The following is a 53971-nucleotide window of genomic DNA, read 5'->3' as shown; positions in this document are numbered from 1 at the left end:
TTGATTATCGCTATTTCAAAAAAGAATTGTTAAAGATCCAAGCACGTATTCGCGTGTTTTGAGACAAGCTAACGATAAAAAGTCAGCGCACAACATAGTGCATCTCAAAACAAACGCAAAACGAATTGCTTGACGATCATAGAGGCGTTGAACCACCTGATCCCATCCCGAACTCAGAAGTGAAAAGCGCCATCGCCGATGGTAGTGTGGGAGATCCCATGTGAGAGTAGGTCGTCGTCAAGCTTTATATTAAGAAGGCCCTGATAGCTAACGCTGTCAGGGCTTTTTTTCGTCTCAAGCAATCACGTCATCCAAGAACCTTTTCCACGTGTGGGGCTCTTTATCAAAGGCACGCATGTGATAATATATCGTCGTCAAGCTTTATATTAAGAAGGCCCTGATAGCTAACGCTGTCAGGGCTTTTTTTCGTCTCAAGGAAATGCGCCTATCCGTGTTAAAGTAATCCCCTTGCCCTTCGGTTCGCTTGCGCCTGCCTCAACGCCCAATAGCAAGGTGATAGTCATGTTGCTTAGAGTCAGTTTTTTCTTGCATATGCGGTTGATCTTCGTTAAATTATTTTTAGACAGAGGGTAAATGGATTTGCCTACGCCTCCAGGACGGAGGCTCTGTCTCTCTTATCAGGATGAATTAAGCTGCATGGATGCAGCGGAAAATTTATTCCACTCTCATACGCATCTATCTTACATCTCTTCATGTTCTCTTTTTTCTGTATTTTCAATTTGTGAATCTATAATCGCATGCAAAGCTGCAAATGCGAATTCGCCCACTACTGGCGTTAATTATGTTTGGGTTATATACGTGAAGCCATTGTTAATGGCAGGTGACAAAATGTGTTAAATAATCTTGGAAATAGGTGTTGTTTTTATTCACAAAAATGCCTATTTCAGAGTTACGCTTGTTATTTGCTTCACTAGGAGGGTTGTCAGTTGATTTTAGGTGGATAGGGCTGGATGCTATTGTGTCCGCTGTTTCTTAGCTGATGCAATTTAAGTGTTGGGAATCAATCTTGAATTGTTGGCGTTATATAATATTTAAGTTATTGCTTCATATAGATATTTTATTTTTTTGTTACCCTAAAATGAACGGCTAATTCTATAGCGTATGCGTAGCACAAACTAAAGTATTAGAAGTATTGTGAATTTACCTTATGCACCATATTAGAGTGTATGCTTTTTTGATATAGGGGCGCATATATAGGTGTTCAGAGCAAACAAGAGTGAGAGTATTCTAGGTTGTTACTAATTTAACAGAACTTATCTAATAAAAATGTAAAAGTTAAAGATTTTTATATATTTTCTCTAATATTTTTTTTCGATCAAAATAGAAAAAAAGTCTTACAATACATATAGATAGGAAAATAGCATACATATGCTTGTATTTTTATTTAGCTTATCTTGTTAAATTTATGTAGAACATGATTGACCCCGTGGCTTAAAGCGGACTACAATCAGTTTCGTTTAAAAGAGTTGGCAATATTTATGTCCAGAGTTGCGAATATTACGTCATGTATGTTCGGTCCTGTTAAGTCATAAGTAATACCGAGTTTTTTTAGCACTATAACGTAGATGATTTACATCTTCGTATAAATTAACTTAACCTACAGGATAAACAGACATGTCTGACGTAGTAACTGGTACAGTAAAATTTTTCAACGAAACTAAAGGTTTCGGTTTCATCACTCAGGATCAAGGTCCTGATGTTTTTGTTCATTTCTCTGCAATCAACACTTCTGGTTTCAAAACTTTGGCTGAAGGCCAAAAAGTTGAATTCCAAGTAGCTCAAGGCAAAAAAGGCCCTGAAGCTCAAAACGTTACACCTCTATAATGTAACGTTGCTGAGGATACTCTCAGCAGTGCGAATGCTAAAAAGCGACTTTTAAAGTCGCTTTTTTTGTTTTTATAGGTTGTGATTTACAGCATGATCTAGCTTTCTAAGTTGGATTGATGCATGTTTGTTAGTGGTTAGGAGGTTTTAATGGCTGCGAAGTCTTTACAAGAGCAATTATTGGGCGTTGGACTTGTTGATAAAAAGAAGGTTAAGAAATTAAAAGCAGAATCTTTGCAGCTTAAACAGAAGGTAAAAAAGGGCAAGGTTGCAGCTGCTGGAGATGATGGGCGTCAAGAAGAGTTGAAGCGCCAAAGGGAAGAGAAAGTAGAGAAAGATCGGGCTTTGAATATGGAGCGTCAGAAGCTTGTTGAGCAAAAAGCAGTACAGGGCCAGATTCGACAAATGATAGAACAAAATCGTGTTCGAAAGCAGGATGGCGATATTGCTTATCATTTTACTGATAATAAAAAAGTGAAGCAGCTATATATTAGCCAATCTATGCATGATGACTTGAGTCGAGGCCGGCTAGCTATTGTTAAGCTTGACCAGCAGTACGAAATTATTCCTGAACCTGTCGCTGTAAAGATAAATGAGCGTGATTCATCTTGTGTGCTCGTTTGTAATAATCGTGTTGAAAGTGTTGATGATGATCCTTATGCGGACTTTCAGATTCCCGATGACTTGATGTGGTAAGTGCATTTTTTATGTTTAAGAGGGTTTTTTCGACCCTCTAGTTTAGCCTTCCTTTCACTTGCTTTACTCTTTTTCTTGTTCTCTCTTCATTAGCTAGACAGTGTTTATTAGGTCTTAGCTAGCAGTTGCACAATAGGTATTTTTCTAGAATATTTTGCTACTTCATTGTTTTGTTTATTTAATGCACATTATATTTCATTTCAATATAAGGTTTTGATTCTTATGTTTTTTTTGTTTTTTGTAAATATTTTATAATCCTTTTTATATGACATATTTCAAGTAAATGTCATGTATGGTGGATACTTTATGCAATTAGCTTGCGAATGGTTGTCTATTTCTGTGAATTGTTTAGATTGTTTGACTGTTGCTTGCACAAATCAAGCGCCTACAAGAAAAGCGTACAAACATTTAAAAGGGAAACGAGAATGAAAAAATCGATTATTGCTATTGCTGTATCAAGTGCAGCACTTGCTTCTGTGTCAGTTCAAGCCGCTGAAGGTTCTACAGTAGATGTTTACGGTAACATCCAGTACGCATATGTAGATAAAGATGCTGGCGGAAACTTTGAAGATAATGGCTCAACTATTGGTTTGAAAGGTGAAACAAAAATCAATGATGATCTAACTGCTTTCTTCAAGTATGAGCTTGAATTTGATGCTGACCAAAAAACCGGTGCAGATGATAATGGTAAAGCAGATTTAGACCAAGCTTTCGTTGGTTTGAAAGGTAACTTTGGTAAAGTTCAAATTGGTTCATTTGATACTATTTACAACAATGCTATTCAAGATGCGGTAGATCAGTTTGAGTCTCCAAGCTTTACAAATGCTGAAGATACTACGGAAGGCGATACAATTGCTTATTTCTCACCTTCTATTAATGGTTTTGAAGTGCAAACTGCAATTCAGGTGAAAGGCGACGCTAGTGAAGGTAGTGCAACTAACGATAACTACGACTCACTGTCTAGCATGGTTGTGTTGAAGTACTCTGCTGATATGTTCTCTGTTGCCTTGGGTTATGATTCTCGTAATAACACTTCTGATGCTGAAGCGACAACTGGTTTGGCTGTGACAGTTACTCCTGTAGATGGCTTGTCTGTGACAGCTAAGTATGAAACGACTGAAGATACTCAAGATATTGCAGGTCTAGCTGCTCGTTATGGCTATGGTTCTGGTGATGTATATGCTTCTTATCAGAATGTAGATCCAGATAATGCTGATGACTTTAACGAATATGGTGTAGGTGTTACTTATAGCCTAGCATCTAACATATATGTTTTTGCAGAAGTAGGACAATTTAAATCTACTGAAGATGACACAACAGCTGTTGGTGTTTACTACGGTTTCTAAGATCTTCTCCTAGAGGATTTTATTTACTCTAAGGCTCCTGATCTAATAAGGCTAGGAGCCTTACGTTAAGTAAGATCATTCAAGGTTCCATATTTCTTCTCTTGTAGGCGGATTTATTGGAGCATTTTTTGGCACCAGGTGGCAGCATCTGGTGCTTTTTTTATGCCTGCTGTTTCTATTTCAATGAACAATAAAAACTTGATTGTTATTTGATCAAACCGTTAAACTTATTTTTTAATATTAGGTTGGCGGTCAGTTATGCTTAACATGGATTTTGCTAAGACAGTATTCATGGATACAGATAAAATTGATTGGGTAGCCAGTCCTATGTCTGGTGTTTATAGAAAGCCTCTAGCGCGGGAAGAAACTGAACGGGGTCATGCGACGAGTTTAGTTCAATATGAAGCTGATTCTGTGTTTCGTCCTCATCCCCATCCTTTGGGAGAAGAAATACTTGTTTTAAATGGTGTTTTTTCCGATGAAAAAGGTGACTTCAAAGCTGGTAGCTATTTTAGAAATCCTCCTGGCAGTAGCCATGCTCCTCATAGTCGTGATGGCTGCTTTTTATTCGTCAAATTGCATCAGTTTCAACCCCATGATTTAAATCAGGTCTATGTAGATACTTCTAGTATCTGGTCGTCTGAAAAATCAGAAATTCTATCTCTTTATCAATTTGGAGATGAGCGAGTTTGGCTGGTTCGTATTCAGAATAGTGAAGATATATTAGACGAATTGGACTTATGTGCTTCTGTTGAGTTATTTATTATTTCTGGTCTGGCTAAATATGGTGATATCCAAATGTCTTCGGGAGCTTGGCTTCGTGAGCCTGATTTTAGATTAGATCGCTGGAGTGTCGCTTCAGGTTGTTTTATCTGGTTAAAGTCAGGTCATTTCTAGGTCTTTCTATATTCTATTGAGGTTTAAGTGAAAAATATTGTAGCGGAACAATCTCGGGTCTATTTACCTATTGTTGAAAGTGATCAAGTATTTCCTGTTGGCCGTGTTTATTGTGTTGGTCGTAATTATGCAGCGCATTCAAAGGAAATGGGTGATGATCCTGAAAGAGACCCTCCATTTTTTTTTGCCAAAGATGCATCTTGCGTTGTTCCCGCTGCTTTTTCTGAAGTTATTTGTGTTTCTTATCCTATGGCTACGTCGCAGTTTGAGTATGAAGTAGAGCTCATTGTGGCTATCGGTGAGGGTGGTCGTAATTTAACGATGGAGCAAGCTGGAGCCTCTATTTTAGGCTATGCTGTCGGTTTGGATATGACTCGTCGGGATCTTCAGACTCAAGCTAAAAAGAAAGGCCGTCCTTGGGAGGTGGGTAAATCATTTGATGAATCCGCACCAATAAGCTCTATTTATTTAAAAACAGACCAACTTGCTTCTAAGGTGTCAGAAGCCGAAATTGGATTAAAAGTTAATGGCGATCTTAAGCAAGTTAGCCATGTTTCAAACTTAACTTGGTCTATTGAAGAGGTTATTTGTAAACTGTCAGAGGTCTTTGAGTTACGACCAGGTGATTTAATTATGACAGGTACACCTGAGAATGTTGGGGCTGTCGTTGTTGGGGACGAAATGCAGGCTTGGGTCGAGCATTTGGGTGAAATTAGAGTAAGAGTTACTGATTAAATTCAGTGAATTTATAAGATAATTCTGACACAGCTGGATGTTTATATTCAGTCAAAATATGAATAGCGACTTCAGCAGTGCAAAGACCGATATTTTTTTGATTGCGACGTTTTGTGTATAAGGATTTGATATCTTTAATTTCATGGTGCTGGAATTTTTTTAGGTAAGGTGACTGGTTATACATTTTTCTCGCTTGCTGCCAAGTTCCGTCAATAATGATGATGTTATCCTTAGCTATCTGGCTATCATTAATTGCTCTTTGTTCTTCATTTTCACACAAATAAATCAGCAAAGTATCGGATGGTGATAGGTTTAATATAGCTTCGTTTGGCGCGATTCTAGACCAGACAATAATTTCGCACTCTTTTCCTAAGGTCTCTTTTACTAGCCTTCCTGTTCCTGAGTTTTTTTTTAATTCTTCACTGTGCGTTATTAGCCAAATTTTCATTAACGCTTTTACTCTAATAAATGGGTGATTATAGCAATTTCAAGATTAACTAGAAAATAAAAAAAACTGATGTCACTTTAGTTGAAAATTAAAGTGACATCAGGCTACTTTTTAGCATGGGACTTATTCTTTACCAATCGAACCAATTTTGTGGATTGATAAATCCGCGCCATTAAATTCATCTTCTTCATTGAGTCTTATGCCACTGATTGCTTTTGCTATTCCGTAAACAATGAATCCACTTAGCGTTGCTATCATAATGCCTCCTAGGCTCCCTAACAGCTGAGAGGTAAAACTAACGCCACCTAGTCCACCAAGTGATTCTGATCCAAAAACGCCTGCAGCAATGCCCCCCCAGGCTCCACAAACGCCATGTAGTGGCCAAACACCAAGTACATCATCTGTATGTTTGAATTTTTGCTGGATGATAGTGAATAGAGTTGTAAATATCGCACCTGCAATTGCTCCGGTAGCTAAGGCTCCAATAGGATGCATGATGTCGGAGCCTGCACATATGGCAACTAAGCCTGCCAATGGGCCGTTATGGATAAAACCTGGATCATTTTTTCCAAATAGCATGGCGGCGATAATGCCGCCTACCATAGCCATTAAAGAGTTGACTGCGACTAATCCACTCACACCATCGAGAGTTTGCGCTGACATCACGTTAAAGCCAAACCAACCTATGCAAAGTATCCAAGCGCCCAATGCTAAAAATGGGATATTTGACGGCGCGAATGCGACTAATTTTCCGTGTTTAAAGCGACCGCGTCGCGTTCCAAGTAATATAATGGCTGCAAGTGCAACCCAGCCGCCAAAAGCATGGACGACAACCGAGCCTGCAAAGTCATGGAAAGGGGCGCCATATTGTTTTTCTAACCAATTTTGAAATCCGTAATTACCATTCCATACGATGCCTTCAAAAAAAGGATAGGCTGCACCAACGATAATGGCGGCAGAAATAAGCATTGGATAAAATTTTGCTCGCTCAGCAACGCCTCCAGAAATAATGGCGGGTATTGCGGCTGCAAAGGTCATGAGAAAGAAAAATTTTACCAAGCTATAGCCATGCTCCTGCGATAGCACGGCGGCACTATCAAAAAAGTTAATGCCGTAAGCGATTTGGTAGCCGACAAAAAAATACACAAGAGCGGAAATAGCAAAGTCTGTCATTATTTTAACTAACGCATTTACTTGGTTTTTATGGCGTACAGTTCCGACTTCTAAAAAGGCGAATCCTGCATGCATAGCAAATACCATAATGGCGCCGAGTAGTATAAAAAGGGTGTTTGAACTGGATATTAGCGTGTCTACTGCACTGTTTGTGGATATCACAAGTGGCTCCTAATGTTTTTTTTGCACCGAAAAGGTTTTCTCTTATCCATAAGCGCTTTGTTTTGGGGCTTTTTGAGTTGTTTTATGAGAGATTTTAGAACTGATTTTTGGGAAAGCAATAATTGTTCCAGTTGTGCTTTTTTTTGGTGCTAAATGGATGGGTGGTTTTTCATTTGCACTGTTTTGGTATTTTTCGGGTTGCTTGCTTTGGTTGTGAGGTGAGGCTTTAGGCTATTGTCCATTCTCTAGAGGAGCTTTTATTATCTGATTTAAGAGTTATTACCTTTTTTAACAATACTTGTTTTCCATTTACTTTCTATTTTGTTTTTTACAACATATTATCGATGGGTTGGTGTATTTTTAGATTGGTGTTAACTTAATGCACTTAACATTAAGGCGTTGCTTAAAGTTTAATTGCTTTTTGCATAGTTAAAAGATTGCTTATTTAAGAGCAACACAAATAATGAGGTTGTTATGTCAGGTCAGTTAGTATCAGGTATTGTTAAGTGGTTTAATGACGAAAAAGGATTTGGATTTATTGAGCGTGAAGGCGGTCCTGATGTTTTTGTTCATTTTCGTTCTATAAATGGCAATGGTCGTCGTACTCTACAGGAAGGCCAGAAAGTAACATTTGAAGTTACCCAAGGACAAAAAGGTCCTCAAGCTGAAAATGTTACCCCAGTATAATTGAGCTTTTGATTTACTAAAAAACCATGCATTTAAATATTTTATTTTGTATAAGGTATTGATGAGGAACATGGTTTTTTTATGTTTGTAATTTGTATGGCTTGTAGAAAGTAGGGGATTATTTTGTTACCTGTGTTGTATTCGTTTAGGCGTTGTCCTTATGCTATGAGAGCTAGATATACCATTGCTCTCTTGGGGATAACTGTACATTTACGTGAAGTGATTTTGAAATCTAAACCTGCCGCATTGTTGAAGTTGGGTGGGCGATCAAGTGTACCGCAACTTATTGATATAGATGGCGTTAGGTACCCTGAGAGTTTGGATATTATTTTCTGGGCGCTCTCGCAGTCGAATGATAGCAATCTAGTGAATCAACTGTGGCCGTTGAAAAATAGTCAGCAAAATAAGATAAAAGCATGGATAGCGTATAACGATAATTTTTTTAAACATTGGTTAGACCGTTATAAATACGCGGATCGACATCCTGAGTTCAGTGAAAACTATTATCGTAATAAAGGCGAAGTTTTTTTACGTCGATTGGATAAGCGTTTAAGTAGAAATGAATTTCTATTTGGAAATGACATTAGTGTGGCGGATATTGCACTATTTCCATTTGTGCGTCAGTTTGCTGGTGTTAATCAAGAATGGTTTGAGTCATCTCAATACCATAATGTAATACGATGGTTAGCAGGATTTGTTAATTCCTGTATGTTCAAGTCTGTGGTAATGATCAAGCATTCCGCTTGGCAAGCAGGGCAAGAGAATATACTCTTTCCTGCTCACTAAGCGGTGTGTATCCCGATTAATTAATCATTCCAAACGTTACCCAGTATATAAAGCCTGGATCAGCGTCGCTTGGTAATTGGATGGCGACAAAGTTACCCTGATTGTCAATGTATGATGATTTCGGGAAACTTTGTTTTAGCACATTAAAATTGATTTGCGCTAAATCTGTCTGCTTCAAGTCATTATAAGACTGGACACTAATTGCTAATGCTTCTTCTACAGAGCGCGTACTTGGGTAGTTTTGAATAACTTCTTGGCTACGACGTAATGCAGAAAGAGGTGCTTTTCTTTTCAGATAATAGCGTGCGACTTGTATTTCATGGCGCGCTACCATCTCTCGTAAATAGTACATACGTGCTTTAGCATCAGGAGCGTAAGTGCTCTTGGGGAAGCGTGATGTAAAATCAGCAAGCTCATTAAAGGCTTTTGCCAGTTCTTTTGAATCTCTTTCACTTGGATCGAGGTTCAAGTAGCGTGACATTAAGCTTTCGGCGCCTTTGTAGGTGGACAAAGCTCTCATATAATAAGCGTAATCGACAGAATCGTGTTCTGGGTGATTCTTAATAAATCGCTCAGCGGAAGCGTGAGCAGCGATGAAGTCACTGGCTTCCATTTGAGCGTAGATTAGGTCCAGTTCCGCGCGGGTACTGAATTCGCCAAATGGATAGCGTGAGTCTAAATCTTTCAGATGTTTTATCGCAGTGGATGGCAGATTTTCGTCCAGAGCTTGTTGAGCTTTGTCGTAATAGACGCGTTCAGGCAGGTCTGGTTCTTGTACCTGCTTGCTTGAACAGGCGACAATGAATAAAGAAAAACTTACTATTCCAGAGAATCGGAGCAACGAGTGATGAAATCCCATGTATAATCAAAACCTTGATATGGTAGTAGATTAGCCTCAATCGGCATTTTGTAGCGTTAAATTGCGAAAGATGATGAAGTGCAAGGCGCTACACGTTTTTTCACTTTTAACCCAATGATAAAATTATTGAGTTAAAAACAACAGACTAAAGTACATTGTATGGCAGAGCGCATAGTAAAAGAAGCCCAAGTTCCTTTCGATTTGGGTGGCAACCGGTTTGATCAGATCGCGACAGAGTTGTTTAGCGACTACTCACGTTCTCGTATCCAAAGTTGGATTAAAGAAGGTGTCTTGAAGGTTGATGGTAAAATCACTAAGCCAAAAGAGAAATTGTTTGGCGGTGAAGTGGTGACATTAGATATCGTAATCGAAGCTCAAGAAGAACATGAAGCTCAAGAAATGGAGCTGGATGTTGTTTATGAAGATGACGACATCATTATCATTAATAAACCTGCTGGTTTGGTTGTTCATCCTGCGGTGGGTAACCGAGATGGCACTTTGATGAATGCGATTCTTCACCATGCACCAGAGACCGCACATATTCCGCGTGCAGGTATCGTTCATCGCCTTGATAAAGAAACTACGGGGTTGATGGTTGTTGCTAAAACATTAGCGGCACAGACAGATCTTGTGACTCAGTTGCAAGAGCGCAGCATGGGACGTGAGTATGAAGCAATTTCTATTGGTGTAATGACTGGCGGTGGTGTGGTTGATGAGCCAATTGGCCGTCACCCTCATAACCGCCAAAAACAGGCGGTAGAGCCCGTAAACGGTAAAGACGCGGTAACCCATTATCGTTTAGTTGAGCGTTTTAAAAACCACACACACATTCGTTTAAAATTAGAGACTGGGCGTACTCATCAGATTCGTGTTCACATGGCATTTATCCAATACCCATTGGTTGGTGATCCTCAGTATGGTGGACGTTTGAAAATGCCAAAGGCATGCTCTCCAGAGCTGCAGGATGAGTTGCGTCATTTCCGACGTCAGGCTCTTCATGCGAAGAAGCTGGAGTTGTCTCATCCGATTACCGGTGAGTGGATGCAATGGGAAATTGATTTGCCAGATGATATGAAGAAACTATTAGATGCCCTTAAGAGAGATATGGTGGAGTCTGGTAGTAATGACTCTGAGTATTTCTAATTTGGTCGTGTTATAAGGGCAGCTTCGGCTGCCTTTTTTTATTTTTTTTGGAGATAGTTATGTCTTCTAACACCTCTTCTTATATTTGTCCTACTTGGCCTGCGCCTTCCTCTGTTCGTGCTTATGTTTCTACTCGGATTGGTGGTGTGAGTGGCGCACCGTTTAATAGTCTGAATTTAGGGCTTCATGTTCAGGATGATCTTGCTGCGGTTCATCAGAATCGCCAATTGTTTGCTTCTTATATTGATATGCCTGATTCCGCAATTTGGCTAAATCAGGTGCATGGTACTGATGTGGTTAGCTTGCCTTGTGAGACATTACCAAACAGTGCTGATGCGGCGTTTTCTCGTTCTATTAATCAGGTTTGTGCTGTGCTTACCGCGGATTGTTTACCAGTATTTTTCTGCAATCAAGCAGGGACAAAGGTGGCGGTGGCTCATGCAGGTTGGCGTGGACTTTGTGCTGGCGTTTTGGAATCTACCCTTGCGCAATTCGATGAAAAAGAGCGTGTTATGGTCTGGCTTGGGCCGGCTATTGGACCAGACGCTTTCGAAGTTGGAGAAGAGGTGCGAGAAGCATTTATGTCTGTTATTCCAGATGCTGTCGCGGCTTTTAAACCAGCCCAGAAAAAAGGCAAATGGCTAGGTGATTTGTATTTATTGGCGAAACAGCGTTTAGTGGCCGCAGGTGTTTCACAAATATACGGTGGCGACTATTGTACGCTTACTGATGAAGCGCGTTTTTATTCGTATCGACGCGATGGTAAAACAGGGCGAATGGCCTCTGTTATTTGGATTGATGAGTAAATAGTCCTCTGTTTTATTGATGGGTGTCAAAAAAATGACACTAGAGATCTTGAAAAGTCATTTTTAAGGGCTATTAAGCTTTTAATTGAAATATTCCATCTTATGTTACAAAGGATGTTAGATTATGCGTATAGATCGTTTAACCAGTAAATTGCAGCTAGCACTTTCCGATGCTCAATCCGTTGCACTTGGGCAAGATCACTCTTATATAGAGCCGCTTCATTTAATGATGGCTTTGTTGGATCAGCAGGGCGGTAGTACTCGTCCAATTCTCCAGCAAGCTGGTATTCCTGTCGCTAAATTTCGCGAAAGTTTGAATGAGTTGTTAACTCGTCTTCCAAAAGTGAATGACCATGATGGCAATGTACAGATGTCTCCAGAATTGGGGCGTTTGCTTAACCTAGCAGACAAAGAAGCTCAGAAGCGAAAAGACCAGTATATCTCTTCTGAACTTGTGTTGATGGCGATGTTCGATGGCAAGGATGACCTTGCGAAAAGTTTAAAATCAAGTGGTGTTACGAAGGCGGATATTGCCGTTGTTATTGACAGTATTCGAGGAGGTGACTCTGTAAATGACCCTGACGCAGAAGAAAGTCGTCAAGCGCTAGATAAGTATACTGTCGATTTAACAGCGAGAGCAGCAGAGGGGAAGCTTGACCCAGTTATTGGGCGCGATGACGAAATTCGTCGTACGATTCAAGTTTTACAGCGTCGCCGCAAGAATAACCCTGTTCTGATTGGCGAGCCTGGTGTGGGCAAAACCGCCATTGTGGAAGGCTTGGCGCAGCGTATCATTAATGGCGAAGTTCCTGAAGGTTTAAAAAATAAACGTGTTTTGTCTCTTGATATGGCTGCTTTGATTGCAGGTGCTAAATATCGTGGTGAGTTTGAAGAGCGTCTAAAAGCTTTGCTTAATGAGTTAGCGAAACAAGAAGGTCAAGTAATTTTGTTTATTGATGAAATCCACACCATGGTGGGAGCTGGCAAATCAGAAGGCTCTATGGATGCTGGTAATATGCTTAAGCCAGCTCTTGCTCGTGGAGAGTTGCATTGTGTTGGCGCAACGACACTGAATGAATACCGCCAGTTCATCGAAAAAGATGCGGCTTTGGAAAGACGATTCCAAAAGGTATTAGTGGAAGAGCCAAGTGTGCTGGATTCCATCGCTATTCTGCGTGGTTTAAAAGAACGTTACGAAGTTCACCATGGTGTTGATATCACTGATTCTGCCATCATTGCGGCCGCTAAGCTTTCTCAGCGCTATATTACCGATCGTCAATTACCGGATAAAGCGATTGATTTGATTGATGAGGCAGGTAGTCGCATTCGCATGGAAATGGATTCTAAACCGGAAGATATGGATCGTTTAGAGCGTCGTTTGATTCAATTGAAGATTGAAAAAGAGGCGCTTAAAAAAGAAAAAGATAAAGCGTCTAAGCTTCGCTTGGAAGAGTTGGATATTGAGATTGATAATTTACAGAAGCAGTTTTCCGATTTGGAAGAAATCTGGAATGCCGAAAAGGCTGCGGTTCAAGGTGCGCAAAAACTTAAAGAAGAGCTTGAGTCTGTCCGTCATGAGATGGAAGAAGCCCGTCGTAGCGGAAATTTAGCAAAAATGTCAGAGCTCCAATATGGTGTGATTCCTATGTTGGAAGCAGAAATAGAGAAGGCAAGTAAAGTCGAAGAAAGTACAGAAACTCGCTTGCTGAAAAGACGTGTGACTGAAGAGGAGATTGCTACGGTCGTTTCACGATGGACGGGTATTCCAATGGATAAAATGCTTGAAGGCGAACGCGATAAGTTGTTACGTATGGAAGAGGCATTGCATGAATCTGTCATGGGGCAGGATGAAGCTGTTCTAGCTGTCTCTAACGCGGTTCGTCGCTCTCGTTCTGGCTTGGCTGATCCGAATAGACCTAATGGCTCTTTTCTCTTCTTGGGTCCTACTGGTGTGGGTAAGACCGAATTATGTAAGTCGCTAGCTCGGTTCTTGTTTGATACTGAGCAGGCGATGGTGCGAATTGATATGTCTGAGTTCATGGAAAAGCACTCTGTCGCTCGTTTGATTGGCGCGCCTCCAGGTTATGTGGGTTATGAGGAAGGTGGGTATTTGACTGAAGCGGTAAGGCGCCGACCTTATTCAGTGTTGCTGCTTGACGAAGTAGAAAAAGCTCACCCTGATGTTTTCAATATCCTTTTGCAGGTTTTGGATGACGGTCGTTTAACTGATGGGCAAGGTCGCACAGTCGATTTTAGAAATACAGTTATTGTCATGACGTCTAACTTGGGCTCTGATTTGATCCAAGAATATCAGTCTGCTGATCAGTATGAAGAGATCAAAGCGAAAGTAATGGAAGTGGTCGGAACGCATTTCCGTCCTGAATTCATTAATCGCATCGATGAAACGGTTGTATTTCATCCATTAATGAGATCTCAGATCAAAGGTATAGCTACCATCCAGCTAGCGCATTTGAACGATAGATTGAAAGAAATGGGAATGACATTGGTATTAACAGAGGCTGCGGCCGATCAGTTAGCGGAAATTGGCTATGATCCTGTTTATGGTGCTCGACCACTAAAACGTGCGATACAAAAGTGGGTAGAAAACCCTTTGGCGAATGAGTTGCTATCAGGCCATTTTGTAACGGGGGATCGTATTGTTGCGGATGTTTCTGAAGGTGTAATTAGTTTCTCAAAAGCTAATTACCACTAAATTTAATGTGTTGCTGATAGTATAAAAAATCCCGCTGAAGTCGTTTTGATTTCAGCGGGATTTTTGTTTGGAATAACTATGTCTAAATTGATGTTTATAAAGACAATGCTTAGAAGTCTACGAAGGCGCCAATGAATACACCAGTGAATTCAGCATCAAAGCTTGAGCCGTCAATATCGTCTATGTCGTGACGAACTTTACGGTAGCCTGCTTCTAGGCCCCCAAAATATAGCGGTTGGAATTTTACTTTAAACATGGTGTCGGTAATGCTGGCATCGCTGCCGCCGCCAGCCTTAAATTCACCACCTACGGAAATGCTTGTTCCTGGCAGGGCGACATAAGCAGATAGGTAGCCTAGTGGGTAGGAGTCACTAACATCTGTTGAGCCGATAGAGCCATCAATGCTGCGTAGAGTAATACCTGCATCTAGATCTAACCATAAAAGGCCGTCTAGGAATTCGTAGTAAAGTGTGTAGTCGTTATAAGACGTGTCTATTTTTGTATTAGCACTTCCGAACTTGCCTTCTAGTTCTTGGTGTTGAATACGGAAATTAGGAATCAGTGGGATTGGGTGTTCTACAGCAAGACCGAAGTAGGTGTTAAAGTCTTCGCCATCATTAGTAATATAAGAGCCAGCTTCAGCGGTTAAGCCAAGTACATCAGCGTGAGCAGCACTTGCTAATAAAGCAGTCGAGAGTAAAAGGGCTGATTTCATAATTAGTGTCCATATATCGAGTGGATAAAATTTGTCTAATTATAGGTTGAAGAGAAGTAAAAACCAATGAAATAAGGAGAAGAGATGGCGTATTGTGAAGAATATTTACATAGATGGCTGGGGTAGAAGGATTCGAACCTACGCATGACGGGATCAAAACCCGTTGCCTTACCGCTTGGCTATACCCCAATAAAGGATTTCTTTTTAAGTTGGTGGCTATGACTAGATTCGAACTAGTGACCCCATCATTATGAGTGATGTGCTCTAACCAACTGAGCTACATAGCCTTAACTTTACTACTAAATATATCGATGGCTGGGGTAGAAGGATTCGAACCTACGCATGACGGGATCAAAACCCGTTGCCTTACCGCTTGGCTATACCCCAACATATCGAGTTGGTGGCTATGACTAGATTCGAACTAGTGACCCCATCATTATGAGTGATGTGCTCTAACCAACTGAGCTACATAGCCTTTAGTCTGTTGGCTGGGGTAGAAGGATTCGAACCTACGCATGACGGGATCAAAACCCGTTGCCTTACCGCTTGGCTATACCCCAACAGACTGACACAAAAACAGTTTATACAAATCGATCTACTGCCTCTGTGGCGCGATATTATTCATATAACCCGTTAATGGGTCAAGTGTTTTTCTTAAAATGTTTTATTATCTGTTAAACATTAAAGCGGAAATGCATTACATCGCCGTCTTTCACGATGTAGTCTTTTCCTTCAAGACGCCATTTACCGGCTTCTTTAGCGCCACTTTCACCCTTATATTGGATGAAATCGTTATAACTGATGACTTCTGCGCGGATAAAGCCTTTTTCAAAGTCTGTGTGGATCACTCCAGCTGCTTGTGGGCCTGTTGCGCCTTGTTTGACAGTCCAAGCACGCACTTCTTTTACGCCTGCTGTAAAGTACGTCTGAAGGCCTAGTAATTCATAGCCAGCACGAATCACTCGATCTAGCCCAGGTTCTTCCATGCCCATTTCATCAAGGAACTCTTGCATCTCTTCTGTGTCTAGTTCGGAAATTTCCGCTTCAAGTTGGTTACAGATAGGAACTACCATTGCACCTTCCGCTTCCGCAATTTCTCGTACTTGATCAAGGTATGGGTTGTTTTCAAAACCATCTTCGGCAACGTTAGCTATGTACATTGTTGGTTTTGTTGTCAAAAGGTGCAATGAGCGCACTTCTTTTTTCTGCTCATCGGACAGTTCCATAGAGCGAACTGGTAAGCCGTTTTCTAAGTGTTCTTTGATGCTCTCTAGGAATGCTTTATGAGCAATGGCTTCTTTATTACCACTCTTTGCATTTTTTGCAGTGCGGAACAGTTGCTTGTCGATGGATTCGATATCAGCAAAGATCAACTCAAGGTTAATAACTTCAATATCTAGCTTTGGATTCACGTGGTTTGAAACGTGGATAACGTTCTCGTCTTCAAAGCAGCGAACAACATGAGCAATGGCATCTGTTTCACGGATGTTAGCAAGGAATTTATTGCCAAGGCCTTCACCTTTTGAGGCGCCTTCTACGAGGCCTGCAATATCAACAAACTCCATTGTAGTTGCTAGTACACGTTCAGGTTTTACAATCTCAGCTAGTGCGTCTAAGCGAGGGTCTGGCATAGCAACAACGCCAGCATTTGGTTCGATAGTACAGAACGGAAAGTTTTCTGCGCCAATGCCTGCTTTGGTTAATGCATTAAATAGAGTTGATTTACCAACGTTAGGTAGCCCAACGATGCCGCAATTAAAACCCATAGTGAGATTCCTAATAATTAAGTGATTATGCTTTGAAGCTGTGTAGCTGATTCATTACGGTATTTAGATTGCCGCGAACGATGTTATCCACATAGCGTAATGATTCGTCGATTGTTTGTTCTATTTTCGTGTAATCGTCTGGAGCGGCTTTTTTCAGAACGTAATTGGCAACTTGGCTTGCATGACCAGGGTGTCCGATGCCGATTCTGAGGCGACCAAATTCTCTATTGTTCGCCAGCTTTGAAATAATGTCTTTTAATCCGTTGTGACCACCATGCCCACCGCCTTGTTTTAATTTGACGGTACCTGGGGGGATGTCTAGTTCATCGTGAATAACAAGGATTTCTTCAGGAGGGATTTTATAAAACTGACAGACGGCCTGAACCGCTTTGCCGCTTAAATTCATATAGGTGGTGGGAATAAGGAGATAACACTCTTCACCAGCTATATAAACTTTGCCGAATTGACCAAAAAACTTTTTCTCAGAACGAAGAGAGCATTGGCTCTGACGAGCCAATGCCTCAATCCACTGAGCGCCTGCATTGTGGCGAGTGTTCTCGTATTCGCTGCCTGGATTTCCCAAGCCTACTAATAATCTGAAACCTGCCACAATACTGCCTTCAATGAGATCTTAACGTTTAGACTTACCGATACGAGCGATAGGTTGGTCGTGATCTTCGCCTTTAAGCAAAGACACAAGCTCTACGCCTTCAGGAAGGATAACATCAGACAAGTGGAAGATTTGATCAAGTTGGCCTTTGATCACGTCTACTGTCAATACTTCTGGAAGATTCGCTGGTAAACAACGAACTTCAGCCAATTTAGACTCAACAGTCAAACGACCACCTTGCTTGCTAACACCTTCACTTTGTGCAGCATTGATGAAGCTTAAAGGAACGCGTGTAGTGATCGCTTTATCAGCTTGAGCGCGCTGAAGGTCCATGTGCATTACAGCGCCAGTTGATGGGTGGCGTTGTAGTGCTTTAACAAGAACTTGTTCAGTTTTGCCTTCAACAGTTACTTCAACTAGGCCCGTTAGGAAGCCTGGAGTGCCAACAGCTTTAAGTAGCTCGTTGTCTTTGAAAGAGATAGATACTGGAGCAGTCTCACCGCCATAAATAACAGCTGGCACTAGGCCTTCGTTACGAAGGCGGCGGCTCGCACCTTTACCTTCTTGAGTACGTGCTACGGCATTAATAGATAATGACATGGTATTTTCCTAATAATTAATAAAGTTTGTGCCCAGAAATGCGACCCGTTCCGAGCGTTAGTGTTTGGCTTAGGCCCCAAACATGGCACTGATGGACTCTTCGTTGCATACGCGACGAACAGCCTCCGCCATAATGTCAGACATCGACAATTGGCGTATTTGAGGGCAGTTAAGCGCCTCTTGTGTCAATGGGATGGTATCAGTCACGACCAACTCATCAAGCACGGAATTTTTAATGTTTTCAATGGCTTTGCCAGACAGTACAGGGTGAGTACAGTAAGCAAGCACTTTTGCTGCGCCGTGTTCTTTTAGGGCTTTTGCCGCTGCGCACAATGTGCCACCTGTGTCACACATGTCATCTACTAAGACGCATGTTTTTCCTTCTACGTCACCAATCAAATGCATGATCTGTGCTTCGTTAGCACGAGGGCGACGCTTATCAATGATGGCTAAGTCTGCATCATCAAGTAATTTTGCAAAAGCACGAGCACGGACAACACCACCAACATCTGGAGAAACAACCGTAATGTTTTCATGGCCTTGGCGTTGCAAATCATCTAGCAATAAAGGTGTTGCATAGACGTTATCAACAGGGATGTCGAAAAATCCTTGGATTTGGTCTGCATGAAGGTCAACCGTTAATACACGATTGATTCCAACTGCGGAAATCATATCTGCAACTACTTTTGCTGTAATTGGCACACGAGCAGAACGCACACGACGATCCTGACGAGCGTAACCAAAGTATGGGATAACAGCCGTAACGCGAGTGGCAGATGCACGGCGTAAAGCGTCTGCCATAACGATAAGTTCCATCAAATTGTCATTACTAGGTGCGCATGTAGATTGGATAATGAAAACGTCTTTACCACGAACATTTTCATTGATCTCGACCGTAATCTCTCCGTCGCTAAATTTACCTACGGTTGCGTTTCCGATAGGTAGCCCTAGGCGGCGTACCACCCTGCGAGCGAGTTCAGGGTTTGCATTACCGGTAAAAACCATCAACTTGGACACTTTGTATACCTTTTGTATTTTGTAGCGATGACTATTTATTAGCCAAGAAAAGACTGGCTGAGGTGGTGTCTATGTGGCACACCTCTATTTTGCTCAATCCACTGGTTTAGCGCAGCGTGTGTTGGAGAAGTGTTACAGCCACGGCAAACCCAACTCTGCCATTTTGTCGGTGTAGACGATCTTACTCGTTCAGCGTCGCGCAAATTATCGAATGCTAAAAATAGACAAGCGCCAGTTCCTGTAAGCTTTGCGTCACCATGATTTTTCAACCATAAATACGCTTCATTGACTTCAGGATTGTGCTTTTTTACCACGTCTAAGCAATCATTATGCCCACCCAGCTTCAAGGCGTGCGATATTCTGATGGGAGGGGTGTCTCTTGTCAAATATTTATCGGTAAAAATTTGACCAGTTGAGACATGGCAATTGGGCTTGATGAGTAAAAAATACGGGGTGTCTAACTCGACTTTTTGTAGCTTCTCGCCAACACCTTCAGCAAAGGCCGCGAAACCCATGACAAAAACAGGGATGTCGGCACCTAGTTGCACGCCTAATTCAGCCAATTTTTCCAAAGAAAGCTGGCATCCCCATAATACGTTTAGAGCCAATAGGGTGGTTGCTGCGTTTGAGCTGCCGCCGCCAATTCCACCACCCATAGGTAATTGTTTTGTTAGGATAATATTAGCGCCGAACGTTGAGTCTTTTTTGAATGGCGTCAGCAGTTTTGCCGCTTTATAAATGAGGTTGTCTTCGGTAGGAAGATGCTCAATAACGGGCGTAATTGTTACTTGGTTATTTCGAGTTAGTGAAAAATCAAGCGTGTCGCATAAATCGATAAACTGAAACAATGTTTGCAGCTCATGGTAGCCGTCTTCCCGTCGACCAGTGATGTGTAAAAATAAATTTAATTTTGCAGGAGAAGGTAGTTGCATCTTGGTTACTGAATAGTCCATTGGTTAATAATTAAATTGACTCTAAACGGTGGGTTGGATACCTGCATTTTTTGCGGTAAAGAAAGGCCATCTACCTTGGTGAAATTGCTATAGGTAATGAGCCAGCCATCTTGCTCTATTTTATTGGGTAATTGGCTATCTGGGTCTTTGCTTATTCTGGCGGCTGAATTTGGGTAGGCTAGCCCTCTAATCCAATAGGTGACTTGATTGACAGGGAACTCCCAGCCTAATTCTTGTTGTAGTAATGTTGCTGGGTCGTTACCTGTGACAACAGTATCTTCATAAGCTAGTGTCACAACGCCATTATTTGACTGGTTTAGATGTGTAGCACCTTGACCGAAAGGGCCGACGATACTTAGAGCAAATGTTTTTGGGTCTTTTTGCCAGTTAAAATTGCCAGAGACAGCATCATTCTTGGTTCTTATACCGACTCTGCCAGAGGTTTCCCATTTAGAAATTGCGCCAACGTTTTCCGGCGGTGGTGTTGTTGGTCCTGTTGGTCTTGTACTACAGGCGCTAACAAGAACAGTAAAGGCTAGTATACAGAGTGTGCGATAAGTCATGATGGTTTATCCTGTTTTCGTTCTTCAAGTAACGACGGTGACAGTCGTTTAATTGTGTCGAGTAAAAGTGGCGTATCGGGTGATGTCTCTAAGGCGGCCTCCCATACGGCTATCGCTTCTTTGTAATGGCGTTGTTTCCATAGTGATTCGCCATAGTGAGCTGCGATTTCAGCATCTGGTAAAATTGACCACGCTTTTTTCAAGTAATAAGAAGACTGTTCAAACTCTCCTTTCAGAAAGAATCCCCAGCCTAGGCTATCGATTATAGCTGGGTCGTTGTCTGCTTTTTCATAAGCTGATTCTATATAGTTCATCGCTTCATCTATTCGCTTAGTACGAGTGAGCAATGTATAGCCGAGTGCATTTAGGTACTGTGGGTTGTCTGGATCTTTTTGTAGCAGGTTTTTTAGCTCTTTTTCAGTGATTTTCCAGTTGCCTAAAGTGTCGGCGAGTAGTGCCTTGTGGTAGCGCAAAGCGTCAGATTCAGGAAGGGCTATAAGTGCATTGTTGACTAATTCGAATGATAAATTTATATGACCTCTTTCCTCATGAAGGCGACTGATAGCAGCGACTTGCTCTGGCATATTTTCTCGTGCTGTTCTACGCAGCACCATGTTATTGATGTCATCTTCTTTGTTTTCATCATAAAGCCACAGGGCTATTTGATTGGTCGCATTGGTTCGTAAGGCGCCGTCAACGTTTTCCATTACCTCTATGGCTTGCGCTTTCTTATTTAATTGAGCCAGTGCAATCGCGCTTAAATATTGGATTTGGTCTGATAAGCCTAGCTGTTTCTCAGGTAGGCTATTTGCCATCGCTAGCGCTAATCCTGGTTGATTGTGTTCTAACAAAGAACGCATCAAATTGATGCCAACTTGCAGTTTTTCTGGCGTCTCTAAATCTGTTTTTTGATAAATATTGCTAGCAATTTTGGGTTGCTCGTTTTCCACTAAGAAATCAATTAAAGGTGTGATTACTCTGGTGTTTTTTGGGAAATGTTGAGATGCCGTTTGTAGTGTTTTGATAGCATTGTCTAGCTGGCCAAGGCTTTTTTGGCTAAAAGCCAATATGAGATAAAGCGCTTCACTTTTGTCTGTATTGGGTTTGGCTAACAGTTGCTCTGATGTGTTAATTGCAAGCTGATATTTGCCAGAAAGCAGTAAAATATGTGCGTAGCTTACCTGTATGTACTGATTGTTTTTTGATTCTGGTGGCAGTGCATAAATGGCCGTTTCTATTGTGTTGACTTGGTCGCTATCACGGACATTTTCTTCAAGATAAATAGGTAAGAAACGCAATGAAATCTTATGTCTCATGGCGTTAGTGAGCAGCGTGGTGACTTCTTCTGCCCGATTGTCTTTGATAAGAACCTGCAACTTTAGTGAGTAGGCCGCTTCTGAAGTAGGATCGGCGGAAAGCCACAAGTTTGCGCTTCTCTCTATATAAAGATGATTTTGAGATACCACGGCGATGTGTGTGAGTCTCTCTATCAGCTCTATATCATCTGATTGGCTGGCTAATTCGTAGAAAGGTTCAAAGGCTTTGTTCGGACCTTCTCGTTGTAAAGTGAATTCGGCATTGAGTAATTCCTTAATTTTACCCTGATTGGCAAAGGTATCCGCTTTAAGGGGTTCTTTGTTTGGTGGCAAGCTATTTTGTTGTGTCGTGTTTTGACTGCATGCGTTCAGGAACGGCAAGCTTAAAAGAGTGAAAAACAACAAAATCCCTTTTGTAACGGGCTTTTGAGAGAGTTTTTTTTGAACTGGGCCTAAAACAGCAGGCATATTTTTTCTCGATGCTAAATTCATACAACCCTTATGGTATCGTTAGCGGCTCGTTATGTCAGTCATAACTATAAACTAATCCTATTACTTTTATTGATCATATGGGGTGCGAAAAAAAGCGAATTTCTCGTATAATGTGTCTTCTTTATGTAAAGAGTCATGTTGGGGCAATGCTTGCTCCTGTCATTACCTTAAGATCTCGATCTTTGAGAAGAGTCCTGAATGCCGCTAATTACTGTAGGTGTAAATCACAAAACTGCGCCGGTCTCGATACGTGAGCGCGTGGCCTTTGCGCCTGAAAAGATGATCGATGCCTTGTCTTCTCTGATATCTGGGAATAAAGCGAATGAAGCAGTGATAGTATCGACCTGTAATCGCACCGAACTTTATTGTTCTGTTGAAGATTTCAGTAAGGTCGATGAGGTTATTGCTTGGCTTGGCGAATATCACGGCATTGCTTTGCCTGAATTGCAGCAATATTGCTATACACACGCTGATGACAATAGTGTGCGTCACGTTATGCGAGTGGCCTCAGGGCTAGACTCTTTGATTCTAGGGGAGCCTCAGATTCTTGGGCAAGTAAAGTCTGCGTACGCGGTTTCGCAAGAAGGTTCTTGTATTGGTCCTGAGTTAGAGTCTTTATTTCAGCGTACTTTTTCCGTTGCCAAACGTGTACGTACGGATACGGCCATCGGTGAAAATCCAGTGTCCATTGCGTTTGCCGCAGTGAGTCTTGCGCAGCGTATTTTTGCGGATATTAGAAACAGTACTGCCTTGTTAATTGGTGCAGGGCAAACCATTGAACTGGTAGCTAGACACCTTAAAGAAAACGGTATTAAGCGCATCATAGTGGCCAACCGAACCTTGGCGCGAGCTCAGATTTTAGCGGATGAACTTAATGCTGAAGCCATTATGTTAGGTGAAATTGGCGATTATTTATCTCAAGCGGATATTGTTATTTCTTCTACCGCTAGCCAATTACCGATTATTGGTAAAGGCATGGTAGAGCGCGCAACGTCGCAACGTCGCCATTCGCCAATGCTGTTAATTGATATCGCGGTACCTCGAGATATCGAGCCTGAAGTAGAAGAAGTTAACGACGCTTACCTTTATACCGTCGATGATCTTCATTCAGTGATTGAAGAAAATGTCAGAGCAAGGCAAGATGCGGCGAAAGCGGCCGAACAAATGATCGAAGAAGGGGTTGATTCTTATCGGCGAGTGGTCGAGTCGAGAAAAGTATCTGACCTAATAGTGACTTTTAGGCAATCCGCTGAGGCCATAAAAAATACAGAACTGGAAAAAGCTTTAAAAGGTCTTGAAATGGGACAGTCTCCTGAGCAAGTGCTTAACAAACTAGCTCATGGCTTAATGAATAAACTGATTCATGCGCCAACACGCTATCTGCGTGATGCTGGTGCCGACGCCGATCAAGATGCATTAATCATTGCCTCAAATGTATTGGGCATTTACGAAGAAAAAGATAATTAAAAAATGAAAGAATCCATAAAGTTAAAATTAGAAAGTTTATCTGATCGTTATGACGAGTTAGCCGCACTATTAGGTGTTGCTGAAGTCATTATGGATCAAGATTTGTTCCGTGCTTATTCCAAAGAGTATGCAGAGCTTGAGCCTGTTGTTAAGTGTTTTAATGAGTTTCAGCAAATAGACGAAAACATTGCCGAAGCAGAGTTGATGATGACAGATGCGGACCCAGACATAAAAGAAATGGGTGTGGAAGAATACAAAGCCGGTCTGGCGCAAAAAGAAGAGCTTCAGCTGGTATTGCAAAAATTGCTTTTGCCCAAAGACCCGAACGATTCTCGTAACGTATTCCTAGAAGTTCGTGCCGGTACTGGTGGTGATGAAGCATCTATTTTCTCTGGCGATTTATTCCGTATGTATTCTCGTTATGCAGAAACACAACGTTGGAAAGTAGAAATTGTCAGTGCAAGCGATGGTGAGCATGGTGGTTACAAAGAAGTGATTGCTCGTATTGTTGGTGACGGTGCTTATTCTAAACTGAAGTTTGAATCCGGTGCTCATCGAGTCCAACGTGTTCCAGCGACGGAATCTCAAGGTCGTATTCATACGTCAGCTTGTACTGTCGCGGTTATGCCTGAAATGGATGAATTAGATGACATTATCATCAACAAATCCGATTTGCGCATTGATACTTTCCGTGCCTCTGGTGCGGGTGGTCAGCACGTAAACAAAACAGACTCGGCTATTCGTTTGACGCACATTCCAACAGGCGTTGTCGTAGAGTGTCAGGAAGAGCGCTCGCAGCATAAAAACCGTGCTAAGGCGATGTCTTTGCTCGCGTCTCGTTTGCAAGCGGCTGAACAAGAAAAGGCAGCAAGTGAACAATCTGAAGCACGCAAATCCTTGGTAGGCAGTGGTGATCGTTCTGAACGTATCCGTACTTACAATTATCCACAAGGCCGAGTGACTGATCACCGCATTAACCTAACTTTGTACAAGCTAGATGAAATTGTTGCTGGTGAATTAGACTCATTGATCAACCCGCTAGTGAACGAGTTCCAAGCGGAGCAGCTGGCAGCGTTAAGTGGCGACAATTAATCTGAATAAATGAAGGTAATCATCGCATATGCGAATTGATGAACTATTAAAAGGCGCTTACGAGCGCCTTACTTTTGTCTCCGAGACAGCTCAGTTAGATGCACAATTATTGCTTGCACATGTCTTGGCTGTGTCAACTTCCTATTTTTATACTTGGCCAGAAAAACTGGTCAGTACGTCAGACGTAGAGCGTTTTAATGACTTATTGGCTCGTCGGGAGCTTGGTGAACCAATTGCATATTTATTGGGGCAGCAGGCTTTTTGGAGCTTGGACCTGGAAGTTGACCCTTGTACTTTGATTCCTCGGGCTGACACTGAACGGCTGGTGGAAGTGGCTTTGTCTGTGTTGGATATAAGTAAAGCAAACCGTATCCTAGATCTTGGTACAGGAACAGGTGCGATTGCCTTATCGCTGGCGTCAGAGCAACCTAAATCGACTGTCATTGGTGTTGATTTGGTTGAAGAGGCTGTGGCTCTGGCTAAGCGTAATGCAGTGCGAAATCGGCTTAGTAATGTGACGTTTATGCAAAGTAGTTGGTTTGATACGCTGGAAGGTTGCGATCCATTTGATCTTATTGTGTCTAACCCGCCTTATATTGACCCTGATGATGAACATTTGTCACAAGGAGATGTACGCTTTGAGCCGAAAAGCGCCTTAGTGGCGGATAATCATGGCATGGCGGATATCGAATATATCATTCAAACTGCGCCTGATTTCATGACACCAGATGCTTATTTGATGTTCGAGCACGGTTATGATCAGGCCGCAGTTGTTCGAGAGTGTTTGATCGAAGCGGGCTTTGCTGTCGTCGAGAGTTTTCAAGATTTGGGTGGCAATGATCGGGTTACCATTGGTCAGTATAAAGAAAAAAGTAAGCGCTAGAGTTAGCGCTTACTTTATATAGGGCTTTCTATTTTTTCGGTTGTGCGCTTTCTGGACGAATAAACACAGGGCTGTCTTTTGTTGATTGCTGAGGGTCATAGCGATAACCCGCAAGATTAAATGCTTTAAGTTCATCTAGCGTTTCACAACGGTTTTCAATTAGGTAGCGAGCCATCAGGCCGCGTGCTTTTTTCGCATAAAAACTGATGACCTTAAATTTGCCATTCTTTTCGTCGAGGAAGTTCGGGGTGATTAATTGTGAGGTTAGTTTTTTCTTGTTAACCGCTTTGAAGTACTCGTTAGAGGCTAAATTAACCAGTAATTCATCTTTATCTAGCGTGTCATTGATTTTGTTAACTATGATGTCTCCCCAGAATTGATAAAGGTTAGTGCCTCTATTGTTCTTTAGACTGGTGCCCATTTCTAGCCGATAGGCTTGCATCAGGTCCAACGGTTTTAGTAATCCGTACAGGCCGCTTAAAATACGCAGGGACTCTTGGGCATACCTCATATCACTTTCACTTAATGAATAAGCGTCTAGTCCTGTGTACACATCGCCCATGAAGGTATAAATAGCAGGGCGGCTGTTGTCTTTTGTATGCTCTTTTTGCCATTCTTGGTAACGAGAAACATTGAGTGTAGCAAGTTTGTCGCTGAGCTTCATAAGAGAGGCGATATCAGCGGGTGAATAGGGTTTGATTGTATCAATGAGTTGTTGTGAGTCATCCAACAGCTCTGGTAAGCTGAACATATCAATGCTAGGTGTTGAGGTTAGGTCCAGCGTTTTCGCTGGTGATATTAAAAACTTCATAATTATTCCATCTGCTTGATCATTGCGTTTGCTAAAGATTATCCATAGAGTGTCGATAGATATCCAGACAATGCTTTAATAGAGACAATTTATGAAGAATAATCTGATACCATTCCCTTCTTCTCGTCAAAGTCGTGGCGAAAAAGAAGTTTCTCTTGCCTCTAGCGATGAATTAGCAGAACTTCGGGCTGCTTTTGATAAAGCTCGTGCTGATTGGGTGGTGGAGCTCGCTGAGTTACCTGAAAATAATAAAATTTGTTGCGGCTCTAAAAAATAATTAGCTAGTCTTCGGTTGTTTTTATAATGGGCTGCCTATTAAGGTGTTTAACCCATGTTGCTTTTTCTTGTTCGAAACTCCCTTCCTTTTATGTTTGTGTTTGCCATACTTGGCTTTTTACTTCCCTCTGTTTCATTAGCTTTTTTCCCATTTTTGCCTATTGTTCTTTTTACCCTGATGTCATTAACGTTATTGGGTATGAAGCAGAATGAATTAATTAAACGATTAAGCAGCAAAGAAATATGGCTGTATGCAATCTTGCATTCTGCGGTGCTTATGGGAGTAGTAGGTGTTATCGGCTGGTGGTTATCCTTTGGATCAGATCTTTTACTAGCGGTTGTTGCTGTGGCGGCGACAGGATCTTTATTTGCAACACCAGCAATTGTTCGAGCATTAGGTTTTGATAGTTTACAAGCCATGGCCATGACGATAGCAACGACATTAATTTTACCTGTTTCTATTTTTATTGCTCTGATATGTTTTCAAGCTGAAAGCGTTGAGCTGGATTGGTCCAGTTATTTTGTTCGCTTAGTTGTTTTTATATTTGGTCCAATGTTGTTCTCATTTTTAGTTCATCGTTTTTTTCCTGAGGAAGCATTAAGTCGATTCTTGATGAAGATATCGCCTTATACCATTTTATTGGTGTTTGCTTTTCCATTTGGATTGGTCGGTAGTTTTCGTATGCTATTTGATCAAGATCCAATGATGGCATTGAATTATTTTCTAATTGCCACGGGATTGTGTTGTTTGTTTTTTTTCTTGTCATACCTTTTTTATCGTAAGCAAGGTAAAGCCATTGCGCTTACTGCAGCAATTACTTCTGGTAATCGAAATGTCTTACTGACGTACAGTATTGCAGGCGTTTTGTTAGGTCCTGCATTTTTACCCTTAGCGGGTGCTTTACAAATTCCTACATATTTATTACCCATTTTCACTCGCTGGTTAAACAGAGTCTTACTAAAGTAATCTTTAGTGTTTTTATGTCATCTCATCTAGTGCTTTTTGTGTATTAATATTTTTTATGATGGGATACTAGTTAGGGTGATAGCTTAAGGATGGTTAGTTTAATGCGTAAAAATGTGCCAGTTACAAAGCAAGAAAAAACCTTTTCACAAAATGATAAGTTAATTACGACAACAGATTTAAAAGGTCAGATACTTCACTGTAATGATGCCTTTGTAAAAATTAGTGGCTTTGATAAAAGCGAATTAATGGGAAGTCATCATAATATTGTCCGCCATCCTGATATGCCTAAAGAAGCATTTCAGATTATGTGGGATACTTTAAAACAAGGTAAAGCTTGGATGGGCTTAGTAAAAAATCGCTGTAAGAATGGTGATTTTTATTGGGTGGATGCTTACGTGACGCCTGTTACTGAAGGTGGGAAAGTTATTGGTTATGAATCTGTGAGGACGGTTCCTAAACGAGAAGATGTGGAGCGAGCAGAGAAAATTTACCACCGAATAAACAAAGGCAAAAATGTTCTGCCACGAGCATTTATGTCGTGGAAGCTAGTAGTGCCTGTGATTGGTGTTCTCTTAGCGGTTGCAGCGAGTAGTATTGATATTCTTTATGGAGCAGGTGTTCTTGCCGTAACGAGTTTATTGGCGAATGGTTTGTTCCTGCTGAATCACTCTAAATTGCAGTCGACTTTAAGAAAGCGGCTATCAACAGCGTTTCTTCACCCATTGGCCGGTGTGACTTACTCAGATACATCTTTGGACATTGCAACACTTGATGTAGGCGTAAAAAGCTTGTTATCGAGAATGGATGCAGTGTTGACGCGTTTTGAAGATGAATCTTTAAAAGTATCCGAACAATCTAAAATTGGCCTTGCGCTTACTATTGAAACGACAAAAGGTATGGTGAGTCAGCAACATGAAACTCAAGATGTTGCTGCGGCAATGCAGCAAATGACGACCACAATCAATGATGTGGCTCAGCATGTGCAAATGACTGCTGATAGTGCTAAATCATCTTCTAAGTCAGCAGAGAGTGGGCAAAAAATTGTTGAAGATACCCGTCATTCGATTCGTCAATTGAGCGACACCGTAAATAATATTGGTGCAACGGTGCAGGAATTGGCTGAGCGCTCTGAGCAAATTGCGCAAGTTGCGCAGATGATTGACCAAATTGCTGAACAAACGAATCTTTTGGCGCTGAATGCGGCAATAGAAGCAGCGCGAGCGGGCGAACATGGGCGCGGTTTTGCGGTTGTTGCGGATGAGGTGCGTCAATTAGCTCAAAGAACACAAGGCTCGACAAAGGATATTCATCACATTATAGAAACTTTGCGTAGTGGTGCTAAAAATTCGGTGTCAATTGCCAATCAAGGTAAACAGGATGCAGCCCAAGGCTTGGAAAAAATTGTTGAGATGGAAAGTGCTTTCGTTAATATAGTTCAAGCTGTTTCGAAGATCTCAGATATGTCGATACAGATGTCGGCAGCGGTTGAAGAGCAAGCGCATGTTTCAGAAGATATTAACCGACAAGTTGTTCGTATTTCTGATTTGTCAGTTGAGAGTTCTGAGAAATCTAACCAATCAAGTGACAGTATCAGAGCGTTACAAGATGTAGCGAATAATATGCATGAGTTGGTAGTTCGCTTTAAATAACGTTTCAATGAGTATTATGTAAGATCAAAAAAACGCTGTTATGAAAATAACAGCATTTTTTATGTCTACATATTTTGCTAGTGAGATCACTAAGGTAGAGGCAAGGGTTTTAGTTGGTTGCTTGCATAATTTAAATTAATCATCATGAGTTCTTGGCTTGCTTTGGTATCGCCCATGGCTTTCAGTAAGCGACTAAGCTCGGCAAGGGCTTCGTTTTGCGTATCAAGCGACAACGCTTGTTCATAGTAGTCTCTGGCCTTACCCCACAACATCATAGATTGGCTTAAGCGGCCACAGACGAGGTATAAGTTTGCGCTTGCAGGCTCTTTTTTAAGCCAGTTCTCACAATTTGTTAAAAGCTTTTTGGTGTTGTCTTGCTTGATGTTGCCATACTCATAAACCAACTCTTCAGACCATCTATTATTTAGGCTATTGCGAATAAAGCTTTCTGCTTTTGCATCATCGCCAAAACGAATAAGAGTGTGAGCATAAAGTTGTCTCATTCTGTCATCTTGAGACAAGGTGTCTAATTTGTTCCAGAGGTTTTCTACCTCATTAACCAGCTCTTTCTGATTCTGTCCGAGTTTATTGCGGAATTTGATTTTATCCAGCAGCGCTAAGAACGCATTGCGTTCAAGTTCGAGCATGTTGTCGTCGTCAAAAATGCCGTCTTTTTTAAGCGTTGGAGTCAGGGTGAGTAGGGCATCCCAGTCTTTTAGTTGTGTGTAAACGGTGACTAGCATTTTTAATACTTGCTTGTGCTTTGGTTTAAGCTTTTGCAGTCGCAAAAGCGAGGCAAGAGCGCCTTCATAATGTTGTTGTTTCATTTGAATTTGGCTTTGTGCAAAGCCAATAGCAAACTCCGCTTCAGGTGTAGATTTATGCGCAGAACGTAATAACGCTTTTGAACGTTCATGTTCATCTTGTTCGCTGGCAGCGTAAGCTGCACTGATGTAGTTGATTAATGGGTAAGGGACTTTTTCGGCGCTGTTGGTTAGCAATTTTTCTGCTTTGTGCCAATTGCCTCCAACGAGTTCTAGCATGCCCCTAATGGTATTTCGAGACGCTCTTTTTTGCGCTAAATTACCAGTTACTTTCGCCAAAGAGTTGCTTGGCCTTAGAGCGATAAATAAAATGCGTTTTATCCAACTTAGCACAAATAGCGCGATAATCATGGCGACTACTAAGACCCATAAGCTGGTTTCAACTGTGACACCATTATAAGCTAATAGCACATAACCACTGTCCTGGCGCATCAGCAAACCTAAGACACCGCCCACTGCCATCATAATGACAAGTAAGAAAAGGAGTTTCCTCATACCTTATCTCCTAGATTTTTTTGAGGTGCAGCAGAGTTTTCGCCTTCTACTTGAGACTGCTCTGCATTGTCGGCGCTATTTGGCTTTCTTATGCTGCGATCACTCCATTCTTTCATCAAGGATTTCATTGCCATCAATGACTCTCTAGGTAGTGGCAAGTCCGGTGATGGGTTCAGCTGTTGTAAGGCCGTTAGGCTAGCCAAAAATGTTGTAACAATATTTGATTGGGTTTCGAAATGTTCGGTTGTTGCTTTTGCAACACGTGATAAGGCTTGTTGATAAATCGCTGGTTCGCCTTTGATTAAGGCAACTTGAGCAATTTCCAACTGAAGTTGTATACCTGTAATGAGTTCTTGATATTCCGCAGGCGGCAGTAAAGCTCTAATAGGCTTGTGGTCATAGTTGATGACTACTAATGAGCGTATGGAGCTCCAAAAGCTTTCCAGAATTGAGGTGATTTTGCTTGTTGTTGCGTCGTCGATTACTGTTGTTTTCTTTGTTGTATTTGCTAGCCACTCTTTTGATGGTTCCCGCTGAGGAAGTGTTTGCACGCTGTCATATAAAGCGTTGAGCTTAAGGTATGCGCCTTCCAAATCAAATTGACTAATAGACTTTAGGGCTTGGATATCTTTTGCTAAAGCTTTGCGAGTGGCAAAAACAATAGGGTCTGCTAACTCGTTAAGAATGTCATCGGCATTGATGAGTAATGTAGCCGCGCCACTGCTGTCAGACTCAAGTAATAAGCGCTGATTGGCAAGACGAATTAAATATTCAGCTTCTGCCAGTTTCCAGTCTTCTTTCGTAGTGTTGTTTAGTCTATTTAGTTTTGACTCAAGCGATAGTAGTTTCTCGTCTTGTCGTGTTTGTTGGGCTGCAAGCTCATTTTTTTGTGTCAAGCTTGTTTGTTCTGCGGTTTTAGCTTGCTCAATCAATTGGGTTAGCTGAGATTTATTGAGTGTACTGGCACTAAGTCTATTGCCTAAATCTGTTTGCTGAACGGCTAATTGTTTAACATCTCTGGGGAGTGTGTTTTGTGTACTTTGAAAATAAAGCCAGCCACTTGTTGCCAAAGCGACAGCGGAGAGACCAAGAGAAAATGAAGCAAGTAGATTTGTTGCTGTTTGTGGCGTGTTTTTTTCTTCAGGCTTATTAGATAAATCTGGCTGACTCTCTTTGCTTTTAATTTCAGCTTCAGGCGTTGTCTCAAGAGAGTTGTTTGGATGTTGCTCTTGCTTGTTATTCTCAGTCATTCTATTTTCCTGTGTGAAATTCTGTCGCTTTGATCAAGCTATTATCGTCAGCGCCATTTGCGCACGAGGCATTAACCCAACCCATTTCTTTTGCTTGCTGGTTTACCCTGATACTGGGTGTGAGTATAGGGAGGGTTTTCCATTCAGGCTTATGTTGTATAACGTATTCTGAAAGATTGTCTAAGCTTTCGCCACTGGTTACCCATATTAAATCGATATCGGGCAGCATGAAGAAAGTTTGAGCTGAGTAGTTAGGTTTTTTTCTATTGTAGAGAGATAGATAACTAACCCTTGCGCCTCGCTCTTTCAGTTTGTTGCCGAGTTCTGGGCGTCCGCCTTCGCCACGAACAATCAATATTTTCTGATCTTTCATTTTGGCAGGTTTTAGCCATTCAAGTAAGGCTTCCGTTGTATGCCCTGGATTTGATAGAGCTGGAATGCCTTCATCTATGAGTGTTTGTGTGGTGCCTTGGCCTATGCCGATCCAATGCACGTTTGCAGGTAGCATGGGCCAGCAGTGATCTAGCCAATCGCAAGCAAGTCTGGCGGCATTTTTGCTGACAAAAATCACGTAATCAAACGTATCTATATCAAATACTTGGGCCCGAATGATAGCCTTTTTAGCGGCGTCTTCTATCGGTGCTATTTCTAGCATAGGTAAAGGAACAGCTGTCCAGCCATGGGCGCAAACGCGTTCACGACTAAGCGAGTTTTCAGGTTCGGGTCGAGTGATTAAGATGCGACAGTCTTGCACTGATATTTAGCCTACTTTATTTATTTGTATAAAGCGTCAAGAATGACGTCTGCGCCACGGGCAAGTAAATCATCAGCTAATTGCACACCAAGGGATTTCGCATCGTCTTTATGGCCGCGAATTTCGCCTTGAATCATTGTCTTACCATCAGGGCTACCGACCAAGCCTCTTAACCAAATCGAGTCGTCAGTAAGTATCGCAAAGCAGGCAATAGGTGCTTGGCAACCACCGTTAAGGCGCTCATTGACTGCGCGTTCGGCGGTCACACGAATAGCGGTTTCTTCATGCTGTAATGGCGCTAATAAATTAATAGTTTGCACGTCATCAGAGCGACACTCTATCCCCATTGCGCCTTGTCCACCTGCTGGCAAGCTAGTCTCGGCAGGAATTCTTTGCCTAATTCGGTCAAACATTTCTAGGCGAACTAACCCCGCGGTTGCTAAGATAATGGCGTCGTATTCACCGTCGTCCATTTTTTTTAAGCGAGTGTTCACATTGCCGCGAAGGTCTTTGATGATCAAGTCAGGGCGATTCATTTTTAATTGACAAGCACGACGTAAGCTAGATGTTCCAACAACAGCACCGCTTTGTAGTTGATCCAACGATTCAACTTTATTGGATACAAAAGCATCACTCGGGTCTTCGCGTTCACATATAACAGCGAGTCCAAGTCCTTCAGGAAAGGCCATTGGTACGTCTTTCATAGAGTGAACAGCAATATCTGCACGACCATCCATAAGAGCGCTCTCTAGCTCTTTAACAAAAAGACCTTTGCCGCCAATTTTAGAAAGTGGTGAATCTAAAATCTGATCGCCTTTTGTTGTCATGCCAAGCAATTCAACTTTCATATCTGGGTAGAGGCTTTCTAGTTGCGCTTTGACGTTATTGGCTTGCCAAAGGGCTAACTGACTTTCTCTGGTTGCGATCACAATCTTATCTTTCACTTCATCTCCTAATGACTTGTAGATGGATAATTACCTTTCAATTTTCTGTGTTAATGATACTCGCTAAGGAGGAGCCCGTCATCTTTCAATGCTTTATAAGTCGAGGCGCTTAATGTACTCTTGGCAGCTGTTTGAATTTGTGTGGGAACCAACCGAATGACTGATACTAATAAAACCACGAACCAGCAATGGGGTGGTCGTTTTTCTGAGCCTGTCGATGCGTTTGTAGCGCGTTTCACTGCATCTGTTGAGTTTGATCAACGTATGGCAAAGCAGGATATTCAAGGGTCAATTGCACATGGCAAAATGCTTGCTAGTGTAGGTGTTTTGACCGAAGAAGAACGAGATCAGATTATTCAGGGGCTGACTGAAATCGAGGATGAAATTGCCCGTGGCGAATTTGAGTGGTCGATTGAATTAGAAGATGTTCACATGAACATTGAAGCTCGTTTGACGCAGAAAATCGGCATTACCGGTAAAAAACTACATACTGGCCGTTCTCGTAACGACCAAGTTGCTACTGACATCCGCCTTTATATGCGTGATGAAGTGGACTTTTTAATGGAAGAAGTGACTCGTCTGCAACAAGGCATTTTGAGTTTGGCGGAAAAAGAAGCCGATACCATTATGCCAGGCTTTACTCACTTGCAAACGGCTCAACCTGTGACGTTTGGTCATCATTTGATGGCTTGGTATGAAATGATGCAGCGTGATTACGAGCGTCTAGCAGATTGCCGTAAGCGTATTAATATTTTACCACTTGGCGCGGCGGCCCTTGCGGGAACCACTTATCCAATTGACCGTCATATGACAGCAGAGTTGTTAGGCTTCGAACGTCCAACATATAACTCATTAGACTCTGTAAGTGACCGAGATTTTGCCATCGAATTTACAGCAACAGCTTCTATCATCATGATGCATATGTCCCGTTGGGCTGAAGAAATGGTGATGTGGGTATCTGCTCAGTTTAACTTCATTTATTTGCCTGACCGCTTTTGTACTGGTTCCTCTATAATGCCGCAGAAGAAAAACCCTGATGTGCCAGAATTAGTTCGTGGTAAAACTGGTCGTGTTTATGGACATTTGATGGGCTTGTTAACCTTGATGAAGTCGCAATGTTTGGCTTACAACAAAGATAATCAAGAAGACAAAGAGCCATTGTTTGATACGGTTGATACGCTAAAAGGGTCATTGCGTGCATTTGCCGACATGATTCCTGCTATTGAGTCTCGTAAAGAGCATATGTATGAAGCGGCTCGTCGTGGTTTTTCGACGGCTACCGATTTAGCTGATTACTTGGTTCGTCATGGTGTTGCGTTCCGTGATGCTCATGAAGTTGTTGGTAAAGCTGTGGGTTACGGTGTGAAAGAAGGCAAGGACTTATCTGAGATGACGCTGGAAGAACTTCAGTCTTTTGGTAGCATGATTGAGGCGGACGTCTTTGACGTCTTGACACTTGAAGGTTCTGTTGCGGCTCGTAACCACATCGGTGGAACAGCACCAGAGCAAGTGTTAAAAGCGGTTGAACGCGCTAAAGCGGATCTTGCTACGCGATAAGATTTGATTAGATAGACAAGAATTAAATCATTTAAAAACGGCTGCCTAGGGCAGCCGTTTTTGTTTAAACAATTTTTAAACGGGCTGTTATTTAACGGGTTGATCTAAGTTAAATGGCGAGTCTGGGCCCAATATTTCATTAGTGATGATGCTAGGTGAAATGTTTAGCTCAAAGTGAAATAGCTTGGATTTTACCCCACAGCCGTCAAATACAATGGCCCAGCCTTCATTACTACCTTCTTTAGGGAGTCGCCAGCAGACGCCTTTAATATTGACATAGCGTGTTCCATCCGCGTCTTTAGTGATTGGGTAGTCGACTTCTTTTGTTAGGCCTTTCAAGTAGTCTTTTTGTGCTTTTTTCGACTGCGCAATTTTATCCCTCAATTCTTCAGAGAAAACGCCAGTTAATGCGGCATCGTCCACATCCGGCGACAAGGATACTTTTGATAAGTCGAGCAACTCTGGTTTATCAGAGCTTAACCGTGCTGAATCAAGGCTTGAGTTCTGCTTGCCATTTTGTGAAGGGCTTCCTGAAAGCGTTTGCTCATTGTCCATATTGCTGATCACTTCTTGAGGATCAAATCCATTGCTTCTTTCGCTTAGCTCTTTGCCTGTGGGTTTTTCAGGCGCAATGCTGGTGGGGGATTCAGTTGGTATTTTGGGCTCTATTTTTTCTACTGGCTTTGTATTTTTTGCCTTAGACGCTGCGGTTTGAGCTTCTTCTGTGATAAGCGTTGTGTCTGCGGGCTGAGCATCTACAGGTTGATTGTCTATAGATTGATTTTCCACAGGTTTAGTATCTTCATTTTGCTGAAATGTATCCGCGCCTGTCTGTTCATTATTCGGCGTTGCTGGTGCTGGTAATAAAAACAATTCGAAATTGGATGGTTGCGTGTCTATATCAAACCAATGTTGGCTGTCTGATATTTCAATTATTAGTATGTGTATTGCGATGGCACAGACAAGTGCAGCCATCCATGGGGCAATTCTGTTTTTCATTAAGCTTCTTGTTTTTTGCGTTTTGTTGAAGTTAGCGATGTTTGGATCCAACTTAAGTCAGTATCTTTATAGCTTGAGGTAAATATAGCAAATTCAAGCCAAAGCGCGTGCCTATTCTAGGTAAAGAATTCTAAGTAAAGAATATCTATGTAATTGGCTCGCTAGGGTTGGGAAACGAACTTGCTGCAAGGTATACTGTCTCAATCAAAAATAGAAGAGATAAGATGATGTTTAAGTTGCTTTCAGTATGTGTTTTGGCTGTTTTCCTTACGGCTTGCGGAAATAAAGGTGCGCTTTATTTGCCGGATGATGCACCTGAAGCGCAGCAAGAATCGTCTTTATAGCTGAGGATTCCCTTTTGGACTTTTTTAATTATTCGAATCAGACTCTGCATGCAGAGGATGTTGCTTTGTCAGATGTCGCTAATCAGTATGGTACGCCTTGTTATGTATACTCTCGTGCCACTCTTGAGCGTCACTATAAAGCGTATGCTGATGCTTTCGCATCACACCCAACTCTGATCTGTTACGCCGTAAAAGCCTGTTCTAATATAGCGATTCTAAATGTATTGGCTCGTTTAGGATCAGGCTTTGATATTGTTTCTATTGGTGAGCTTGAGCGTGTTTTAAAAGCGGGTGGCGATCCTTCAAAAGTGATGTTCTCCGGTTTAGGTAAACAAGCCTTGGAAATGCGTCGAGCATTAGAAGTGGGGATTCATTGTTTCAACGTTGAGTCTGAAGCGGAATTGTACCGATTAGATCAAGTTGCTGGCGAAATGGGTAAAGTAGCACCTGTGTCTTTGCGTGTTAATCCTGATGTCGATGCTAAAACACACCCTTATATTTCAACTGGGTTGAAAGAGAATAAGTTTGGTATTGATATCAAAGACGCGGTTCGCATTTATAAAATTGCTCATGAACTGCCTAACTTAAATGTCATGGGAGTTGATTGTCATATCGGTTCACAATTGACAGAGCTAAAACCTTTCTTGGATACATTTGATCGTTTGATCGGCTTGGTTGATGAGCTTGCCGAAGTTGGTATTACGATTAAGCATCTTGATCTAGGTGGCGGTTTAGGGGTTCGTTATCGTGATGAAGTACCACCTGAGCCTGCAGATTACGCCAAACTTTTACTTGAAAAAGTCAAAGGCAAAAACTTCGAACTCGCGTTTGAGCCAGGTCGTTCTATTGCAGCTAATGCTGGGGTTTTATTAACGCAAGTTGAGTTTTTGAAATGCAATCCGCATAAAAACTTCGCCATCATTGATGGTGCGATGAACGATCTTATTCGCCCATCTTTATACGGCGCTTGGATGAACATTGTTCCTGTGTCTTTATTGCCAACACCAGAAGGTAAACGTAGCTATGATCTTGTTGGTCCTATTTGTGAGACGGGTGACTTTTTGGGCAAGGATCGTGAATTAGATATTCAAGCTGGCGATCTTTTGGTTGTGCGTTCTGCTGGAGCCTATGGCTTCACTATGTCATCAAATTACAATAGCCGTAATCGTGCAGCGGAAGTTATGGTCGATGGCGATAAAACCTATTTGATTCGTGCTCGTGAAACGATTGAACATCAGCTGGCTGGTGAGCAAATCTTGCCAGACTAAGGAGTTCATCGTGTTATTAAAATTTACCAAAATGCATGGTCTAGGAAATGATTTTGTCGTCGTTGATGCAGTGTCTCGTAAAGTGTTTTTTAATAAGCAACAAATCGAGAGACTGAGCGACCGTAATTGGGGGATTGGTTTTGACCAACTTTTAGTGGTCGAGCCACCCACTGATCCTGAAATGGATTTTCGTTATCGCATCTATAATTCGGATGGCAGCGAAGTCGAGCATTGTGGAAATGGTGCTCGTTGCTTTGCTAAGTTTGTTTTAGACCGAGAGTTAACAAATAAACGCATTATCAATGTTGAAACAAAACGCGGCGCGATCCAATTAAGAGTGCTGGACGGTGGTTTAGTTACGGTAGATATGGGGGCGCCAAGCTTTGAACCGCAGGATTTGCCATTTACAGCTGAATCTTGTGACGCGCTTTACAGCATAATGGCTGGCGATACTGAGTATTTTATAACGCCTGTGTCCGTTGGTAATCCTCATGCTGTCATTAAAGTCGATCAACTGTTAGATGACGAGGTTGCTAACGTTGGTGCACTGATTGAGTGTCATGAACGTTTTCCTAGAAAAGTGAACGTTGGCTTTATGCAGGTCATTAATCCTGATGAAATCAACTTACGCGTTTATGAACGTGGCGTGGGGGAAACTCAAGCTTGTGGAACCGGTGCTTGTGCAGCCGTTGTGGCAGGTATTAAGCAGGGATGGTTGTCACCTAAAGTGACCGCTCATCTTCGTGGTGGCGATTTGCATATTGAATGGCAGGGCGAAGGTGCACCGATTCTTATGACTGGGCCCGCTGAGAAAGTATTCGAAGGTCAAATTTACCTATAGAGGGATTATGAGCGAAGAAGAAGTTGTTCAATATTTGTCAAACACACCGGATTTTTTTATTCGGAATACTGATTTGTTGGAGAGTCTGACGCTTCCTCATCCAATTAATGGAAAAGTGATTTCGTTACTTGAATATCAAGTACAGTCGCTGCGAAAAACGACAGCGGATTATCGTGCAGAGTTTGATCGTCTAATAGAGGTGGCTCGTGAAAATGAGTCTACTATGCAAAAAAGTCGTCGCTTGGTATTGGCGGGTCTGACTTGCAGCTCTTTGGATGACTTTGCTGTTATTATTGATGACATGGTGAGAGACGATTTTGAAGTGTCTCACCATGCATTGGTTTTGTACGGTGAATTTCCTGATAGTGCGGTCAGGTCGCATAAACTGGTGGAAGATGATGTGTTTTTATCTCATGCTGCTGGGTTTACGGACTGCTTTTGTGGTGCGTTGCCTGCCAATGAAATGAGCTTTCTTTTTCCTGATGATGCTACCTCTATTCGCTCTGTTGCTGTGTTGCCGCTTTTGTCACGAGAAGGCGGAGAAGTTAGGAAATGCGGTGTTCTTGTATTAGGGGCAGAAAATAAGTCTGCTTTTGATAAAGAAAAGGGTGCTTTGTTTCTGCAGTATCTTGCTGATTTATTGAGCGCTATCTTGTTGAGGTTATTGCCGTGAGCCTGCTGATTACCTTCGATCTTGATAACACATTATGGGATGTCGCTCCAGTTATTATGCGAGCAGAATATGCCATGGAATCTTGGTTTGAAGAGCGTTTCCCTGGTTTCTCTGTGCAATATTCGCTTCTCGCCCGAGAAGAATTAAAAAGCCAAGTCTTGTCCAAAAATCCCGAGTTAACCACTAACTTAACTGCGACTCGTTTGGCGTTATATCAGTTGGCGTTAAAAAAATTTGGATTGCCCACTGAAGAAGCCGAATCTGTCGCTGGAGCTGCATTGGCGCATTTTTGTGAATGGCGTCAAAAAGTGGATCTTTATCCTCACGTTGTTGATGTCTTGGAAGCCTTGGGTCAGAACTATACTTTGGCTGTTATCACCAACGGTAATGCTGATGTATTTCATCCTTATGTCGGTTTAGGGCAGTATTTCGAATTCGCAGTGCGAGCAGATCAGGTAGGTGTTGCAAAGCCTGCTGTTGATGTATTTTCAATGGCTGCAAAAAAGGCTGGTGTAGATATATCTGAGCTTATTCATGTGGGTGACCACCCTGTGGATGATGTGTTTGGCGCGTCCAATGCTGGCGCGAAAAGTATTTGGTTTAACCGTCATGGCGCGCAGCGTTGGGGGGATGACTGGGGGGCTCGCTCTCATGCAGAAATACATTCTTTACTTGAGTTACCAACGGTTATTCGATCTTTAAGATTATAGCATTTTTCTATCGCTATAATTAACGGGAACTCGTTTTTACCCTAATCATTTAGTGATACACTAGCCACATTCATTAGTTAAAAATAGAATTTTGAGGAATTATTATGAGTGAGAACACAATTCAAATCACTGATGCTCAATTTGCAGAAGAAGTGCTTAATTCAGACATCCCTGTAATTGTAGATTTTTGGGCTCCTTGGTGTGGTCCTTGTAAAATGATCGCGCCTGTTTTGGAAGATGTTGCTGCTGAATACGCTGGCAAAGTGAAAGTTGTTAAGCTAAATGTTGACGAAAACACAGAAACAGCGCCTAAGTACAATGTTCGCGGTATTCCTACTTTGTTGATCGTTAAAGGTGGCGAAGTGGTAGCGACTAAAGTTGGCGCAGTGTCCAAATCTCAATTGGTAGAGTTTGTAAACAGCGCTATCTAATGCCTGATTAGGTGATTTTAGTGTAAAAGAAAGCAGCCTGATGGCTGCTTTTTTTGTTTTTATTATTCTGTTCTATAATAAACTCATCAAAATTTTGTCTGTTTTTTCTTCTTAATGTCTGTTGCCGCTTTTTGCCGTCTCTATTCTATTTTTTATTAAGTTATTGAAAAATATCAATATTATTTTTTGGCATCATAATTGCTTTATATGTTTCGTACAGATGAATAATATTTTTCTTTGAGGATCGAATGGCTATTTCTTTTGCGAGTGCATTTGCTGGACACGATAAGACGCTGGAGTTTCGCAGTGCGAGAGCGGCTGTCCTTGCCAACAATATTGCCAACGCTGACACGCCGAATTATAAGGCGAGAGATATCTCGTTCGATTCATTTTTAAATAGTGAAAGCAAAAAATTGCAGCTTGCTGGAACGAACTCGCGCCATATTTCTGGGGAAGGTTTTTCTGGTGAGCCAGAAGGGTTGTTGTACCGAAATGCTAACCAGCCATCTTTGGATGGTAATACGGTAGATATGCAAAGAGAGCAGGCTGAGTACGCTCAAAACTCATTACAGTTTGATACGAGTTTTATGTTCTTGGATCGAAAAATTAACGGCATGAAAAAAGCGCTTACTGGGAATTAATAACGATGTCTTTGAGTAATATTTTTACTATCTCTGGATCTGCAATGAGTGCTCAAACCATACGTTTGAATACGATTGCTAGCAACATGGCAAACGTTGACAGTGCAGCAAGTTCAGCCGATCAGACTTATCGAGCTCGTAAGCCCGTGTTCTCGCAAATGATGAATGACAGCATGCGTGAATATGGTTGGAACAATGCAAACAAAGATGATACCGGTGCTGGTGTTGGGGTAAAAGTAGATGGCATTGTGGAGTCAGACGCACCTTTACAGCCTAGATACGAACCAGATCACCCAATGGCAAATGAAGATGGTTACGTGTTTTATCCGAACGTAAATCCTATGGAAGAGATGGCAGATATGATGTCAGCGTCTCGTTCTTTTCAGACAAACGTAGAAATTATGAACTCAGCCAAAAGTATGATGCAGAAAATGCTCACGCTTGGGCAGTCATAGGAGCTGACAGATGGCAAATATATCTGACTCGAAAGGTCTTAATGGGTTGATTTCCCAATATGGGACTGAAGCGGCTAAAACAAAAGCTGGTATTGAAAAGCCTGATGTGCAGAAAGACGAAGCGGCGCTTGCTGATCAAAATGTCTTTTTGAAGCTTTATATAGAGCAGCTTAAAGGACAGGATCCGACCGCGCCGCAAGACACTAACGACATGGTGGCGCAGATGTCTCAATTTAGTTCGTTAGAGCGATTGACTAGTATCTCTGATCAATTAGAAAACATGGCCACTTCGCTTACGTCTAATCAGGCGCTTAGTGCTTCTACCTTGGTGGGTAAGTCTGTATTGATGGACGGTAGTAAAGTGAAAGTGACGGATGGTCTTGAGGCTGTTCAGTTGAGAACGGTAATACCTGAGAATTCTAAGGCTGCAACATTAAAAATATACGATGCGGATAACCGTCTTGTTCGTACCGCCGCGCTTAGCACGGGTGAGTACAAGTGGGATAAGTTAGATGATGACGGAAATGTTTTGCCGCCTGGTGAATATCGTTTTGCCGCGTCATCAACCAATGAGCAAGGTGAAATATCGGCGATGAGTACTCAGGTTCCTACGCGAATTCAAGGCGTCACCATAAATGGTGAAAATGGCACGGTTTTAAACGTGGAAAACCACGGCAAAATCAAACTTACGAACGAATTAGAAATATTAGGGTGATTGGAGAGCATTATGGGATTCAATACTGCATTATCTGGCATTAAAGCCTCTGCCGATTATTTAAGTGTTACAGGTAATAATATTGCCAACGCCGATACTACGGGCTTTAAAAAGTCACGTATTGAATTTGATGACCTCTATAATACCAGCGTACTTGGTGCCGGAAGTGGAAACAATATTGGTTCTGGTGTGAGCGTGAGTAAAGTGTCTCAAGAGTTTTCTGCCGGCAACATATCTTACACAGACAACAACTTAGATCTTGCTGTGGATGGCAGTGGTTTTTTTGTTCTTGATTCAGGGATTGCTCAGTCCTATACCCGCGCAGGCAATTTTAAACTCGATGAAAATGGTTTTCTAGTAACAAATACTGGTAGTAATGTTTTGGGTTTTAATGCTGTTGATGGTGTTGTGGGAGGTAATTTAGAAGATCTAAAAGTGCCAACGGATCGAATTCCGCCAGAGCCAACCACTGCGATGGAACTAAAAGTAAACTTGAATTCAGAGAATGATGATATTCCAGCCTTTATTAAGGCGGACTTTGATCCATTAAATCCAGATACTTATAATTTCACCCAAACTCAAGGCGTTGCAGATGGTAATGGTAAAACACATATAGTTACCTACTATTATTCAAAAAGTGAGTTGCCTAATACCTATAAAGTAAATGCCACCGTTGATGGAAATCTGACTGATGATAATGGTGCTGCGTTCTTAGGTGAAACTTACGCTACTTTTAACTCTGCTGAAGGTGGTACGGATTATAATGGCGACGGAACAGAAGAGCAGCCGTTTGAACTCCTGTATCTCGGTGCAACTGAGCCTGGTGAAGCCGATATAGCTGCCGCAACAAAAACACCTTTAGCGGTTGCTGGAACAATAGGTGGTGTTGCTATTGCTTCAGCGCTTGCGCCCGAAGAAATGAGAGAGCCTAGCTCGGTTGCTCGTGAGGTATTTGACCCGTTAAGTCCTGATACTTACAACTACGGCAATACCAGAACGACTTTTGACTCATTGGGAGAGCCTCATACACTAGGGTATTACTTCATTAAACAAGGGGAAGATAATACTTACGAGCTTCGTGTCACAATGGATGGGAAGGAAAGTTATACGGATCCTTTTACAGGCGAAGATACGCGGTTTTTAGAGAAAAATACCACTGTCTCTTTTGATCCTGCTGGTAATTTGATGGGGGCTTATCGGGGACTTCCTCCTTTTGGAGTTCCGCAGCCAATTACACTAGAGATTAACGGGATAGATCCAACAAACCGAGGTCAAGTTACGCCATTAGATTTAACTGGCTCAACGCAGTTTGCGTTAAATAATACGGATAACTTCGAGCAAAACGGTTTTTCTGCTGGTGAGTTGCAAGGTGTTTCTTTTGATAGTGATGGCTTCTTAATGGCCAATTACACCAACCAACAAACGGCAACTCTTGGCCAGGTTGCCTTGGCAACATTTGATAGTACTGACGGTCTTGTGCCGTCTGGGCACACAGGATGGCTGGCAAGTAAGGGGTCCGGTCCTGCTGACATTGGCCGTCCGAACACAGGAACATTTGGCAAAATCCAAGGGGGCGCGTTAGAAGAGTCTAACGTTGATCTTACGTCTGAATTGGTTGCGCTTATTGAGGCGCAGCGTAATTACCAAGCGAACAGTAAAACATTAGAAACAGAAAATACTGTTACACAGACGATAATTAACCTCCGCTAATTTTCTGGAGAGAGAAGATTTGATGCCGGAACAGCTTCGCTGTTTCGGCTTTTTTTTGCTTTTTTTATCGTTTTTATAAGTTGGTACGTTTTTTGATAGTAGTTACCTTAGTTATGTAAATTCTTCTGGGAGAATTGTAGTGGATAAGGCCTTATATTTAGCAATGAGCGGTGGTGTACAAACTATGAACGCTCAAACCATACACGCTAACAATCTAGCGAACGTCAGCACAACTGGCTTTCGTTCGGATTTTGAACAAGCTCGTTCTATGCAAGTATATGGTGACTATCATCCCAGTCGTGTTTATGCGATGACAGAGAATCCAGCCACACGTTATACGCAAGGTGACATGATACAGACTGGTCGCAATTTGGATGTTGCCGTTGCTGGCGATGGTTTTATTGCTGTTTATGATGAAGGTGGTCAAGAGGCTTATACTCGAGCTGGTGACTTTCAAATTAATGCCGCAGGGCAATTAGTAACAGGACGGGGTTTGCCTGTTGCTGGTGTGGACGGGCCTATTTTTTTGCCGCCTGCTGATAGCATTAACATTACTGCAGACGGTTCTATTTCTATTGTTCCGCAGGGGGGGGCTGGTAACGAAATTGCTGTGCTTAATCAAATTAAATTGGTCAATCCTGATAAACAAAATTTACGCAAAGAAGAAGATGGTTTGATTCATTCGCGTGATGGTCAAGCCTATGATGTTGATCCAAATGTCCAGCTAGTAAGTGGTTTCATCGAAGGCAGTAATGTGAATGCAGTTGAAGAGATGACGCATATTATGAATTTATCACGCCGTTTCGAAATGAACGTGAAGATGATGGATTCAATTCGGGAAAATGCAGATTCTTCTGCTCGCATATTGCAGCGTACGTCTTAAGCATGACCTGTAATTGCATCAAGAATAACGTAGAGAATAACGGAATAAATTAAGAGGCTTTTATGAATTCAGCATTATGGGTCAGTAAAACCGGTTTGAGTGCGATGGATAAGCAGTTAAACGTCGTTGCCAACAACTTGGCAAACGTTTCGACAACGGCATTTAAAAAAGATAGGGCGGTATTTGAAGATCTAATGTACAAAACAGTACGAGCACCTGGTGGCTTGAGTGCGCAAAATGCTGAGTTGCCATCAGGTTTACAATTAGGTACTGGTGTGAAAGTAGGAGCGACCCAAAAAGATTTTTCTAATGGCGACTACAATATGACGGATAGGCAGCTTGATATTGCTATCCAAGGTAAAGGCTTCTTACAGGTATTGCAGCCAGACGGTACTATCGCTTATACACGTGATGGTAGTCTTCAACTTAATAGTGAAGGTCAGCTTGTTACTTCTGGCGGCTTGGTGGTTGAGCCTGGTATCCAAATTGACCCAGGTGCTATCGAAATTATGATTGCAGAAGACGGCATAGTGTCAGTTCGACAAAGTGGTGATGCGGATGCTCAGCAAGTTGGGGCTATAAATATTGCAGGCTTTATTAACCCAACCGGATTGAATTCGGCAGGGCAAAATATTTTCACTGAAACGAATGCTAGTGGTCCGCCAATAGTTGGAGTGCCAGGCACTGATTCATTAGGTACTATTGCTCAGGGGATGCTTGAGGCTTCCAATGTCAATTCTATTGAAGAGCTTGTCAACATGATCACGACACAGCGTGCTTATGAAATGAACTCAAAAGTTATCGCATCCGCTGATGGCATGATGAGCTTTGCAATACAGCAGTTATAGTAACGTGTGGAATATGATGAAGATTAAATTTGCGTTCTTGGTTTTGTTAAGTGCTTGTTTGTCTGGCTGCCTCTCTTGGGATGTTAATGAGCAAGCTGTTGCCAATGCGGCAGCGGCTGGTGCGGCAGCGGCAGTAACCGATGCGGTCATTGATGCAGTTGCTGGCGATGATAGTGAAACACCGGCAGAGTCTTCACCAGATGTTCCACGTAAAGGTTTTGTGCCAGATCCTAATGACCCATTAAATGGACCAAATATTAGTCAATCTATTCAGTCTGATGACCCTTATTATGCACCTGTGTATCCTAATGGTATGAATCCTTCGCAAGCACCAACTGGCGGTATTTATCAGACTAGCATGGGAGATGTATTTTTTGGTGATCAGAAAGCTAGTAAAGTAGGGGATATTCTAACCATTAATTTAAATGAAACGACGACGTCGACGAAAGCTAACGCGGCAACTGTTTCTAAATCCTCTTCGGCAACGATTGAGAATCCGACTGTATTAGGCCAAGAATTGAAAGTAGATACCACGCTTCCTCAGCAAGGTACGGATTTCACTGGAAATGCATCAGCGAATCAAAATAACAGTTTAAGCGGAACGATTTCTGTGACTGTCTACAGAGCCTATCCAAATGGTCTATTGGCGGTGCGTGGAGAGAAGTGGCTACGTTTAAACCAAGGAGATGAATATATTCGTTTCTCTGGTGTGGTACGTAAACAGGATATTTCGCCAAACAATACAGTAGAATCTGAGCGTGTTGCCGATGCGAGAATTACGTATTCTGGAACCGGAGATGTTGCCGCAGGAAGTGAGCAAGGTTGGGTGAGTCGTTTACTTAATTCTAGTGATATGCCTTATTAATTTAATGATCTAACAGCTGAGAGGTTTGTACCTCTTAATAGGTGACGCGATGAAGCACATAGCGCTAATTGTCTTATATTTTTTATCTTTTTCTGTTCAGGCTGAGCGTCTGAAGGACATTGCTAGTGTTCAGGGCGTCCGAGAAAACCAATTGTTTGGTTATGGTCTGGTAATTGGCCTTAATGGGACGGGTGATAGTACCGCTTTTACCAATCAGAGCTTTGCTAGTATGCTGTCTCGTTTTGGGGTGACCTTGCCTGAAGGTGTCAATGCGACGTCTAAAAACGTTGCGGCAGTTTCATTGACGGCTACCTTGCCGGCCTTTTCTAAGCCTGGTCAAAAAATCGATGTGACTGTTTCGTCTATTGGTAATGCGAGTGCACTACGTGGTGGCACGCTACTTTTATCTACATTAAAAGGTGCCGATGGCGCGGTTTATGCGATTGCTCAAGGCAACTTGGTTGTTGGCGGTTTGGGGGCGAATGGGGCAGATGGATCGCGAACCACAAGCAATGTTCCTACCGTTGGTCGTATACCAAATGGTGCCAGTGTCGAGCGTGTCGTGCCTAGTAGTTTTAATACGGGGGATACCTTGACGTTTAACCTTAATCGTCCAGATTTCACAACAGCGAAACAAGTGACGGATAAAATCAATAACCTTTTAGGTCCTGGTGTCGCGACGACACTTGACGCGACATCGATTAGAGTTTCTGCACCAAGAGATTCAAGTCAGCGTGTTACCTATTTGTCGATTCTGGAAAACCTAGATGTTGAAGTGGCTGAAGAGCGTGCGCGCATCGTGGTTAACTCTCGTACTGGAACCATTATTATTGGTCAACACGTTAAAGTGTCTCCTGCCGCGATTACTCATGGTAGTTTGACGGTGACAATCAAAGATGTGCCACCAGTTGTAGGAAAAGATGGCATAGTTACTGGTGGTCAAACGATTGTATCGCCTCGTGAAGGGATTGAGATCGCTCCGAATAGTGGTCATATGTTTGTGTTTGATCCAGGTGCTTCGCTTAATGATATTGTTCGTGCTGTTAATCAGGTTGGTGCGGCGCCGGGCGATGTTATGGCTATTTTGGAAGGCTTAAAGCAAGCCGGTGCGATTAACGCTGACTTAGTAGTGATATAGGTTTGGTTATGAATTCAGTGCCGCCAAAGCAAGATTTTTTTGCTGACTTTTCTACGCTTACAGATTTAAAGACCAAAGCGCAAAAAGACCCCGATGCCGCCTTAAAAGACGTTGCGCAGCAGTTTGAGTCTATCTTTATTAATATGCTACTGAAAAATATGCGTAGCACGAATGAAGCAATTGGCAGCGATCTTTTTTCTAGCGCTCAAACTAAGCAATATCAAGAGATGATGGATTCGCAGATGTCTCAGAGCATGGCGCAGTCTGGTGGTATTGGTTTATCCGAAGCCCTGATTCGTCAGTATCAAACTCAACAGCAAAGTCGAATTAGTTCACCTGAGGCGAAAGAGCGAGGCGATACTGATTTCTTAAATCAGGTTGCCAAACAAGATTTAGTCCGAATTCAGGCTTTAGCTCATCGAGCTTCTACAGAGTTTATTCAATCAGTCCAGCAAGAGGCTAAGCAAAAAGCCCAAAATATTTCCGCTACTGGCGTATCTTCCGTCCCCTCAGCGGTTTCTGTTGTTTTTAATTCGCCTGATGAGTTTGTTGAAAATCTTTGGCCACATGCTCAGAAGGTCGCTGAAAAACTTGGTGTTAATCCCAAAGCAATATTGGCTCAGGCAGCATTAGAGACTGGTTGGGGGAAATATCCGATTGCCAAAGAAGATGGCGCAGCGAGTTTTAATCTATTTGGTATTAAAGCGGATAATCGTTGGCAAGGCGATAGAGCGGTTGTGAATACCTTAGAGTTCCGTGATGGCGTGGCAAAGCGCGAAAAAGCAGCGTTTCGTGCTTATGATTCCTTTTCGCAAAGCTTTGATGATTATGCCGATTTCTTATCTTCTAGTGAGCGGTATAAAGATGCCTTGCAGGCTGGAGATGACGCGTCAATGTTTGCCGCTTCTTTGCAAAAAGGCGGCTACGCAACAGATCCAAAGTACTCCGAAAAAATCGACAACATCCTTTCTAGTCAGTGGTTTCAAGGTTTGTAATAATAAAATCACTCAATTATCAGCTTTGGTAAAGTTCTTGCATTAATAGCCGATAGAGCTAAAGAAGAGCTCAAGGTTATTTTTGAAAAACGTACTAGGGGTGTGGGCTATGGGCTCAAATTTATATTCAATTGGTTTGTCTGGACTACTGTCTAGTAATGCCCGTATTAATACGACTGGGCAAAATACGGCCAATGTGGATACCGAAGGTTACAGCCGCCAGCGCACTAATACTGTTACTTCACCTATGGGCGGTGTGGTACTTCAAGATACCTCCCGACTAGTAGATAAGTTTGTTAGTACCCAAGTACGTTCAGACGTGTCTGATTATTCATATCACGATACCTATAGCTCGTTACTTAGTGCTTCAGACAGTCTATTCGCGGAAGACAGTGTTGCATTGACTGGGTATTTGGATAAAGCCTTTGGTGCTCTTCAAGCCGCTAATAACGATCCAACTTCATCTTCATTAAGAGAGTTGGCGCATTCCAGTTTGAATAACTTAGTGAATCAATATAAGACCCTATCGGGCATGATCGAGGATCAAGAAAACTTGGTTGATCAGCAGTTGGAAACATCATTAGTAGACATTAATGCGATCACTTCCAAAATTTCAGAATTAAATGACAAAGTCTTGCGTGAAGAAGGGTTATCAAGATCGCCAGCTAATGAGCTAAGAGATCAGCAAGAACTGTTAGCCAAGGATCTCTCCAAATATATAGATATTGATGTTCAGTATGATGAAAAAGGACTGATGTCTGTTCAACTAGGGAGTGGGCAGCCTTTGATTATGGACCAACAACATACCGAATTAAAAGCACTACCCAATGCGATTAGTCCCAATAAAGTCGATTTAGTCGTCAATTTTGGTGATTATAATGTTGCGCTAAAGACCAAAGGCTTAGGTGGTAGTCTTGGTGCTTTAGTAGATTTTCGTTCTGGTTTTGGTGAATTAGCTGATCGTACTCTTGGGCAGCATGCTATTGTGATGTCTGATGCTTTGAATACCCAAAATGCTAAAGGGTTGGATGCAAAAGGTGAATTTGGCATCGATTTATTTGAGCGTCGTCCTATTCAGATTTTTTCAACTCGCGATAATATAGATAAGTTGCCAAATATCTCAGTAAAAGTCTCTGGTGGGGAGTCCGCTAAAATTACTACCGATACTTATAAGCTCACTCGAACGGATGATGATCGCTTTGCCATTACTAAGTACGACTTGAATGATAAGGCGGCGGGCCAGTCTGTTGTATTTGATCTAACTGCAATGACTCCAGACAGCAAAGGGTATTATAAGATTGATGAACTAGGTTTAGATCTTCGTGTCGCTGACTTAAGTAAGTTTGATGAAGATGATGTGTTTAGTTTCTCTCCCAGCGCAGGAGCTGCGATCGGTTTGAGTATGAATGCCAAAAATGGCGATGCCTTGGCATTGAGTGCTCCAGTAGGGGTTTCCACAAGCTCAAATAACTTATCCGATGCGAGAATTTCGTTATCAGCGGTCACCAATACGAGTCATGACTCTTCTGCTTTTGCAATGGATGGAAGTTTATACCCAAGTGCACCGCACCAAATTTACTTTACCTCCCCCAACTCTTATGTGATACGTGATGTTTCCGGTGTCGAGCTGGCTAAAGTGGATAATGTGCAGCAATACTCCAACTTGCTAGAGCAGGCTGGTTTAGCAAAAGAGGCTGGCTTTGATGTTTCTATTTCTTCTGTGCCTCAAAAAGGAGATGAATTTTCCATCACTACAGAAAATATAGGTCCGTCCGATAACTTTAATGGTTTGGCCTTGGTGAATCTACAAAATTCCCATTTAGTGGAGGGAAAAGCGAGCTTGACCAAGGCGTTTGCAGGTTATGTTTCCTATATTGGTACCAAAGCAGCTGAATCGGCGGGCCATGCTGAATCGAGTGAAGTCATAATGAATGACAGTATTAAGCGCCGAGATCGTTTATCGGCAGTCAGTCTCGATGAAGAGGCTGTCAACTTAATGAAATACCAGCAGTCTTATTCCGCGTCTGCGCAGGTGGTAACTGCTGCCCGTACCACGTTTGAAACGTTGTTAGGGATTATGAGGTAATTTATGCGTGTTACGAATAATTTAATTTATGATCAATCAAGCAGAGCTATTAGCAAGGCTAACGATAAGATCCTGAATATCCAAGGTAAAATCGGTGCGCAAACAGACATAGTAAAGCCGAGTGATAATCCTGTTGGTGCTAGCCAAGTCTTAATGTACGAAGGTAATAATAATCGCCTTAAACAGTTTGACGAAGCTATTACCATGGCGAATGGTCATCTGGAGTATCAGGAGGTCGCCTTAGACAGCTTAAATGATGCTATGGACGATGTGCGTAAATTATTTATCCAAGGGCAAAATGATATCAACACCCAAGAAGACCTTGACGCAATCGCCCAAGAAATTAGCTTGATTACAGGTACTATGGCGGAGTTAATGAATTCCAAAAGTGCCGACGGTAACTATATTTTTGCTGGTACTGATACCATGGGACCGCCTTTTGTCATAAATGGCGAAGGTCGCTATGAATGGGTCGGCAATGAAGGACAGAAATTCGCTCAAATCTCTGAGGATATGAAAATCCCTGTTTCCGATTCTGGTAAAGCATTGTTTCAAGATGTCTGGACAAGTCGTAGTTTTTCTTCAGAGGTATTACTTGGTGACGTGAAATTTACCGCAGAAGTTGCCGAGCAGCGCGACTTTGATGAGTTCATGGCGCAAAATTATGACCCAGAAAACCCATTGCTGAATCAATTTCAGCTGACAACTTCCCCTATATTGCAAGAGGGCGAAGTTGCGCCAGCCTTGGATTCATTACGCTTGGGTTCTGACACGAAAGAAGACCAAGACAGAAGGCGAAGCTTTGATGGCACACCAGGTACTTACGCCATCACGAACAATAACGGTGAGGTTCTCGCATCAGGCAAATACATTGCAGGTAAGCCAATTAACTTTGGTGGTATGTCTTTTATGATGAGAGGCGAACCAGGTGCGGTGGCTGATATTCAATTAGACAAACCTGTTCGTGATAATGTGTTGAATGAAATTAACGATTCCTTAGCGGTTTTGAAAGATCGTTATTCAACCCATGCTGAGCGTGAGCGAGCATTCTTTGAGGCCTCCAGTAGTATTAAGAATGCGCAACAAAAAGTGGGGGATGCTCGATCCTCCGTGGGTGCGCGTTTAAATGTGTTACGTGATCGATCGAGCTACAGTTTGGCAAATCAGCTGGCCAACGCAACCGCTCAAGATCGTATAGCTGGTTTGGATATGGCTGAAGCAGCTACGGAATTGTCAATGAAGGAGTCGGCGTTAACAGCTTCACAAAAGGTGTTTACTCGTATGAGTAATCTTTCCCTATTTAATAAGATGTAAGTTTTAGGGTATAAGGTAAAAGATGTCAGTATTTAAAATGGAGTCCTGTTTTGGGGCTGATATCAATGTTGGGTATTTCGATATGGATGAAATACTCAGTATCTTGGACATTAAAGATACAATTGTTGGCAGTAAGCGGGTTCAAAGCCTGATAAAAATGCACGGTCGAAAAGATCGCATTGTCGGTGTGGCTATGCGTCAAATAACCTTTGATGTGCTGCGTCCCACTTTAGATTCTGAGTTCCTTCCCTACGATCCTTACTTTTCTGACGACAAGCTATTAAACAGTCGACGTGAACGCTTATATGATGCTCAAGAGCGATTTCTTATTTTATGTATGTCTATTGCTAGTGGTCGCTCAGTAAGAAGCCTTAAAAAGCTTAATCCGGATTTAAACACAAAAGAGTTACGCAGTAAGCATGGTCGAAGCCAAAGTCTCTTTCGTTATTTTCGACAAGAATTAAACGAGCAAACCAGAGAATATATCCTGAGTTATAAAGCTCGAATGGATAAGAGTGGAGATCTAAATAAAGGCAGTGTACCGAATGGCTTGGGGCCAGCGGTCGACATTGAACAACAAGTGTCAAAATCTGCAGCGCTCAAAAAAGTTCCTATAGAAAGTAAATTTATTCCAACTGCATTTGATGATGAAACCACTACCGCGCTTAAAATATTTCAGGATGGATACTCTTTATTATCTACTCAGGTAGAGCGCTTTAAACACGGTGAGCAGTTAGAAATGTTGGAGCTTATGAAGTTCTGTCGTCGGCTTATTGAGTCTCATACCCGTAATAATTTTTCGCTCATGGCAATACGCCATATAAAAGATGCTTCAATTTATTTGGAGCAGCACGCTATGGGGATGGCTGTACTTGGTATTCACTTTGCCAAAGCAATGAAATTGTCGAATGCCTATGTAGAGGTGATTACGCTTGGTGCTCTATTGTTTGATTTGGGGCGTTTTCGTTTGCCTGCGGCAATGGTAGCAAAAACGACAAAAATGACGGATAGTGAGTTTGATTTATTTCGCAGGCATATTCAGTTTGGAGAGCAGATCTTGCAAAAATGCGATGGTGTGCCTAAGGCGGTATATCAAATGCTGTCTGATCATCATGAAAAAATTGATGGTTCTGGCTATCCTGCAGGTAAGCAGGATCAAGAAATTTCAGTCTATGGAAAGATTGCGGCAATCATTGATGCATATGATGCAATGACCTCAGAGCAGCCGCATAAACCTTCTATGGGCCCAATAAAGGCATGTCAGCAGATGAGCAAAGAGTCAGGTTTAGCATTCGATAAAAAACTGCTGATGGTCTTCTTAAAAAGCATTGGTAGTATTCCAGTTGGTTCTTGTGTTTCCCTATCTAACGGGCGTGTTGGGTTTGTTTTGACGCTGAATAAATCTTTTCAGCCTTCTTTGGTTCGTCAGGTTTATAGCGCTACGAATAAGGCGTTTGTTGAAGCTTCTGATATTGAGTTGAATAAATCTGCTAACTTGAGAACAGAGGTGAGAATAGAAAAAGAAGTAGATCCTCAAGCATATGGTTTGCAGTTTATTAACCACATTTCATAATTTTCACCGTTCACCGTTCACCGTTCACCGTTCACCGTTCACCGTTCACCGTTCACCGTTCACCGTTCACCGTTCACCGTTCACCGTTCACCGTTCACCGTTCACCGTTCACCATTAGGCAGATCTTTTGATGCCTACCTATATTTTGTATCCCTTCTGTTTTCCGGTTTTTTTTAGTCTTTTTC

52 protein-coding genes, 5 tRNA genes and 1 rRNA gene are annotated in these 53971 nt (G+C 42.1%); 36 read left to right on the top strand and 22 right to left on the bottom strand.

What is annotated here, in order from left to right; genetic code table 11:
• The first annotated feature begins 128 nt into the window (after positions 1 to 128).
• The 6 genes from rrf to CYL31_RS16795 all read left to right on the top strand — a co-directional run bounded on the left by rrf (position 129) and on the right by CYL31_RS16795 (position 5519).
• Positions 129 to 243, top strand: a 5S ribosomal RNA gene (rrf, locus tag CYL31_RS16820).
• A gap of 1392 nt (positions 244 to 1635) precedes the next feature.
• Positions 1636 to 1845, top strand: a complete 210-nt coding sequence (locus CYL31_RS16815; RefSeq protein ID WP_012071288.1) for a cold-shock protein — start codon at positions 1636 to 1638, stop codon at positions 1843 to 1845.
• A gap of 150 nt (positions 1846 to 1995) precedes the next feature.
• On the top strand, positions 1996 to 2541 hold the full coding sequence (locus CYL31_RS16810; RefSeq protein ID WP_212916316.1) for a DUF2058 domain-containing protein: 546 nt from the start codon (positions 1996 to 1998) through the stop codon (positions 2539 to 2541).
• A 425-nt stretch (positions 2542 to 2966) separates the two neighbouring features.
• Complete coding sequence (locus CYL31_RS16805) at positions 2967 to 3887, top strand: porin (RefSeq protein ID WP_212916315.1); 921 nt, start codon at positions 2967 to 2969, stop codon at positions 3885 to 3887.
• A 258-nt stretch (positions 3888 to 4145) separates the two neighbouring features.
• A complete protein-coding gene (locus tag CYL31_RS16800) occupies positions 4146 to 4784 on the top strand; it encodes a cupin domain-containing protein (protein ID WP_212916314.1) in 639 nt (212 codons plus the stop codon).
• Between the two features lie 27 nt (positions 4785 to 4811).
• A complete protein-coding gene (locus CYL31_RS16795; protein ID WP_212916313.1) occupies positions 4812 to 5519 on the top strand; it encodes a fumarylacetoacetate hydrolase family protein in 708 nt (235 codons plus the stop codon).
• Here the strand turns inward: CYL31_RS16795 and CYL31_RS16790 are convergent.
• Positions 5509 to 5985 (bottom strand): tRNA-uridine aminocarboxypropyltransferase, encoded by a 477-nt coding sequence (locus tag CYL31_RS16790; protein ID WP_283248229.1) that lies wholly within the window; start codon positions 5983 to 5985, stop codon positions 5509 to 5511. The two genes, CYL31_RS16795 and CYL31_RS16790, sit on opposite strands and share 11 nt — an antisense overlap.
• 105 nt (positions 5986 to 6090) lie before the next feature.
• Entirely contained in the window at positions 6091 to 7302 is a 1212-nt protein-coding gene (locus CYL31_RS16785) for an ammonium transporter (RefSeq protein ID WP_212916311.1), read from the bottom strand.
• A gap of 474 nt (positions 7303 to 7776) precedes the next feature.
• On the opposite strand from CYL31_RS16785, the gene CYL31_RS16780 reads away from it, so the two are divergent.
• Both CYL31_RS16780 and CYL31_RS16775 read left to right on the top strand, forming a co-directional pair.
• Positions 7777 to 7989, top strand: a complete 213-nt coding sequence (locus CYL31_RS16780) for a cold-shock protein (protein ID WP_212916310.1) — start codon at positions 7777 to 7779, stop codon at positions 7987 to 7989.
• 132 nt (positions 7990 to 8121) lie between these two features.
• Positions 8122 to 8775: a glutathione S-transferase gene (locus tag CYL31_RS16775; protein WP_283248228.1), complete on the top strand. Its 654-nt coding sequence runs from the start codon at positions 8122 to 8124 to the stop codon at positions 8773 to 8775.
• Positions 8776 to 8791: 16 nt separating this feature from the next.
• Here the strand turns inward: CYL31_RS16775 and CYL31_RS16770 are convergent, their stop codons facing one another.
• A complete protein-coding gene (locus tag CYL31_RS16770) occupies positions 8792 to 9634 on the bottom strand; it encodes an outer membrane protein assembly factor BamD (RefSeq protein WP_212916308.1) in 843 nt (280 codons plus the stop codon).
• Positions 9635 to 9793: 159 nt separating this feature from the next.
• Between CYL31_RS16770 and rluD the strand changes: the two genes are divergently transcribed.
• The 3 genes from rluD to clpB all read left to right on the top strand — a co-directional run bounded on the left by rluD (position 9794) and on the right by clpB (position 14296).
• Positions 9794 to 10777 carry a 23S rRNA pseudouridine(1911/1915/1917) synthase RluD gene (rluD, locus tag CYL31_RS16765; protein WP_212916307.1) on the top strand — a complete coding sequence of 328 codons (984 nt, stop codon included), beginning with the start codon at positions 9794 to 9796 and terminating at the stop codon, positions 10775 to 10777.
• 59 nt (positions 10778 to 10836) lie between these two features.
• Positions 10837 to 11583 carry a peptidoglycan editing factor PgeF gene (gene pgeF, locus CYL31_RS16760; RefSeq protein WP_212916306.1) on the top strand — a complete coding sequence of 249 codons (747 nt, stop codon included), beginning with the start codon at positions 10837 to 10839 and terminating at the stop codon, positions 11581 to 11583.
• A gap of 124 nt (positions 11584 to 11707) precedes the next feature.
• Positions 11708 to 14296, top strand: coding sequence for an ATP-dependent chaperone ClpB (clpB, locus tag CYL31_RS16755; RefSeq protein WP_212916305.1), 2589 nt, complete (start codon positions 11708 to 11710; stop codon positions 14294 to 14296).
• A gap of 109 nt (positions 14297 to 14405) precedes the next feature.
• On the opposite strand, the gene CYL31_RS16750 is transcribed toward clpB, so the two are convergent.
• The 13 genes from CYL31_RS16750 to CYL31_RS16690 form a co-directional block, all read right to left on the bottom strand.
• Positions 14406 to 15011 (bottom strand): TIGR04219 family outer membrane beta-barrel protein, encoded by a 606-nt coding sequence (locus tag CYL31_RS16750; protein WP_212916304.1) that lies wholly within the window; start codon positions 15009 to 15011, stop codon positions 14406 to 14408.
• Between the two features lie 114 nt (positions 15012 to 15125).
• A tRNA-Gln gene (locus tag CYL31_RS16745) sits at positions 15126 to 15200 on the bottom strand.
• A gap of 21 nt (positions 15201 to 15221) precedes the next feature.
• Positions 15222 to 15298, bottom strand: a tRNA-Met gene (locus CYL31_RS16740).
• A gap of 25 nt (positions 15299 to 15323) precedes the next feature.
• Positions 15324 to 15398, bottom strand: a tRNA-Gln gene (locus CYL31_RS16735).
• Between the two features lie 11 nt (positions 15399 to 15409).
• Positions 15410 to 15486: transfer RNA gene (locus CYL31_RS16730), tRNA-Met, on the bottom strand.
• Between the two features lie 10 nt (positions 15487 to 15496).
• Positions 15497 to 15571: transfer RNA gene (locus CYL31_RS16725), tRNA-Gln, on the bottom strand.
• A gap of 114 nt (positions 15572 to 15685) precedes the next feature.
• Positions 15686 to 16777, bottom strand: a complete 1092-nt coding sequence (ychF, locus tag CYL31_RS16720) for a redox-regulated ATPase YchF (protein WP_212916303.1) — start codon at positions 16775 to 16777, stop codon at positions 15686 to 15688.
• A 25-nt stretch (positions 16778 to 16802) separates the two neighbouring features.
• A complete protein-coding gene (gene pth / locus CYL31_RS16715) occupies positions 16803 to 17387 on the bottom strand; it encodes an aminoacyl-tRNA hydrolase (RefSeq protein ID WP_212916302.1) in 585 nt (194 codons plus the stop codon).
• 21 nt (positions 17388 to 17408) lie between these two features.
• Positions 17409 to 17987: a 50S ribosomal protein L25/general stress protein Ctc gene (locus CYL31_RS16710; protein ID WP_012071272.1), complete on the bottom strand. Its 579-nt coding sequence runs from the start codon at positions 17985 to 17987 to the stop codon at positions 17409 to 17411.
• Positions 17988 to 18056: 69 nt separating this feature from the next.
• The gene (locus tag CYL31_RS16705) at positions 18057 to 19004 is read right to left on the bottom strand and encodes a ribose-phosphate diphosphokinase (RefSeq protein ID WP_110577430.1); all 948 of its coding nucleotides are present in this window, start codon (positions 19002 to 19004) and stop codon (positions 18057 to 18059) included.
• Between the two features lie 38 nt (positions 19005 to 19042).
• Positions 19043 to 19957 carry a 4-(cytidine 5'-diphospho)-2-C-methyl-D-erythritol kinase gene (gene ispE / locus CYL31_RS16700; protein ID WP_212916301.1) on the bottom strand — a complete coding sequence of 305 codons (915 nt, stop codon included), beginning with the start codon at positions 19955 to 19957 and terminating at the stop codon, positions 19043 to 19045.
• Positions 19942 to 20520, bottom strand: coding sequence for a lipoprotein insertase outer membrane protein LolB (gene lolB / locus CYL31_RS16695; protein WP_212916300.1), 579 nt, complete (start codon positions 20518 to 20520; stop codon positions 19942 to 19944). The genes ispE and lolB overlap by 16 nt, the downstream gene beginning before the upstream one ends.
• A complete protein-coding gene (locus CYL31_RS16690; protein WP_249411614.1) occupies positions 20517 to 22304 on the bottom strand; it encodes a tetratricopeptide repeat protein in 1788 nt (595 codons plus the stop codon). Before CYL31_RS16690 ends, lolB begins: the two co-directional genes overlap by 4 nt.
• 222 nt (positions 22305 to 22526) lie before the next feature.
• Between CYL31_RS16690 and hemA the strand changes: the two genes are divergently transcribed.
• The 3 genes from hemA to prmC are packed head-to-tail and all read left to right on the top strand — an operon-like array spanning position 22527 to position 25770.
• On the top strand, positions 22527 to 23795 hold the full coding sequence (gene hemA, locus CYL31_RS16685; protein ID WP_212916298.1) for a glutamyl-tRNA reductase: 1269 nt from the start codon (positions 22527 to 22529) through the stop codon (positions 23793 to 23795).
• A 3-nt stretch (positions 23796 to 23798) separates the two neighbouring features.
• Complete coding sequence (gene prfA / locus CYL31_RS16680) at positions 23799 to 24887, top strand: peptide chain release factor 1 (protein ID WP_212916297.1); 1089 nt, start codon at positions 23799 to 23801, stop codon at positions 24885 to 24887.
• Between the two features lie 28 nt (positions 24888 to 24915).
• A complete protein-coding gene (gene prmC, locus CYL31_RS16675; protein ID WP_212916296.1) occupies positions 24916 to 25770 on the top strand; it encodes a peptide chain release factor N(5)-glutamine methyltransferase in 855 nt (284 codons plus the stop codon).
• 28 nt (positions 25771 to 25798) lie between these two features.
• Here prmC and yaaA read toward each other — a convergent pair whose 3' ends face one another.
• Entirely contained in the window at positions 25799 to 26581 is a 783-nt protein-coding gene (yaaA, locus tag CYL31_RS16670; protein ID WP_212916295.1) for a peroxide stress protein YaaA, read from the bottom strand.
• Positions 26582 to 26672: 91 nt separating this feature from the next.
• On the opposite strand from yaaA, the gene CYL31_RS16665 reads away from it, so the two are divergent.
• The 3 genes from CYL31_RS16665 (at position 26673) to CYL31_RS16655 (ending at position 29473) form a co-directional block, all read left to right on the top strand.
• Entirely contained in the window at positions 26673 to 26858 is a 186-nt protein-coding gene (locus CYL31_RS16665; protein ID WP_212916294.1) for a hypothetical protein, read from the top strand.
• 54 nt (positions 26859 to 26912) lie between these two features.
• Positions 26913 to 27824, top strand: coding sequence for a hypothetical protein (locus tag CYL31_RS16660; RefSeq protein WP_212916293.1), 912 nt, complete (start codon positions 26913 to 26915; stop codon positions 27822 to 27824).
• 101 nt (positions 27825 to 27925) lie between these two features.
• Entirely contained in the window at positions 27926 to 29473 is a 1548-nt protein-coding gene (locus tag CYL31_RS16655) for a methyl-accepting chemotaxis protein (RefSeq protein ID WP_212916292.1), read from the top strand.
• Positions 29474 to 29562: 89 nt separating this feature from the next.
• On the opposite strand, the gene CYL31_RS16650 is transcribed toward CYL31_RS16655, so the two are convergent.
• The 4 genes from CYL31_RS16650 to hemC are packed head-to-tail and all read right to left on the bottom strand — an operon-like array spanning position 29563 to position 33740.
• On the bottom strand, positions 29563 to 30792 hold the full coding sequence (locus CYL31_RS16650; RefSeq protein ID WP_212916291.1) for a heme biosynthesis HemY N-terminal domain-containing protein: 1230 nt from the start codon (positions 30790 to 30792) through the stop codon (positions 29563 to 29565).
• The gene (locus tag CYL31_RS16645) at positions 30789 to 32042 is read right to left on the bottom strand and encodes a uroporphyrinogen-III C-methyltransferase (RefSeq protein WP_212916290.1); all 1254 of its coding nucleotides are present in this window, start codon (positions 32040 to 32042) and stop codon (positions 30789 to 30791) included. The genes CYL31_RS16650 and CYL31_RS16645 overlap by 4 nt, the downstream gene beginning before the upstream one ends.
• A gap of 1 nt (position 32043) precedes the next feature.
• Positions 32044 to 32796 (bottom strand): uroporphyrinogen-III synthase, encoded by a 753-nt coding sequence (locus tag CYL31_RS16640; RefSeq protein ID WP_212916289.1) that lies wholly within the window; start codon positions 32794 to 32796, stop codon positions 32044 to 32046.
• A 20-nt stretch (positions 32797 to 32816) separates the two neighbouring features.
• On the bottom strand, positions 32817 to 33740 hold the full coding sequence (gene hemC, locus CYL31_RS16635) for a hydroxymethylbilane synthase (RefSeq protein ID WP_212916288.1): 924 nt from the start codon (positions 33738 to 33740) through the stop codon (positions 32817 to 32819).
• A 156-nt stretch (positions 33741 to 33896) separates the two neighbouring features.
• Here hemC and argH point away from each other — a divergent pair, with 156 nt between their 5' ends.
• Positions 33897 to 35297 carry an argininosuccinate lyase gene (gene argH / locus CYL31_RS16630; protein ID WP_212916287.1) on the top strand — a complete coding sequence of 467 codons (1401 nt, stop codon included), beginning with the start codon at positions 33897 to 33899 and terminating at the stop codon, positions 35295 to 35297.
• 87 nt (positions 35298 to 35384) lie between these two features.
• Here argH and CYL31_RS16625 read toward each other — a convergent pair whose 3' ends face one another.
• On the bottom strand, positions 35385 to 36296 hold the full coding sequence (locus tag CYL31_RS16625) for a hypothetical protein (RefSeq protein ID WP_212916286.1): 912 nt from the start codon (positions 36294 to 36296) through the stop codon (positions 35385 to 35387).
• Between the two features lie 224 nt (positions 36297 to 36520).
• Between CYL31_RS16625 and lptM the strand changes: the two genes are divergently transcribed.
• The 18 genes from lptM to CYL31_RS16535 all read left to right on the top strand — a co-directional run bounded on the left by lptM (position 36521) and on the right by CYL31_RS16535 (position 53786).
• Positions 36521 to 36640 carry an LPS translocon maturation chaperone LptM gene (gene lptM, locus CYL31_RS16620; RefSeq protein WP_212916285.1) on the top strand — a complete coding sequence of 40 codons (120 nt, stop codon included), beginning with the start codon at positions 36521 to 36523 and terminating at the stop codon, positions 36638 to 36640.
• A 14-nt stretch (positions 36641 to 36654) separates the two neighbouring features.
• Positions 36655 to 37908, top strand: coding sequence for a diaminopimelate decarboxylase (gene lysA, locus CYL31_RS16615; protein WP_212916284.1), 1254 nt, complete (start codon positions 36655 to 36657; stop codon positions 37906 to 37908).
• Positions 37909 to 37918: 10 nt separating this feature from the next.
• Positions 37919 to 38749 (top strand): diaminopimelate epimerase, encoded by an 831-nt coding sequence (gene dapF, locus CYL31_RS16610; RefSeq protein ID WP_212916283.1) that lies wholly within the window; start codon positions 37919 to 37921, stop codon positions 38747 to 38749.
• Between the two features lie 7 nt (positions 38750 to 38756).
• Positions 38757 to 39422 (top strand): DUF484 family protein, encoded by a 666-nt coding sequence (locus tag CYL31_RS16605; protein WP_212916282.1) that lies wholly within the window; start codon positions 38757 to 38759, stop codon positions 39420 to 39422.
• Positions 39419 to 40132, top strand: coding sequence for an HAD family hydrolase (locus CYL31_RS16600; protein ID WP_212916281.1), 714 nt, complete (start codon positions 39419 to 39421; stop codon positions 40130 to 40132). The genes CYL31_RS16605 and CYL31_RS16600 overlap by 4 nt, the downstream gene beginning before the upstream one ends.
• Before the next feature lie 104 nt (positions 40133 to 40236).
• Positions 40237 to 40563 carry a thioredoxin TrxA gene (gene trxA / locus CYL31_RS16595; RefSeq protein ID WP_212916280.1) on the top strand — a complete coding sequence of 109 codons (327 nt, stop codon included), beginning with the start codon at positions 40237 to 40239 and terminating at the stop codon, positions 40561 to 40563.
• Positions 40564 to 40811: 248 nt separating this feature from the next.
• A complete protein-coding gene (gene flgB, locus CYL31_RS16590) occupies positions 40812 to 41204 on the top strand; it encodes a flagellar basal body rod protein FlgB (RefSeq protein WP_212916279.1) in 393 nt (130 codons plus the stop codon).
• Between the two features lie 5 nt (positions 41205 to 41209).
• Positions 41210 to 41659 carry a flagellar basal body rod protein FlgC gene (gene flgC / locus CYL31_RS16585; protein WP_048814395.1) on the top strand — a complete coding sequence of 150 codons (450 nt, stop codon included), beginning with the start codon at positions 41210 to 41212 and terminating at the stop codon, positions 41657 to 41659.
• Between the two features lie 10 nt (positions 41660 to 41669).
• Positions 41670 to 42374, top strand: a complete 705-nt coding sequence (locus CYL31_RS16580; RefSeq protein WP_212916278.1) for a flagellar hook assembly protein FlgD — start codon at positions 41670 to 41672, stop codon at positions 42372 to 42374.
• Between the two features lie 12 nt (positions 42375 to 42386).
• The gene (locus tag CYL31_RS16575; protein WP_212916277.1) at positions 42387 to 44084 is read left to right on the top strand and encodes a flagellar hook-basal body complex protein; all 1698 of its coding nucleotides are present in this window, start codon (positions 42387 to 42389) and stop codon (positions 44082 to 44084) included.
• 139 nt (positions 44085 to 44223) lie between these two features.
• Entirely contained in the window at positions 44224 to 44967 is a 744-nt protein-coding gene (gene flgF / locus CYL31_RS16570; RefSeq protein WP_212916276.1) for a flagellar basal-body rod protein FlgF, read from the top strand.
• A 62-nt stretch (positions 44968 to 45029) separates the two neighbouring features.
• On the top strand, positions 45030 to 45815 hold the full coding sequence (gene flgG, locus CYL31_RS16565; RefSeq protein ID WP_212916275.1) for a flagellar basal-body rod protein FlgG: 786 nt from the start codon (positions 45030 to 45032) through the stop codon (positions 45813 to 45815).
• Between the two features lie 13 nt (positions 45816 to 45828).
• Entirely contained in the window at positions 45829 to 46680 is an 852-nt protein-coding gene (locus CYL31_RS16560) for a flagellar basal body L-ring protein FlgH (RefSeq protein ID WP_212916274.1), read from the top strand.
• 49 nt (positions 46681 to 46729) lie between these two features.
• Positions 46730 to 47818 carry a flagellar basal body P-ring protein FlgI gene (locus CYL31_RS16555; protein WP_212916273.1) on the top strand — a complete coding sequence of 363 codons (1089 nt, stop codon included), beginning with the start codon at positions 46730 to 46732 and terminating at the stop codon, positions 47816 to 47818.
• An 8-nt stretch (positions 47819 to 47826) separates the two neighbouring features.
• Positions 47827 to 48813 (top strand): flagellar assembly peptidoglycan hydrolase FlgJ, encoded by a 987-nt coding sequence (flgJ, locus tag CYL31_RS16550; protein WP_212916272.1) that lies wholly within the window; start codon positions 47827 to 47829, stop codon positions 48811 to 48813.
• A 109-nt stretch (positions 48814 to 48922) separates the two neighbouring features.
• A complete protein-coding gene (gene flgK / locus CYL31_RS16545) occupies positions 48923 to 50899 on the top strand; it encodes a flagellar hook-associated protein FlgK (RefSeq protein ID WP_212916271.1) in 1977 nt (658 codons plus the stop codon).
• A 3-nt stretch (positions 50900 to 50902) separates the two neighbouring features.
• Positions 50903 to 52213: a flagellar hook-associated protein FlgL gene (gene flgL, locus CYL31_RS16540; RefSeq protein WP_212916270.1), complete on the top strand. Its 1311-nt coding sequence runs from the start codon at positions 50903 to 50905 to the stop codon at positions 52211 to 52213.
• Positions 52214 to 52235: 22 nt separating this feature from the next.
• Positions 52236 to 53786, top strand: a complete 1551-nt coding sequence (locus tag CYL31_RS16535) for an HD-GYP domain-containing protein (RefSeq protein ID WP_212916269.1) — start codon at positions 52236 to 52238, stop codon at positions 53784 to 53786.
• Positions 53787 to 53971 lie beyond the last annotated feature (185 nt).

The organism is Marinomonas sp. A3A (genome assembly GCF_018336955.1).
Classification (GTDB): Bacteria; Pseudomonadota; Gammaproteobacteria; order Pseudomonadales; family Marinomonadaceae; genus Marinomonas; species Marinomonas lutimaris.
Note: the sequence above shows the minus strand (reverse complement) of the source record. Positions and strands in the feature narration are given on the sequence as shown.

Excerpts from the sequence above, each read along its gene's own strand:
- flgC (WP_048814395.1), top strand. The coding sequence starts at position 41,210 with ATGTCTTTGAGTAATATTTTTACTATCTCTGGATCTGCAATGAGTGCT.
- CYL31_RS16655 (WP_212916292.1), top strand. The coding sequence starts at position 27,926 with ATGCGTAAAAATGTGCCAGTTACAAAGCAAGAAAAAACCTTTTCACAA.
- trxA (WP_212916280.1), top strand. The coding sequence starts at position 40,237 with ATGAGTGAGAACACAATTCAAATCACTGATGCTCAATTTGCAGAAGAA.
- CYL31_RS16650 (WP_212916291.1), bottom strand. The coding sequence starts at position 30,792 with ATGAGGAAACTCCTTTTCTTACTTGTCATTATGATGGCAGTGGGCGGT.
- CYL31_RS16625 (WP_212916286.1), bottom strand. The coding sequence starts at position 36,296 with ATGAAAAACAGAATTGCCCCATGGATGGCTGCACTTGTCTGTGCCATC.
- argH (WP_212916287.1), top strand. The coding sequence starts at position 33,897 with ATGACTGATACTAATAAAACCACGAACCAGCAATGGGGTGGTCGTTTT.
- rluD (WP_212916307.1), top strand. The coding sequence starts at position 9,794 with ATGGCAGAGCGCATAGTAAAAGAAGCCCAAGTTCCTTTCGATTTGGGT.
- prfA (WP_212916297.1), top strand. The coding sequence starts at position 23,799 with ATGAAAGAATCCATAAAGTTAAAATTAGAAAGTTTATCTGATCGTTAT.
- CYL31_RS16535 (WP_212916269.1), top strand. The coding sequence starts at position 52,236 with ATGTCAGTATTTAAAATGGAGTCCTGTTTTGGGGCTGATATCAATGTT.
- yaaA (WP_212916295.1), bottom strand. The coding sequence starts at position 26,581 with ATGAAGTTTTTAATATCACCAGCGAAAACGCTGGACCTAACCTCAACA.
- CYL31_RS16805 (WP_212916315.1), top strand. The coding sequence starts at position 2,967 with ATGAAAAAATCGATTATTGCTATTGCTGTATCAAGTGCAGCACTTGCT.
- flgB (WP_212916279.1), top strand. The coding sequence starts at position 40,812 with ATGGCTATTTCTTTTGCGAGTGCATTTGCTGGACACGATAAGACGCTG.
- flgJ (WP_212916272.1), top strand. The coding sequence starts at position 47,827 with ATGAATTCAGTGCCGCCAAAGCAAGATTTTTTTGCTGACTTTTCTACG.
- CYL31_RS16555 (WP_212916273.1), top strand. The coding sequence starts at position 46,730 with ATGAAGCACATAGCGCTAATTGTCTTATATTTTTTATCTTTTTCTGTT.
- CYL31_RS16575 (WP_212916277.1), top strand. The coding sequence starts at position 42,387 with ATGGGATTCAATACTGCATTATCTGGCATTAAAGCCTCTGCCGATTAT.
- CYL31_RS16815 (WP_012071288.1), top strand. The coding sequence starts at position 1,636 with ATGTCTGACGTAGTAACTGGTACAGTAAAATTTTTCAACGAAACTAAA.
- flgL (WP_212916270.1), top strand. The coding sequence starts at position 50,903 with ATGCGTGTTACGAATAATTTAATTTATGATCAATCAAGCAGAGCTATT.
- lptM (WP_212916285.1), top strand. The coding sequence starts at position 36,521 with ATGATGTTTAAGTTGCTTTCAGTATGTGTTTTGGCTGTTTTCCTTACG.
- ispE (WP_212916301.1), bottom strand. The coding sequence starts at position 19,957 with ATGGACTATTCAGTAACCAAGATGCAACTACCTTCTCCTGCAAAATTA.
- CYL31_RS16810 (WP_212916316.1), top strand. The coding sequence starts at position 1,996 with ATGGCTGCGAAGTCTTTACAAGAGCAATTATTGGGCGTTGGACTTGTT.
- CYL31_RS16645 (WP_212916290.1), bottom strand. The coding sequence starts at position 32,042 with ATGACTGAGAATAACAAGCAAGAGCAACATCCAAACAACTCTCTTGAG.
- lolB (WP_212916300.1), bottom strand. The coding sequence starts at position 20,520 with ATGACTTATCGCACACTCTGTATACTAGCCTTTACTGTTCTTGTTAGC.
- flgK (WP_212916271.1), top strand. The coding sequence starts at position 48,923 with ATGGGCTCAAATTTATATTCAATTGGTTTGTCTGGACTACTGTCTAGT.
- CYL31_RS16580 (WP_212916278.1), top strand. The coding sequence starts at position 41,670 with ATGGCAAATATATCTGACTCGAAAGGTCTTAATGGGTTGATTTCCCAA.
- CYL31_RS16750 (WP_212916304.1), bottom strand. The coding sequence starts at position 15,011 with ATGAAATCAGCCCTTTTACTCTCGACTGCTTTATTAGCAAGTGCTGCT.
- CYL31_RS16660 (WP_212916293.1), top strand. The coding sequence starts at position 26,913 with ATGTTGCTTTTTCTTGTTCGAAACTCCCTTCCTTTTATGTTTGTGTTT.
- CYL31_RS16665 (WP_212916294.1), top strand. The coding sequence starts at position 26,673 with ATGAAGAATAATCTGATACCATTCCCTTCTTCTCGTCAAAGTCGTGGC.
- CYL31_RS16560 (WP_212916274.1), top strand. The coding sequence starts at position 45,829 with ATGATGAAGATTAAATTTGCGTTCTTGGTTTTGTTAAGTGCTTGTTTG.
- clpB (WP_212916305.1), top strand. The coding sequence starts at position 11,708 with ATGCGTATAGATCGTTTAACCAGTAAATTGCAGCTAGCACTTTCCGAT.
- flgG (WP_212916275.1), top strand. The coding sequence starts at position 45,030 with ATGAATTCAGCATTATGGGTCAGTAAAACCGGTTTGAGTGCGATGGAT.
- ychF (WP_212916303.1), bottom strand. The coding sequence starts at position 16,777 with ATGGGTTTTAATTGCGGCATCGTTGGGCTACCTAACGTTGGTAAATCA.
- CYL31_RS16800 (WP_212916314.1), top strand. The coding sequence starts at position 4,146 with ATGCTTAACATGGATTTTGCTAAGACAGTATTCATGGATACAGATAAA.
- CYL31_RS16780 (WP_212916310.1), top strand. The coding sequence starts at position 7,777 with ATGTCAGGTCAGTTAGTATCAGGTATTGTTAAGTGGTTTAATGACGAA.
- CYL31_RS16710 (WP_012071272.1), bottom strand. The coding sequence starts at position 17,987 with ATGTCATTATCTATTAATGCCGTAGCACGTACTCAAGAAGGTAAAGGT.
- prmC (WP_212916296.1), top strand. The coding sequence starts at position 24,916 with ATGCGAATTGATGAACTATTAAAAGGCGCTTACGAGCGCCTTACTTTT.
- CYL31_RS16770 (WP_212916308.1), bottom strand. The coding sequence starts at position 9,634 with ATGGGATTTCATCACTCGTTGCTCCGATTCTCTGGAATAGTAAGTTTT.
- hemA (WP_212916298.1), top strand. The coding sequence starts at position 22,527 with ATGCCGCTAATTACTGTAGGTGTAAATCACAAAACTGCGCCGGTCTCG.
- CYL31_RS16690 (WP_249411614.1), bottom strand. The coding sequence starts at position 22,304 with ATGCCTGCTGTTTTAGGCCCAGTTCAAAAAAAACTCTCTCAAAAGCCC.
- pgeF (WP_212916306.1), top strand. The coding sequence starts at position 10,837 with ATGTCTTCTAACACCTCTTCTTATATTTGTCCTACTTGGCCTGCGCCT.
- CYL31_RS16605 (WP_212916282.1), top strand. The coding sequence starts at position 38,757 with ATGAGCGAAGAAGAAGTTGTTCAATATTTGTCAAACACACCGGATTTT.